Annotated in this window: 51 protein-coding genes, 4 tRNA genes and 2 pseudogenes (2 of these 57 only partly in view); 34 read left to right on the forward strand and 23 right to left on the reverse strand. The window is 73.5% G+C overall.

The genetic code is table 11. The features are described from left to right. A protein-coding gene (gene glmS, locus IG74_RS0125690; protein ID WP_030681912.1) for a glutamine--fructose-6-phosphate transaminase (isomerizing) crosses the window boundary here: on the forward strand, positions 1-302 show its 3' end. Its footprint begins 1516 nt before the window's first position; the window shows 302 of its 1818 coding nt (coding positions 1517-1818); the start codon falls outside the window, past its left edge; it ends in the stop codon at positions 300-302. 92 nt (positions 303-394) lie between these two features. Here the strand turns inward: glmS and IG74_RS0125695 are convergent, their stop codons facing one another. Both IG74_RS0125695 and IG74_RS0125700 read right to left on the reverse strand, forming a co-directional pair. After that, a complete protein-coding gene (locus IG74_RS0125695; protein WP_030681918.1) occupies positions 395-958 on the reverse strand; it encodes a GPR1/FUN34/YaaH family transporter in 564 nt (187 codons plus the stop codon). 179 nt (positions 959-1137) lie between these two features. Next, a complete protein-coding gene (locus IG74_RS0125700) occupies positions 1138-1662 on the reverse strand; it encodes a universal stress protein (RefSeq protein WP_030681921.1) in 525 nt (174 codons plus the stop codon). 656 nt (positions 1663-2318) lie between these two features. Here IG74_RS0125700 and IG74_RS53525 point away from each other — a divergent pair. The 4 genes and pseudogenes from IG74_RS53525 to IG74_RS0125715 all read left to right on the forward strand — a co-directional run bounded on the left by IG74_RS53525 (position 2319) and on the right by IG74_RS0125715 (position 5166). Beyond that, positions 2319-2631, forward strand: a pseudogene (locus tag IG74_RS53525) (hypothetical protein). A 396-nt stretch (positions 2632-3027) separates the two neighbouring features. After that, entirely contained in the window at positions 3028-4368 is a 1341-nt protein-coding gene (locus tag IG74_RS0125705) for a helix-turn-helix domain-containing protein (RefSeq protein ID WP_030681925.1), read from the forward strand. A 10-nt stretch (positions 4369-4378) separates the two neighbouring features. After that, the gene (gene orn / locus IG74_RS0125710) at positions 4379-4981 is read left to right on the forward strand and encodes an oligoribonuclease (RefSeq protein ID WP_030681928.1); all 603 of its coding nucleotides are present in this window, start codon (positions 4379-4381) and stop codon (positions 4979-4981) included. 112 nt (positions 4982-5093) lie between these two features. Then, positions 5094-5166, forward strand: a tRNA-His gene (locus IG74_RS0125715). Between the two features lie 105 nt (positions 5167-5271). Here IG74_RS0125715 and IG74_RS0125720 read toward each other — a convergent pair. Beyond that, entirely contained in the window at positions 5272-6327 is a 1056-nt protein-coding gene (locus IG74_RS0125720; protein WP_030681931.1) for a LacI family DNA-binding transcriptional regulator, read from the reverse strand. Positions 6328-6590: 263 nt separating this feature from the next. On the opposite strand from IG74_RS0125720, the gene IG74_RS0125725 reads away from it, so the two are divergent. From IG74_RS0125725 to IG74_RS0125740, 4 genes are read left to right on the forward strand one after another with little or no spacing between them, the layout of a single operon-like run. After that, complete coding sequence (locus IG74_RS0125725; RefSeq protein WP_078869029.1) at positions 6591-7967, forward strand: ABC transporter substrate-binding protein; 1377 nt, start codon at positions 6591-6593, stop codon at positions 7965-7967. A gap of 13 nt (positions 7968-7980) precedes the next feature. Then, entirely contained in the window at positions 7981-8964 is a 984-nt protein-coding gene (locus tag IG74_RS0125730; RefSeq protein ID WP_030681937.1) for a carbohydrate ABC transporter permease, read from the forward strand. Between the two features lie 9 nt (positions 8965-8973). Then, on the forward strand, positions 8974-9915 hold the full coding sequence (locus tag IG74_RS0125735; protein ID WP_107059019.1) for a carbohydrate ABC transporter permease: 942 nt from the start codon (positions 8974-8976) through the stop codon (positions 9913-9915). Positions 9916-9972: 57 nt separating this feature from the next. Then, a complete protein-coding gene (locus tag IG74_RS0125740) occupies positions 9973-11418 on the forward strand; it encodes a GH1 family beta-glucosidase (protein WP_030681942.1) in 1446 nt (481 codons plus the stop codon). Positions 11419-11583: 165 nt separating this feature from the next. Here the strand turns inward: IG74_RS0125740 and IG74_RS0125745 are convergent, their stop codons facing one another. Beyond that, on the reverse strand, positions 11584-13005 hold the full coding sequence (locus IG74_RS0125745; RefSeq protein WP_030681944.1) for a sensor histidine kinase: 1422 nt from the start codon (positions 13003-13005) through the stop codon (positions 11584-11586). After that, positions 13002-13688, reverse strand: coding sequence for a response regulator transcription factor (locus IG74_RS0125750; protein WP_030681946.1), 687 nt, complete (start codon positions 13686-13688; stop codon positions 13002-13004). The genes IG74_RS0125745 and IG74_RS0125750 overlap by 4 nt, the downstream gene beginning before the upstream one ends. Positions 13689-13819: 131 nt before the next feature. Here IG74_RS0125750 and IG74_RS0125755 point away from each other — a divergent pair, with 131 nt between their 5' ends. Then, complete coding sequence (locus IG74_RS0125755) at positions 13820-14362, forward strand: hypothetical protein (RefSeq protein WP_030681949.1); 543 nt, start codon at positions 13820-13822, stop codon at positions 14360-14362. A gap of 19 nt (positions 14363-14381) precedes the next feature. Here the strand turns inward: IG74_RS0125755 and IG74_RS0125760 are convergent, their stop codons facing one another. Next, complete coding sequence (locus IG74_RS0125760) at positions 14382-15245, reverse strand: spermidine synthase (protein WP_030681952.1); 864 nt, start codon at positions 15243-15245, stop codon at positions 14382-14384. 78 nt (positions 15246-15323) lie between these two features. Further along, positions 15324-15671 (reverse strand): hypothetical protein, encoded by a 348-nt coding sequence (locus IG74_RS0125765; protein ID WP_030681955.1) that lies wholly within the window; start codon positions 15669-15671, stop codon positions 15324-15326. Between the two features lie 572 nt (positions 15672-16243). On the opposite strand from IG74_RS0125765, the gene IG74_RS0125770 reads away from it, so the two are divergent. Continuing rightward, positions 16244-17665 carry a hypothetical protein gene (locus IG74_RS0125770; RefSeq protein ID WP_030681956.1) on the forward strand — a complete coding sequence of 474 codons (1422 nt, stop codon included), beginning with the start codon at positions 16244-16246 and terminating at the stop codon, positions 17663-17665. 12 nt (positions 17666-17677) lie between these two features. On the opposite strand, the gene IG74_RS0125775 is transcribed toward IG74_RS0125770, so the two are convergent. Beyond that, on the reverse strand, positions 17678-18274 hold the full coding sequence (locus IG74_RS0125775; RefSeq protein WP_030681959.1) for a histidine phosphatase family protein: 597 nt from the start codon (positions 18272-18274) through the stop codon (positions 17678-17680). A gap of 293 nt (positions 18275-18567) precedes the next feature. Between IG74_RS0125775 and IG74_RS0125780 the strand changes: the two genes are divergently transcribed. The 7 genes from IG74_RS0125780 (at position 18568) to IG74_RS0125810 (ending at position 25142) form a co-directional block, all read left to right on the forward strand. Further along, entirely contained in the window at positions 18568-19680 is a 1113-nt protein-coding gene (locus IG74_RS0125780) for a phosphatase PAP2 family protein (RefSeq protein WP_030681962.1), read from the forward strand. Next, positions 19574-20740, forward strand: a complete 1167-nt coding sequence (locus IG74_RS0125785) for a hypothetical protein (RefSeq protein ID WP_051855389.1) — start codon at positions 19574-19576, stop codon at positions 20738-20740. The genes IG74_RS0125780 and IG74_RS0125785 overlap by 107 nt, the downstream gene beginning before the upstream one ends. A gap of 142 nt (positions 20741-20882) precedes the next feature. Beyond that, positions 20883-22472, forward strand: a complete 1590-nt coding sequence (locus IG74_RS0125790; RefSeq protein WP_030681968.1) for a hypothetical protein — start codon at positions 20883-20885, stop codon at positions 22470-22472. After that, positions 22469-23815 (forward strand): AAA domain-containing protein, encoded by a 1347-nt coding sequence (locus IG74_RS0125795; RefSeq protein WP_030681970.1) that lies wholly within the window; start codon positions 22469-22471, stop codon positions 23813-23815. The genes IG74_RS0125790 and IG74_RS0125795 overlap by 4 nt, the downstream gene beginning before the upstream one ends. A gap of 162 nt (positions 23816-23977) precedes the next feature. Beyond that, on the forward strand, positions 23978-24325 hold the full coding sequence (locus IG74_RS0125800) for a hypothetical protein (RefSeq protein ID WP_030681973.1): 348 nt from the start codon (positions 23978-23980) through the stop codon (positions 24323-24325). 150 nt (positions 24326-24475) lie between these two features. After that, positions 24476-25078: a bifunctional DNA primase/polymerase gene (locus tag IG74_RS48780; protein ID WP_030681977.1), complete on the forward strand. Its 603-nt coding sequence runs from the start codon at positions 24476-24478 to the stop codon at positions 25076-25078. Then, positions 25069-25142 (forward strand) — tRNA-Lys (locus tag IG74_RS0125810). Before IG74_RS48780 ends, IG74_RS0125810 begins: the two co-directional genes overlap by 10 nt. 20 nt (positions 25143-25162) lie before the next feature. Here the strand turns inward: IG74_RS0125810 and IG74_RS48140 are convergent. Next, positions 25163-26401: pseudogene (locus IG74_RS48140) on the reverse strand (M6 family metalloprotease domain-containing protein); the annotation flags it as partial. Between the two features lie 367 nt (positions 26402-26768). Here IG74_RS48140 and IG74_RS0125830 point away from each other — a divergent pair. Further along, positions 26769-28625, forward strand: a complete 1857-nt coding sequence (locus IG74_RS0125830) for a putative bifunctional diguanylate cyclase/phosphodiesterase (protein ID WP_037826064.1) — start codon at positions 26769-26771, stop codon at positions 28623-28625. Positions 28626-28812: 187 nt separating this feature from the next. On the opposite strand, the gene IG74_RS0125835 is transcribed toward IG74_RS0125830, so the two are convergent. The 3 genes from IG74_RS0125835 to IG74_RS0125845 all read right to left on the reverse strand — a co-directional run bounded on the left by IG74_RS0125835 (position 28813) and on the right by IG74_RS0125845 (position 31823). Continuing rightward, positions 28813-29913: an LLM class flavin-dependent oxidoreductase gene (locus IG74_RS0125835; protein WP_030681986.1), complete on the reverse strand. Its 1101-nt coding sequence runs from the start codon at positions 29911-29913 to the stop codon at positions 28813-28815. A 237-nt stretch (positions 29914-30150) separates the two neighbouring features. After that, positions 30151-30891, reverse strand: coding sequence for an aspartate/glutamate racemase family protein (locus tag IG74_RS0125840; protein WP_030681990.1), 741 nt, complete (start codon positions 30889-30891; stop codon positions 30151-30153). After that, a complete protein-coding gene (locus IG74_RS0125845) occupies positions 30888-31823 on the reverse strand; it encodes a decarboxylase (protein WP_030681992.1) in 936 nt (311 codons plus the stop codon). Before IG74_RS0125845 ends, IG74_RS0125840 begins: the two co-directional genes overlap by 4 nt. A gap of 459 nt (positions 31824-32282) precedes the next feature. Between IG74_RS0125845 and IG74_RS0125855 the strand changes: the two genes are divergently transcribed. Together IG74_RS0125855 and IG74_RS0125860 are read left to right on the forward strand one after the other, a co-directional pair. Continuing rightward, a complete protein-coding gene (locus tag IG74_RS0125855; RefSeq protein WP_030681994.1) occupies positions 32283-33269 on the forward strand; it encodes a D-2-hydroxyacid dehydrogenase in 987 nt (328 codons plus the stop codon). A gap of 170 nt (positions 33270-33439) precedes the next feature. After that, complete coding sequence (locus IG74_RS0125860) at positions 33440-34855, forward strand: amidase (RefSeq protein WP_030681996.1); 1416 nt, start codon at positions 33440-33442, stop codon at positions 34853-34855. Between the two features lie 18 nt (positions 34856-34873). Here the strand turns inward: IG74_RS0125860 and IG74_RS0125865 are convergent, their stop codons facing one another. The 4 genes from IG74_RS0125865 to IG74_RS0125880 form a co-directional block, all read right to left on the reverse strand. Continuing rightward, the gene (locus IG74_RS0125865; protein ID WP_030681998.1) at positions 34874-36139 is read right to left on the reverse strand and encodes an MFS transporter; all 1266 of its coding nucleotides are present in this window, start codon (positions 36137-36139) and stop codon (positions 34874-34876) included. 81 nt (positions 36140-36220) lie between these two features. Next, positions 36221-36778, reverse strand: coding sequence for a carboxymuconolactone decarboxylase family protein (locus IG74_RS0125870; protein ID WP_030682001.1), 558 nt, complete (start codon positions 36776-36778; stop codon positions 36221-36223). 28 nt (positions 36779-36806) lie between these two features. Beyond that, positions 36807-37715 carry a hypothetical protein gene (locus tag IG74_RS0125875; RefSeq protein ID WP_030682005.1) on the reverse strand — a complete coding sequence of 303 codons (909 nt, stop codon included), beginning with the start codon at positions 37713-37715 and terminating at the stop codon, positions 36807-36809. Positions 37716-37966: 251 nt separating this feature from the next. Then, positions 37967-38461 carry a DUF3830 family protein gene (locus IG74_RS0125880; RefSeq protein WP_030682008.1) on the reverse strand — a complete coding sequence of 165 codons (495 nt, stop codon included), beginning with the start codon at positions 38459-38461 and terminating at the stop codon, positions 37967-37969. A 156-nt stretch (positions 38462-38617) separates the two neighbouring features. On the opposite strand from IG74_RS0125880, the gene ehuB reads away from it, so the two are divergent. The 11 genes from ehuB to IG74_RS0125935 all read left to right on the forward strand — a co-directional run bounded on the left by ehuB (position 38618) and on the right by IG74_RS0125935 (position 49027). After that, a complete protein-coding gene (gene ehuB / locus IG74_RS0125885; protein WP_078869030.1) occupies positions 38618-39550 on the forward strand; it encodes an ectoine/hydroxyectoine ABC transporter substrate-binding protein EhuB in 933 nt (310 codons plus the stop codon). After that, on the forward strand, positions 39547-40341 hold the full coding sequence (gene ehuC, locus IG74_RS0125890; protein WP_051855397.1) for an ectoine/hydroxyectoine ABC transporter permease subunit EhuC: 795 nt from the start codon (positions 39547-39549) through the stop codon (positions 40339-40341). Before ehuB ends, ehuC begins: the two co-directional genes overlap by 4 nt. After that, a complete protein-coding gene (gene ehuD, locus IG74_RS0125895) occupies positions 40338-41003 on the forward strand; it encodes an ectoine/hydroxyectoine ABC transporter permease subunit EhuD (protein WP_030682018.1) in 666 nt (221 codons plus the stop codon). Before ehuC ends, ehuD begins: the two co-directional genes overlap by 4 nt. Then, positions 40993-41808 carry an ectoine/hydroxyectoine ABC transporter ATP-binding protein EhuA gene (gene ehuA / locus IG74_RS0125900; RefSeq protein ID WP_030682020.1) on the forward strand — a complete coding sequence of 272 codons (816 nt, stop codon included), beginning with the start codon at positions 40993-40995 and terminating at the stop codon, positions 41806-41808. The genes ehuD and ehuA overlap by 11 nt, the downstream gene beginning before the upstream one ends. A 189-nt stretch (positions 41809-41997) precedes the next feature. Next, complete coding sequence (locus IG74_RS0125905; RefSeq protein ID WP_030682021.1) at positions 41998-42756, forward strand: IclR family transcriptional regulator; 759 nt, start codon at positions 41998-42000, stop codon at positions 42754-42756. Between the two features lie 53 nt (positions 42757-42809). Then, positions 42810-42883: transfer RNA gene (locus IG74_RS0125910), tRNA-Lys, on the forward strand. A 142-nt stretch (positions 42884-43025) separates the two neighbouring features. Next, positions 43026-43748, forward strand: coding sequence for a thioesterase II family protein (locus IG74_RS0125915; protein WP_037826066.1), 723 nt, complete (start codon positions 43026-43028; stop codon positions 43746-43748). A 57-nt stretch (positions 43749-43805) separates the two neighbouring features. Then, on the forward strand, positions 43806-44630 hold the full coding sequence (locus tag IG74_RS0125920) for an endo alpha-1,4 polygalactosaminidase (protein WP_030682025.1): 825 nt from the start codon (positions 43806-43808) through the stop codon (positions 44628-44630). Between the two features lie 111 nt (positions 44631-44741). Continuing rightward, positions 44742-46007 carry a sensor histidine kinase gene (locus IG74_RS0125925; RefSeq protein ID WP_078869031.1) on the forward strand — a complete coding sequence of 422 codons (1266 nt, stop codon included), beginning with the start codon at positions 44742-44744 and terminating at the stop codon, positions 46005-46007. Then, on the forward strand, positions 45940-46641 hold the full coding sequence (locus tag IG74_RS0125930; RefSeq protein ID WP_030682031.1) for a response regulator: 702 nt from the start codon (positions 45940-45942) through the stop codon (positions 46639-46641). Before IG74_RS0125925 ends, IG74_RS0125930 begins: the two co-directional genes overlap by 68 nt. A gap of 169 nt (positions 46642-46810) precedes the next feature. Then, complete coding sequence (locus IG74_RS0125935; protein WP_078869032.1) at positions 46811-49027, forward strand: MMPL family transporter; 2217 nt, start codon at positions 46811-46813, stop codon at positions 49025-49027. Here the strand turns inward: IG74_RS0125935 and IG74_RS0125940 are convergent. The 7 genes from IG74_RS0125940 to IG74_RS0125970 form a co-directional block, all read right to left on the reverse strand. After that, a complete protein-coding gene (locus IG74_RS0125940; protein WP_030682035.1) occupies positions 48967-49257 on the reverse strand; it encodes a hypothetical protein in 291 nt (96 codons plus the stop codon). The genes IG74_RS0125935 and IG74_RS0125940 overlap by 61 nt on opposite strands. 14 nt (positions 49258-49271) lie before the next feature. After that, positions 49272-49937, reverse strand: coding sequence for a response regulator (locus IG74_RS0125945; RefSeq protein WP_030682036.1), 666 nt, complete (start codon positions 49935-49937; stop codon positions 49272-49274). Further along, positions 49904-51154, reverse strand: a complete 1251-nt coding sequence (locus IG74_RS0125950) for a sensor histidine kinase (protein ID WP_030682037.1) — start codon at positions 51152-51154, stop codon at positions 49904-49906. The genes IG74_RS0125945 and IG74_RS0125950 overlap by 34 nt, the downstream gene beginning before the upstream one ends. A 24-nt stretch (positions 51155-51178) precedes the next feature. Next, the gene (locus tag IG74_RS0125955) at positions 51179-51715 is read right to left on the reverse strand and encodes a DUF3592 domain-containing protein (protein ID WP_078869033.1); all 537 of its coding nucleotides are present in this window, start codon (positions 51713-51715) and stop codon (positions 51179-51181) included. 117 nt (positions 51716-51832) lie between these two features. Then, positions 51833-52432: a lytic polysaccharide monooxygenase auxiliary activity family 9 protein gene (locus tag IG74_RS0125960; RefSeq protein WP_030682041.1), complete on the reverse strand. Its 600-nt coding sequence runs from the start codon at positions 52430-52432 to the stop codon at positions 51833-51835. A gap of 300 nt (positions 52433-52732) precedes the next feature. Continuing rightward, entirely contained in the window at positions 52733-53920 is a 1188-nt protein-coding gene (locus tag IG74_RS0125965; RefSeq protein ID WP_030682044.1) for an SPFH domain-containing protein, read from the reverse strand. A 49-nt stretch (positions 53921-53969) separates the two neighbouring features. After that, entirely contained in the window at positions 53970-55277 is a 1308-nt protein-coding gene (locus tag IG74_RS0125970; RefSeq protein ID WP_030682046.1) for a peptidoglycan-binding protein, read from the reverse strand. A gap of 243 nt (positions 55278-55520) precedes the next feature. Between IG74_RS0125970 and IG74_RS0125975 the strand changes: the two genes are divergently transcribed. Further along, positions 55521-55594, forward strand: a tRNA-Lys gene (locus IG74_RS0125975). 38 nt (positions 55595-55632) lie between these two features. After that, positions 55633-56145: the 5' portion of a FadR/GntR family transcriptional regulator gene (locus tag IG74_RS0125980; RefSeq protein WP_030682051.1), read on the forward strand. It continues 201 nt past the right edge of the window; only the first 513 of its 714 coding nucleotides appear in the window; it begins with the start codon at positions 55633-55635; its stop codon lies beyond the right edge, outside the window.

Raw genomic sequence — 56145 nt, forward strand, 5'->3', positions numbered from 1 at the left:
GCCCGCTCGCCCTGATCGAGCCCGCCCTGCCGACGGTCGCGATCGTCCCCGACGACGACCTCCTGGAGAAGAACCGGGCGGCCCTGGAGGAGATCAAGGCCCGCAGCGGCAGGATCCTCGCGGTCGCCCACCAGGAGCAGGAGAAGGCCGACCACACCATCGTCGTCCCGAAGAACGAGGACGAGCTGGACCCGATCCTCATGGGCATCCCGCTCCAGCTCCTCGCCTACCACACCGCCCTGGCCCTCGGCCGGGACATCGACAAGCCGCGGAACCTCGCCAAGTCCGTGACCGTGGAGTAGCAGCAGTGAACGGCCCCTGCGCGTGCCACCAGTCGCGCAGGGGCCGTTCCTCAAGGGACCGGGGTCGCCCATTACCCCGGCCCGTGCCTGCCTCAGCCGGTGGCCGTCACCCCCCGGCCGGCAGGACGCCCCGGCAGCGCCGTGGGCCAGTTCGCCAGGGCCGCGGTCGCTCCGTACCAGGCGAGAAGCCCGCCCGCCGCGGCGCACCAGCCGCCCGCCTTGGCCAGACCGCCGCTGTCGCCGAACCGTGCGACGGCGAGCAGCAGCAGGGCCGCGCACATCAGGGCGTACGTACCGCGCACGAGGGGGGAGCCGCCGGACGCCGCGGTGAGCGTCAGGGCGAGGAGCGCGAAGAGCAGCAGGAAGAGACCCGCGGCGTTCTCGGAGACCGGGCCGTCGGCGGAGGCGCCCCAGGTGAACCAGAGCGCGCCGAGCCCGGTGAAGGCGGTGCCGGTGAGCCGGTCCTCGCGCAGCGCGAGGATGCCCACGACGAACAGCGCGATGCCGCCGACATAGGTGGCGAGGGCGACGGCGTCGGCCGCCGTCACGCCGTCGATCACTTCGGTGTGACCGAGGCCGAAGGCCAGCAGGGTGAGTCCGAGAGCGAGCTGACCGAGGGTCGAGGTGGTGCATCCCGCGGAGACGTCTTTGTCCACGGCGGGCTCCCTTCGTGCAGGTGCGGTCGTGCTGTGCGGTCGCCGGGGGCGCGGTGCCCCGGCGACCGGTATGTACCCTTCACAAGGGCACAAACCACCTCTACGCACGAGTAGATTTATGCGTCGCGGCACGGGAGTTGACGCCGCGACACCCTCATCCCACCTGGGCCGGCGGGGCGTTACGGAATGACGACGACGGGCCGTTGCGCACGGCGCGCGAGACGGCCCGCAACGGATCCGAAGATGCGCCCCACGATGCCGTGCGTCGAGCCGACGACGATGGCGTCCGCGGAGTACTCCCGGCCGACCTCTTCGAGTTCGTGGCAGATGTCGCCGCCGCGCTCGACGAGGATCCAGGGCACTTCCGACAGATAGTCCGCACAGGCCAGTTCGAGGCCGAGGACCTCCGTGCGGTGGTCGGGGACGTCGACGAAGACGGGTGGCTCACAGCCCGCCCAGACCGTGGTGGGCAGGCGGTTGGCGACGTGCACGATGATCAGGCCGGAGCCGGAGCGGTGCGCCATGCCGATCGCGTAGGCGAGGGCCCGCTCGCTGGACGTCGAGCCGTCGAAGCCGACGACGACGCCGTGCCGGAAAGCGGGATCGCAGGAATGACGTGGTTCTTCCGCCGCTTGGGGGGTCGTCGTCGGATCGGCGACCTGCCGCTTGCGGTCCGCGGGTTCGGAGAATTCGTGACCGGCCATCGGTGTCTCGGCGAAGGAGTCCTCTGTGGGAGGGTCGGCTTTTTTCGAGTGCTTCGGCGCCCGTGGTGCGGCGCGGTGGAACGGGTCGTGCGCGGATTCCCGGGTGCAGGTGCGTGAAGCAGGTGGGAGCGGGTGGAGCACGGGTCGGGCGCGGGTCGGGCCCTGCGGCCTTCGGCGGACACGGGCCGTCACCGGACGCGTGTCCGGGAATCATCTTCCCAACCCCTTACCCCCAAGGGTACGGCGACACTCCTCTCCTGCCCAGGTCCCGGCCGGGGCTCTCCCGGGCCGCGACAGCGGCTCGCGCTGCCCGCGCGAGGCCTCAAGTCGGCCTCCGCACGGCCTCACGGCGTTCACCGGAGCATGCATGAGCGGGGCTCGGATGGCAATGGCAGCTGCCCCGTACAGGCGGTTTGCGCCCGGTTCGCGCGCACTGGCCCCTTCCGGCCAGTGACCGGCCGCATGGCCACGCGTTGAACCCGTGAAACCACTCTTTCGGAGACATCCCCAGGAACAGACACCACGTGCGAAACCACCGCCGCAGGGAGTACGCCGTGCCAGGACCGATCACCGCCGCCCCAGCCGCCGCAGCGCCCGCCCGACGCCGCGCTCCCGAGGGGGCGCACGAGCGCCGGGGCCCCGGGGCCGCCGGGCCCCTGCGCGCCGAGACCCAGGGGACGGTCCCGCAGGAGTCGGCGAGCGACGTGGTGCGCTGGGCGGCGTTCTCCTGCGTCCTCGTCCCGGTCGTGCTCGTCGGGTACGGGACCTCGCTGGCCGGGGCGGCCGGCTCGGCCCTGGGGCTGGCGGCCGTGACGGGGGTGTGCCGGGTGCTCCTCAGGCAGTCCGAGCGGGGGGCCGAGCGGGCCCGCCCCCGAGCGGCGTCCGGCCGCCGCGGGACGCCGCTCGGGGGCGGCTCCGGGGGCGCGCCGGGGCGGGCGGCACGCGGGGCCGAACGCGCCGGTCGACTGACCGATTCCGGCGCACTCCCCCATACGTTTTCAGCCAACTTCCGGCTGGTCCGCATTCCCTGGCCGAACGGGGGGTCAACCCACGTCCCACCAGGGGTGAAAGGAGCGAAGAAGGCATCCGCACCCTACGTTGACCGGCCACTGAGACGAGGCGCACTTCCCTGCACGGCCCGTGAGTGCGACGCTTCGTGATCGAATGCTTCACGCCAAGTTGCCATGTCGACAATGCGCCGGGTGCTGAACTGGTCACGACGGCGTCACAGGACGCAGTAGATTCGATCTTGACTGTAGTACGGCGGGGGACTGGTGGAGGACCGAGGGGAAACGTGCAGGAGCGACAGGTCCAGCAAGCACGTCAAGAACAGGGAGCCGCGACGACCGAGGGGGGCTTAGCGCCATGAGCCACGACTCCACTGCCGTGCAGGAAGCCGCGGCGCGGAAACTCTCCGGGCGGCGCCGTAGGGAAATCGTCGCGGTGCTGCTCTTCAGCGGTGGTCCCATCTTCGAGAGTTCCATACCACTCTCCGTGTTCGGCATTGACCGGCAGGACGCGGGAGTGCCCCGGTACCGGCTGCTCGTCTGTGCCGGTGAAGAGGGGCCGCTGCGCACCACGGGCGGGCTGGAACTCACCGCGCCGCATGGCCTGGAGGCCATCGCGCGAGCCGGCACCGTCGTGGTACCGGCGTGGCGGTCCATCACGTCGCCGCCACCGCTGGAGGCACTCGACGCGCTGCGCCGCGCACACGAAGAAGGGGCCCGCATCGTCGGTCTGTGCACCGGCGCGTTCGTCCTTGCGGCGGCCGGTTTACTGGACGGCCGCCCGGCGACGACGCACTGGATGTACGCGCCGACGCTCGCCAAACGCTATCCGTCCGTCCACGTCGACCCGCGCGAGCTGTTCGTCGACGACGGGGACGTACTCACGTCGGCCGGAACCGCGGCCGGAATCGATCTCTGTCTGCACATCGTGCGCACGGATCACGGCAACGAGGCGGCGGGCGCGCTCGCCCGCAGGCTCGTCGTGCCGCCGCGCCGCGCGGGCGGCCAGGAGCGCTACCTGGACAGGTCGCTCCCGGAGGAGATCGGTGCCGACCCGCTGGCCGAGGTCGTCGCCTGGGCGCTCGAACACCTCCACGAGCAGTTCGACGTGGAGACGCTCGCCGCCCGCGCCTACATGAGCCGCCGCACCTTCGACCGGCGCTTCCGCTCACTGACGGGGAGCGCTCCCCTGCAGTGGCTGATCACCCAGCGGGTGCTCCAGGCGCAGCGGCTCCTGGAGACCTCGGACTACTCCGTGGACGAGGTCGCCGGGCGCTGCGGCTTCCGCTCGCCCGTCGCGCTGCGCGGCCACTTCCGGCGCCAGCTCGGGTCGTCGCCCGCCGCCTACCGCGCCGCGTACCGGGCGCGCAGGCCGCAGAACGAGCGCGGCCTGGACGGCTCCGCCGGAGCGCCGGGCGCCCCGGCGGCCCTGTCCAGCGCGCCCACCGTGGTCTCGGCCGCGGACGGGCCCGGCGGTCCTGGAGGACCGGGCGGACACGGCGGTCCGGGCGGACACGGTTCCGTGCCGGGTCCGAATCCGGGCATGGCCCCGGGTCCGGTACCGGCCCAGACCCGGCGTACGGCGGCGGCGAGCGCCTTCGGGGCCTCGGCCTCCCTGGCGATGGACGCGGGCAAGCAGCACGCCGATGCGTACGCGCCGGGACGCACGCCGCTCCCCGGCCAGAGGAGCGCGCCGTAGGGTTGGGCGCATGAACGATCGCATGGTGTGGATCGACTGCGAGATGACCGGGCTCTCGCTGACGGATGACGCACTTATCGAGGTGGCCGCCCTGGTCACCGACTCGGAACTGAACGTACTCGGCGAAGGTGTGGACATCGTGATCCGCCCGCCGGACGGAGCGCTGGAGACCATGCCCGAGGTGGTGCGGCAGATGCACACCACCTCGGGTCTCCTCGACGAGCTGTCCGGCGGCACCACGCTCGCCGCCGCCGAGGAGCAGGTCCTCGACTACATCCGTCAGCATGTGAAGGAGCCCCGCAAGGCCCCGCTGTGCGGTAACTCGGTCGGCACGGACCGCGGCTTCCTGCTGCGGGACATGCCGACCCTGGAGGACTTCCTGCACTACCGGATCGTCGACGTCTCCTCGATCAAGGAGCTCGCCCGGCGCTGGTATCCGCGGGCCTACTTCAACAGCCCGGACAAGAACGGCAACCACCGGGCGCTCGCCGACATCCGCGAATCCATCGCCGAGCTGCGGTACTACCGCGAGGCGATCTTCGTCCCGCAGCCGGGCCCCGACTCGGACACGGCGAAGTCGATCGCGGCGAAGCACGTACTGCCCGCAACCTAGGCGGCCCGCGGGCCTGGCGTACGGGGTCCGCAAAAGGGGTGCGCGAGCACCCCTTCGGACCCTGTACACTTTTTCTCGGCCGGTCAGAAGAAACACAAAAGACCGGCTCATGGTGGGTGTAGCTCAGTTGGTAGAGCACCTGGTTGTGGTCCAGGTGGCCGCGGGTTCAAGTCCCGTCACTCACCCTGATCGGCAAAGGCCGGTCCGCTTCGGCGGACCGGCCTTCGTCATGTTCAGGGCAGCACCCTCCAGGGCGACGGGCCGAGGAGGCCATGCCCGGGGTGGCATGTTCAGGACGATGCGCGGTGGACCAGATCCGTCGGCAGCACGATCTGCTGCCGGGCCAGGCGGCGGGCCGCCGCCGGACGGGGATCGGCGATCTCCGCGAGCAGGACGTCCGTCATCACGCGGCCCATCTCCACTATGGGCTGGCGCACACTCGTCAGCGGCGGATCCATGTGGCGGGCGATCGCCGAGTCGTCGAAGCCCACCAGGGCCACGTCGTCCGGTATGCGGCGGCCCGCCCGGCGCAGCACCTGACGGGCGCCCGCCGCCATCACGTCCGACGCGGCGAAGACCGCGTCCAGGTCCGGCCTGCGCGCGAGCAGGTCCGCCATGGCCCGCCTGCCGCCCTCCTCGGTGAAGTCGGCGGGCGCCGTCAGGGCCTCGTCCGGCTCGTACCCGGCCTCCGCCAGGGCGTCGCGGTAGCCGTCGAGGCGCCGCTGCGCCCCGTACACGTCCAGACGGCCGGTGATCGTGGCTATCCTGCGGCGGCCCCGGGCCAGCAAATGGGTGACGGCGGCGCGGGCCCCCGCGAAGTTGTCGGAGTCCACCGAGGCCAGCGGCTCGTCGGCGCGGCGGCGGCCGCTGATCACCGCCGGTATCTCCAGCTGCTGCAGGAGGTCCGGCAGCGGGTCGTCCGCGTGCACCGACACAAGCAGGACGCCGTCCACACGGTGCGCCGACAGGTACTGGGCGAGCCGGCGGCGCTCCCGGTCGCCGCCCGCGAAGGTCAGCAGGAGCTGCAGATCGGTGTCCGCGAGCGCGACCCCCACGCCGTGGATGATGTCCGAGAAGTACGGCTCGGCGAAGAACCGCGACTCGGGCTCGGGAACGACCACGGCGATCGAGTCCGTACGGTTCGCGGCGAGCGCCCGGGCCGCGGTGTTCGGCACGTACCCCAGCTCGGCGACGGCCTCCTCCACGGCGGCGCGGGTGTGCGCGCTCACCCGGGGCGAGCCGTTGATCACCCGGGACACCGTCCCCCGGCCGACGCCCGCGCGCGCGGCCACCTCTTCCAGCGTGGGCCGCCCCCCGCTGCGCCCCTTGGGCTGACGACTCCCCATCAGTGCCTCCCCACGACGCGAAATCTAACAGCCGGGCCCCGGCCACCAGCGACGGCGCCGACGGCCCGCAACTCCTGCCGTCCGGTGCCTTGACACCCCCGCAGCGAGCCGTAACCCTTCAAGGCATCAAACATGGGAGCGCTCCCACCCTACCCGGCTCTTTCACGATCCGCACGCTCCGTCCCGAGCCGTTCCTCTCCAACTCATGACTCGCACAGGGCAGTTGGCCAGTGGTCGGTACGTCGGAGCACTAGGAGGACACCATGCGCCACAGGACCCCCCGCAGGACGCATGACCGGACTCGCTACAGGACTCGAACGCCCCGTACGGCCGTGGTGCTCGCGGCCGTCGCCGCGCTGGCCGGCGGAGCGCTCACCGGCTGCGCGGCGGACGCCGACGACAAGGACGCCGGGGGCTCATCCGGCGGCGGGGGCGGGGGCGGCAAGGGGAAGACGACCCTGACCATCGGCGTGTTCGGCGCCTTCGGTCTGCAGGAGGCCGGACTGTACGAGGAGTACGAGCGGCTCCACCCGGACATCGACATCAAGCAGAACTCCGTACAGCGCAACGAGAACTACTGGCCCGCCCTGCTCACCCATCTGAGCAGCGGCAGCGGTCTGTCCGACATCCAGGCCGTGGAGGTCGGCAACGTCGCCGAGCTGACCGGCAGCCACGCGGACAAGCTGGTGGACCTCGGCAGGACCACCGGCGTCGACAAGAACGCCTACCTCGACTGGAAGTGGAAGCAGGGCACCACCGAGGACGGGAAGACCATCGCCCTCGGCACCGACATCGGCCCGACCGGCATCTGCTACCGCAAGGACCTCTTCGAGAAGGCCGGTCTGCCCACGGACCGCGAGGCGGTGGGCAGGCTGTGGGCCGGGGACTGGGACAAGTACCTCCGGACGGGCGAGCGCTTCAAGAAGAAGGCGCCCGAGGGCACCGCCTTCGTGGACGGCGCGACGGGCGTGATGGCCGCCGTGCACGCCTCCGGCACGCAGAAGTTCTACGACGCCGACGGCGAGCTCGTCTACAAGGACAGCCCGGCGGTCAAGGAGGGCTGGGACCTCGCGGCGCGGTTCGCCGAGGCCGGGCTCACCGCGAAGCTCCAGCAGTTCCAGCCCAGTTGGGACCAGGCGTTCGCCAACGGCTCCTTCGCCACGGTGACCTGCCCGCCCTGGATGCTCGGCTACATCAAGGACAAGGCGGGCGCGGGGGCGAAGGACCAGTGGGACGTCGCCGCCGCGCCCCGGCCGGGCAACTGGGGCGGCTCCTTCCTCACCGTGCCGGAGGCGGGCGGGAACAAGGAGGAGGCGGCGAAGCTGGCGGCCTGGCTGACCGCGCCGAAGCAGCAGGCCAAGCTGTTCGACGAGCGGGCCAGCTTCCCGAGCGCCAGTGCCGCCTACGACCTGCCCGCGGTGAAGGGTGCCAAGAACCCCTACTTCGGCGACGCGCCCGTGGGCCGGATCTTCTCCAGGGCCGCGGAGGGCGTGCCCGTACAGCCCATCGGCCCCAAGGACGGGATCATCTCCCAGTACCTCGCGGACACCGGGATGCTCGGCGTCGACCAGAAGGGCACCTCGCCCGACAAGGCCTGGGGCAAGGCCGTGAAGACCATCGACAACGCGCTGGACCAGTGACCCGGTGACCGACATTCCGAGTGACGCCCAGACGGCCGTGTCCCCCGCCCCGGCGGAGGACACGGCCCGGGGCGAGCGCCGCCGGGCGCGGCGCAGCCGCCGCTACCGCTGGGACGTGCGGTTCAGCCCCTACGCCCTCATCGCGCCCTTCTTCCTCTTCTTCGTGGCCTTCGGGCTCTTTCCGCTGCTCTACACGGGGTGGGCCTCGCTGCACCGGGTGGAGCTCGGTGCGCCCACCGAGATGGAGTGGGTGGGCCTGCGCAACTTCTCGCGGCTGCTCGACGACGACTTCTTCTGGAACGCGCTGCGCAACACCTTCACCATCGGGCTCCTCTCCACCGTGCCGCAGCTCCTTATGGCGCTGGGGCTCGCGCACCTGCTCAACTACCGGCTGCGCGGGTCCATGTTCTTCCGGGTCGCGATCCTCACTCCCTATGCCACGTCCGTGGCCGCGGCGACGCTCGTGTTCGTACTCATGTTCAGCAGGACCGATCACGGGCTGATCAACTGGGGGCTCGGGCTCGTCGGGATCGACGCCGTGGACTGGCAGAACGGCGACTGGACGGCGCAGCTCGCGGTGTCCGCCATCGTGATCTGGCGGTGGACCGGCTACAACGCGCTGATCTACCTCGCCGCGATGCAGGCCGTTCCGCACGATCTGTACGAGTCGGCGGCGCTCGACGGGGCGAGCTGCTGGCAGCAGTTCCTGCATGTGACGGTGCCGTCGCTGCGGCCCACGATCCTCTTCACCTGTGTGGTGTCGACGATCGGGGCGACGCAGCTGTTCGGCGAGCCGCTCCTTTTCAGTCAGGGCGCGAGCCCCACCGGTGGCTCGGACCATCAGTTCCAGACGCTCGGTCTGTATCTGTACGAGCAGGGCTGGTTCAACCAGCACCTCGGGCGGGCCTCGGCGATCGCCTGGACCATGTTCCTCATTCTCGTGCTGATCGGCCTGCTCAACTGGGCGGTCAGCCGGTGGATCCGCAAGAGCGCGTGAGGGGATGACATGACCGACGTGACGCAGACGCGCGGTGCGCCGCGCACCGGCGGACGCAGGGCAGGCCCCGGCGGGCGCGGGACAGGCCCGGTGCGGCGCGGGCGCGGCCCGGGCAAGCGCGGGGCAGGACGGCAGCTGCACGGCGGGAAGCTGACGTACGCCGTGCTGGTCCTCTTCACCATCGGCTCGCTCTTCCCGCTGGTGTGGACGGCGATCGCCGCGTCCCGGACCAATACGCGCCTTGCCCAGACACCGCCCCCGTTCTGGTTCGGCGGGAACCTCTTCAAGAACCTGGAGATCGCCTGGACCGACGCCAACATGGGCACCGCCCTGCTCAACACGCTGGTGGTGGCGGGCACGATCACCATCGGCACGGTGCTCTTCTCCACCCTCGCGGGCTTCGCCTTCGCCAAGCTCCGCTTCCGCTTCCGCGGGCTTCTGCTGCTGTTGGTGATCGGCACGATGCTGGTGCCGCCGCAGCTCAGCGTCGTGCCGCTGTTCATGATGATCGCCGAGTTCGGCTGGACCGATCAGCTGCAGTCGGTGATCCTGCCGACGCTCGTCAGCGCCTTCGGGGTGTTCTTCATGCGGCAGTACCTCATCGAGGCGCTGCCCACCGAGCTGATCGAGGCGGCGCGGGTGGACGGGGCCAGCAGTCTGCGGCTGATCTGGCACGTGGTCTTCCCCGCGGCGCGGCCCGCGATGGCCGTGCTCGCCATGCTGACCTTCGTCATGGCGTGGAACGACTTCTTCTGGCCGATCATCGCGCTCACCCAGGGCGGCGAGCCCACCGTGCAGGTCGCCCTGGCCGGGCTCGGCCGGGGGCAGATCCCCGACCAGTCCGTGATCATGGCGGGCGCGCTGCTCGGCACGCTGCCGCTGCTGCTCGCCTTCGTCCTGTTCGGCAAGCAGATCGTGGGCGGGATCATGCAGGGCGCCGTCAAGGGGTGACCCCCTCCCTTCCCGCCCCTCCACTCCCCCATCCGTACGAACCATGGGAGCGCCTCCATGCCCGATGCGAACCTGCGGTTTCCCCCCGGCTTTCTGTGGGGTGCCGCGACCGCCGCGTACCAGATCGAAGGGGCCGCGCGGGAGGACGGCAGGACGCCGTCGATCTGGGACACCTTCTGCCGGACGCCGGGCAAGGTCCTCGGCGGCGACACCGGGGACGTCGCCTGCGACCACTACCACCGGTGGCGCGAGGACGTGCGGCTCCTGGCGGACCTCGGGGTCAAGGCCTACCGCTTCTCGGTGTCCTGGCCCCGGGTGCAGCCCACCGGGCGCGGGCCCGCCGTGCAGCGCGGGCTCGACTTCTACCGCTCGCTCGTCGACGAGCTGCTCGCGCACGGCATCACGCCGATGGTGACGCTCTACCACTGGGACCTGCCCCAGGAGCTCGAATCGGCGCTGCCCGGCGGGGGCGCGGCGGGCGGCGGCTGGCCGGAGCGGGACACCGCCCACCGCTTCGCCGAGTACGCCGGGATCGTGGCCCGGGCGCTCGGTGACCGGGTGGAGCTGTGGACGACCCTCAACGAGCCCTGGTGCAGCGCCTTCCTGGGCTACGGCTCGGGGGTGCACGCCCCCGGGCGCACCGACCCCGCGGCCGCCCTGCGCGCGGCCCATCACCTCAACCTCGCGCACGGCCTGGGCACCGGGGCGCTGCGCGCGGCGCTGCCCGCCCGCGCCCGGATCGGGGTCAGCCTCAACCCGAGCGCGGTGCGCCCGCTCACCTCGTCGCCCGCCGATCTGGACGCGCGGCGCCGGATCGACGCGCTCGCCAACCGGGTCTTCACCGGGCCGATGCTGCGCGGCACGTACGACGACGACCTGCTCGCGGACACCGCGCGGGTCACGGACTGGGCCTTCGTGCGCGACGGCGACCTGGACGTCACGCGCCGGCCGCTGGACTTCCTCGGCATCAACTACTACTCCCCCGCTGTCGTGTCGGCCGCCTCCCCCTCCGGTGCCCCGCGCCACGACGGGCACGGGGGCGGCGACCACTCCCCCTGGCCGGGCGCGGACTCCCTGGTCTCCTTCCACCGCGCGCCCGGCGAACTCACCGCCATGGACTGGCCGGTGGACCCCACAGGACTGAAGGACCTTCTCCTCGAATACACCGCTCAGGCCCCCGGGGTTCCGCTCTACGTGACGGAGAACGGCGCCGCCTACGACGACAAGCCCGAGGGCGGCGCGGTCCACGACCCCGACCGGGTGCGCTACCTGCACGGACACCTGTCCGCCGTGCACGCGGCGATCCTGGAGGGCGCCGACGTCCGCGGCTACTTCCTGTGGTCGCTCCTGGACAACTTCGAGTGGGCGTACGGCTACAGCAAGCGCTTCGGCGCGGTGTACGTCGACTACGAGACGCAGCGGCGGACGCCCAAGTCGAGCGCCCGCTGGTACGCGCAGGTCGCGGCGAGCGGCGAGCTGCCACCGGACGTGGCCGAGGGGTGAACGGATGCGTGCCCCGGCCGGAGGGGGGTGGCCGGGGCACGCGTTCCCGTGGGGGGGATCCGTGCAGCACGTTAGCCCTGGTCCGGGCCGCCGAAGCGGCCCTTATGCCGGACTTAAGGAAGGCATCGGGGGTCGTTAAGGCCGGGCGGGAGCACCCCGCGGGAGCTAGCGCGCCGGGGTGCGGCGTCGGCGGCGTACCATCGCGCGCGCCGCCCGGCGGCCCACCGACGGCCGGACGGCACCTCGCTGGAGCCAGAGCCGCACCTCCGTGCCGCCGAGGACCGAGCGGCCGATCCGTACGTCGCCGCCGGTCGACTCGGCGAGGCGGCGCGCGATGTCGAGGCCGAGCCCGGTCGAGCCGACCGCGCGGGGCGTGCCGTCCGCGGCGGCCGTGGCGTCCGTGCCACCGGAGTTGCCCCGCGCGAGGGCGGCCTTGGGGTCGGCGATGCCGTCGCCCGCGTCGGAGACGAGCACGATCACCGCGTCCTCGCCGCTGTGCACGTCCACGGCGAAGGCGGCGCCCTCCCGGGTGTGCCGGAAGACGTTGCCGAGCAGCGCGTCGAGGGCGGCGACCAGGTCGGCGCGCGCCACCGGTATCCACACCGGCCGCTCCACGCCCGCGACGCGCGCCTCGCGCCCCTCGTCCTCGGCGAGCGCCGACCAGAACTCCATGCGCTCGCGGATCACTTCGGCGGCGTCGCAGCCCGCGCCGTGCCCGCCCGCGACCGTGCGCGGCTTGGCGTCGCGGGCGGTACGGATGATCGTGTCGACCTCGCGCTCCAGCTTCTCCACGGCGATCCGGGTCTGCTCGGCGGCGGGCCCGTCGCCGAGGGAGGCGGCGTTGAGCCGCAGCACGGTCAGCGGGGTGCGCAGGCGGTGCGACAGGTCGGCGGCCAGCTCCCGTTCGTTGGCGAGGAGGTGGACGACCTGGTCGGCCATGGAGTTGAACGCCACGGCGGCGAGGCGCAGTTCGGTGGGGCCCTCCTCGGGCACGCGCGCGGTGAGCTTGCCTTCGCCCAGGTCGCGGGCGGCGCCGACCAGGCGCCGCGCGGGCCGGACCATGCGGACGCCGAGCCGGTCCGCGACGGCCACCGAGCCGATGACGAGCCCGACGCCGACGCCCGCGAGCACCAGCCAGGCCGTGGTCACGCCGTTGCTGACCTCGCTCTCCGGCACGTGGATCTCGACGACGGCGATCTCTCCCGAGCCGATGGCGAAGGGCTGGAGCAGCGCGTAGCCGCCGGGCGCGGCGACGGTCCTGGCCCGGCCCTGCTCGCGCGTGGCGGCGACGTCGTGGGAGTGGGCGCGGCGGTCGCCGATGGTCAGCGCGGGGTGTTCGCCGACGGCCGGGACGTGCACGGCCATGCGCCCCTCGCCGCCCGCCTCGGAGGTGGCGACGGCCCGGGTGAGCTCGGCGCGGTCAGTGGTGATGGAGAGCGTGGGGCCCATTCCCGCGGCATGCCGTTCGGCGTTGGAGAAGGCGCGGTCGCGGGCCATCTCCTGGATGACGAGGCCCAGCGGGACCGCGAAGGCGGCCACGACCATCGTCGTGACGGCCAGGCACACCTTCACGAGCGCCCACCTCACAGCGGCGGCTCCAGCTTCACGCCGACGCCCCGCAGGGTGTGCAGATAGCGCGGGCTCGCCGCGGTCTCGCCCAGTTTGCGGCGCAGCCAGGACAGGTGGACGTCGATGGTCTGGTCGTCGCCGTAGCTCTGCTGCCACACCTCGGCGAGGAGTTCCTTGCGCGCCACGACGACGCCGGGCCGCCCGGCGAGGAACGTGAGCAGGTCGAACTCGCGCCGCGTCAGGTCGAGCGGCGCCCCGTCCAGCTCGGCCTGGCGGCGCAGCGGGTCGATGGCGAGGCCGCCGACGCGCAGCACCCGGCTCGCCGGTGACGCGCCGGAGCCGCGGGCGCGGCGCAGCACGGCGGCCATGCGCGCGGAGAGGTGCTCGACGGAGAAGGGCTTGGTCAGATAGTCGTCGGCGCCGTCGTTGAGGAGCCGGACGATCTCCGCCTCGTCGTCGCGCGCGGTCGCCACGATCACGGGTACGTCGGTGACGCCGCGCAGCATCTTGAGCGCCTCCGCGCCATCCAGGTCGGGCAGCCCGAGGTCGAGGATCACCACGTCGAACCGGAAGTGGGCGACCTCGCGCAGCGCCTCCAGGGCGGTGCCGACGCTCCGTACGGTGTGGGAGGCGTCGGACAGACGCCGGATGAGGGCCGAGCGGACGAACTGGTCGTCCTCGACGACGAGCACACGAGCCATGGGCGGCACCGTACGCCATGCGGACGGCACCGGTGCCGCATGGGACTTTTGGCCCGGACATGGGCGTCATGTCCCCCACGGGGCCCGTGATTTCTGGTCACGGCGGGGGCGGTGGGGCAGCATGGCCCGCTATGCGCAGAGGTCTCCTGCACGCCGGCGCGTGGTCGCTCGCCACGGGCGCGGCGGTCACGCTGTCGTGGTGGGGCGTGCACACCGTGATGGCGGGCACGGCCTACGATCCGCCGCGCGCCCTGCCGCTCGCGGCGGAGCACCCGGAGGGCGCGGTGTCGTCGTCCACGCACCGGCCCGAACCGGAACCCGCCGTGCGGCCTTCGAAGCCGTCGCGGTCCGCCGCCGCCCCCGAGCCGTCGCGGAAGCCGCCGAAGTCACCGAAGCCGCCGAAGCCGCGGGACCCGGCGCCCCGGACGTCCCCTCCCGCCAAGCCCCCGCCCGGCCAGGTGAAGACCTACTCCACCGACGGCGGCCGGGTCGTGTTCGACCTCGGCGGGGACGCCGCCACGCTGGTGTCGGCGTCGCCCGCGACGGGCTGGTCGATGCAGGTGTGGAAGGCCCCGGCGTGGATCCGGGTGGAGTTCACGTCGGGCGCGGACCGCGTCTCGGTGTTCTGCGCGTGGCACGACCGGGCGCCACGGGTCGACGTCACGACGTACTGAACCGCGGCCCCGGGCGTGCTCAGCGGAACACGGAGGGCGGCGGCGCGGGCGAGGCCACCGCGCTCGCGTCGGTGACGGCGGCCGCCCCGCCGCCGAAGTCGACGAGGGCGCGCCCGTGTTCGACGCGCGCCGGGTGCGGGTCGCTCGCGCTGCGCCGGGTCAGTTCGGCGATGGGCAGGGGGCGCGCGGAGGCGAGGAGCACGGCGTTGCCGAAGCGCTTGCCGCGCAGCACGGCGGGGTCGGCGACGAGGGCGAGCTCGGGGAAGACGGCCGCGGCGGTGGCGAGTTGGCCGCGCAGATAGCCGAGCGGCGGGCCGTCGGCGAGGTTGGCGGCGTAGTGGCCTTCGGCCTTCAGGACGCGGCGTACGTCGCCGAGGAACTCCACGGACGTCAGGTGCGCGGGGGTGCGGGCGCCGCTGAACACGTCGGCGATCACCAGGTCCGCCCAGCCGTCCGGCACCTTGGCGAGCCCCTCGCGGGCGTCGGCGCCGCGCACCCGCACGCGTGCCTGCGGGTCGAGGGGCAGCGCGCGGCGCACCAGGCCCACGAGGGCGGTGTCGCGCTCGACGATCTGCTGGGTGGAGCGGGGGCGGGTCGCGGCGATGTAGCGGGCGAGGGTGAAGGCGCCGCCGCCGAGGTGCAGCACGTGCAGCGGGTTGCCGGGCGGGGCGGCGAGGTCGGCGATGTGGCCGAGCCTGCGCTGGTACTCGAAGTCGAGGTACGCGGGGTCGTCGAGGTCGACGTACGACTGGGGCGCGCCGTCGATGACGAGGGTCCAGGCCTGGGCCCTGTCCCGGTCGGGCAGCAGCTCGGCGAGTCCGCCGTCGACCTCCTCGACCACGGCTTCCCGCGCCGTCTGCCGGCCCCGTCTGTTCCTCGCCATCGGGCCATTATCCCGCGCCCCTGCTTTTCGGCGCTCCGCGCCTCGTCCTCGAACGCCGGACGGGCTCGAAGACCTGGGTCAACGACAGTTGTCCGCTGCCTCGATCATGCGTTGGGCCTCGCCGAGGGCCGCGCGGAGGGCTGCGGGGTCCGTCACCGGGTCCGTCGCGCCCGGGGGGACCAGCCAGCCGGTGCCGGCGACCGGGGGCGGGGGCGTCGGGTCCTGGACGTCGGTGCCGCTGCCGCCGAAGGTCTGCGTGCAGGCGCTGCCCGGCAGGTCCCACGCGGCCGCCGTGCCGGGCGGCACCAGGAAGCCGAGGGTGTCGCAGCCGCCGTCGTGCAGGACGGGCCCCACGGCCTCCTCCCCGGCGCCCCGGCGCAGGATGTCGACGGCTTCGAGGCCCTGCCGCGCGGGCACGGTCACCAGGTCGCAGTGCTCGTGGGCGAGGTGGGCGACACCGGCCGTGGCGTACGGGGTGTGGGGGTTGTACGGGGTGTAGGCGGTGTGCGCGGTATGCGGGGCGGTCGGGGCGTGCCGTACGTACGGCTCGTGACTCCGGGGCCCGGGATGGGCGGGGCCGCACGGCTCGCCGCCGCCGGGTCCGGCGCTGCGGTCCTGGCTCGGCCAGTGCCGCGCCGTGGTCAGTGAGCCCCCAGATTCGCTGTTCTCCATGCCGACCTCCAACAAGGGAACCCCTCCTCGCCAGGGCGGAAGCCGCTTCGCTCCCTCTCCGCACTGGTTCAACGCGCGACCGCGTCAACGGCTACGGCGCCACGCCGCCGCAAAGGATGGCAGTTCATGGCAGATCACGGATGAGATATCCGGTTTGTAGCCAAACTCCACGTCATCGCCGGGTCACAGAGGGTACTTTCTTGCTCCGCCGGGACACGGCCGGGCCACGGGGCAGCGCGGGGGCGGGACGCGCGGCGCGGGACTCCAGCGGTTCGTCGGCACGGTCCCCCCACGAGAGGGCCTCGGTCCCCACGAGAGGATCCGGCATGGCGTCGTCTTCCAGGGCTTCGTCCACTCCGCCGCCGCGGCCGAACCTCGCCTTCAGGCGGCTGCGCGGGCAGCGCTCACCGGGCGAGTTCGCGGCCCTGGTGCGGCGGGCCGCGCGTGAGATCGGCGAGCGGGTCAGCTGCGACGCGCGGTACGTCGGCCGCGTCGAGGCGGGCGAGATCCGCTGCCCCAACTACGCGTACGAGCGGGTGTTCCTGCACATGTTCCCCGGCCGGACGCTGACGGACCTCGGCTTCGCGCCGCGCTCGGCGGTCCGCGGCCGGGGGGCGCGCACGGACGCCGACGCGCCCGCGGCGCACGGCCTGGGCGGCATCCCCGCCCAGGGCGGGCTCCGGCACCACGAACAGAACCACTGCGACGAGGAGAGCGACGTGCGGCGTCGCGCATTCATGACCAGCGGCACAGCCACCGTGGCGGCCGCATCCCTGACGACGCTGCCCCTGAGCGGCACCGCGCAAGCCGCGGCGGGCACGGTCCCACGCCCCCGCACGGCGGGCGAGGCCGAGGTGTATGCGGTGGAGGAGGCGGTCCGCAGGATCCGGCTGCTCGACGACCGGCACGGCGCCGACGGCCTCTACCGGCGCGCCGCCACTCCGCTGCGCACCGCCTACGCCCTGCTCGACGCGGGCACCGCACGCCGGTCCACGGCGGACCGGCTGTACACGGGAGCGGGCGAGCTGGCCATCTCCGTGGGCTGGCTCGCGCACGACTCGGGCCGCTTCGACGACGCCCGCTCGCACTACGCGGAGGCGCTCGCGACGGCCCGGATGGCCGGGGACCCCGCCCTTGAGGCGCACGCCTTCTGCAACACGGCGTTCCTCGCGCGCGACGCCGGGCGCCCGCGCGAGGCGGTGCGGGCGGCGCAGGCCGCGGCGCGGGCCGCCCGGCACGTCGCCTCGCCCCGGCTGCTGTCCCTGATCGCGCTGCGCGAGGCGGGCGGCTGGGCGGGGCTCGGTGACCGCGCGGGCTGCGAGCGGGCCCTGTCCCAGGCGCACGCCCTGTTCGACCGGGGTCCCGGTGCGCAAGACCCGGAGTGGATGACGTTCTACGGGCCCGCGGAGCTGGCGGGCCTGGAGGCACAGTGCTGGTCGGCGCTCGGCCACTGGGAGCGCGCCTCGCGGCACGCGCACCGGGCGGCGGACGTGGCGGCGGCACAGACGCCCGAGTTCACCCGGAACATCGCCCTGTACACCGCCGAGCTCGCCGACGACCTGGCCCGCGCGGGCCGCCCGGACGAGGCGGCGGCGGCGGGCCTGCGGGTGCTCGCGCTGCTCGACGAGGTCCAGTCGTCCCGCATCCAGGGGATGCTCGCCACCACCGCGCGCGTGCTGCTCCCGCACCGGCGCGCCAGCGGGGTGACCGACTTCCTGGAGCACCACGCGTCCCGCGCGCGTGCCTGACGGTGCGGCCGTTCAGCCGCCCAGGTGCCCGGTCTCGTTCCAGGACTCGAGCGCGGGCTCCCCGTACGCCCAGCCAAGGACCGAGAGGGACGTCGGGTTGAGCCGGATGCGGGACGCGAAGGCGATGTCGTAGCCGAGCCAGCGGGCGCCGATGGCGCGCAGGATGTGGCCGTGGGCGAAGACGAGCACGTCCCGGTCGGCGCCGCGGGCCCAGTCGATCACCTCGTCCGCGCGCGCGGAGACCTGCGCGAGGGTCTCGCCGTCCGGTACGCCGTCGCGCCAGATGAACCAGCCGGGCCGGATCGCCTGGATGTCGGCCGGGGTCAGACCGTCGTACGCGCCGTAGTCGAACTCCATCAGGGCGTCCCACTCCGCCGCCCGGTCGCCGAACCCGGCGAGCTCGCACGTCTCCCGCGCGCGGGACAGCGGGCTGGTGCGCACCTCGACGCCGGGGAGGCCGTCGTAGGGCGCCCGGTGCAGCCGCTCGCCGAGCAGCTTGGCGCCGCGCCTGCCCTCGTCCAGGAGCGGGATGTCGGTCCTGCCGGTGTGCTTGCCGGACAGCGACCACTCCGTCTGTCCGTGCCGGGCCAGCAGGATGCGCGGTGCCATGAGGAGCCTTCCTAGGAGGAGCGGGGGTGGAGCAGGGAGCAGTGAGGCGAAGCGATATGTCAGAAATCGGCTAGGACAAAAGCGGACAAGTGATTGTCCGCTCCCTCATGTGCCCTTCTGTTTCCCTCCATCATCACTCACGCCCGCGAAGAGCAACCCGCGCGCCGATCTCTGCGTCTATGACCACCAGGGGATGGCTCGTCGGCCTTCGCGTACGCCGTAAAGTGACCCAGCGGCCGTACGCCGTGAGAACTGAGTGAGAACAGCGCGAACTGAGATGGGGGACCCACCGGATGCCGCAGACCGAGGCACAGGGCGCCGGCAACGGCGGCATATCCGGGCACCGGGTGCGGGGCGTACCCGGCCTCCGCCTGCGCTGGTGGACCGAGCTGCCGCTGATCCTCCTGGTGTACGGGGCCTACTCGGCGGGCCGCCTGCTGGCGCGCGGCGACGTGACGACGGCCGTCGACCACGGCCTGTCCATCCTGCGGGTCGAGAAGGCCCTCAACCTCAACCTCGAACACCCGCTGAACCGGCTGTTCACCGCCCACGCGTCCCTCGGCGTCCCCGCCGACTTCTGGTACGCGTCGCTGCACTACCTGGTCACCCCGCTGATCCTGATCTGGCTGTTCCGCAGCAGGGCCGTGCACTACGCCGCGGCCCGCACCTGGCTGATGGTCTCCACGCTGATCGGCCTGGTCGGCTTCTCGCTGATGCCGACCTGTCCGCCGCGGCTGCTCGACTCCGGCCACGGGTTCGTCGACACCATGGCGCAGTACAGCGACTGGGGCTGGTGGGGCGGCCAGGCCAGCGCCCCGCGGGGCCTCGGCGGCATGACCAACCAGTACGCGGCGATGCCGAGCCTGCACGTCGGCTGGTCCCTGTGGTGCGGCGTGATGCTGTGGCGGTACGGGCGCGGCCCGGTGGCGAAGACGGCGGCGGTCGCCTATCCGCTGCTGACCACGATCGTCGTGATGGGCACCGCCAACCACTACTTCCTGGACGCGGTCGCGGGCGTCGCCGTGATGCTCGTGGGGCTGCTCCTGGTCAAGCCGGTGCAGCGGCTCGCGGAGCGTGCCAAGTCCCGGCTGCGGCCCGTCGTCGCGGCGGCGCTGCCCGGCCGCTTCGGCTCCGGCGGTTCCGGTTCCGGTTCCGGGTCCGGCGGCACCGCGCCAGCCGAGGGCGCGGACGAGCACCCGGTGCGGGCCACGAGCGCCACTTCCGGCGCACACGCCTCCGTTGTCAGTGGCGGATGCCAGACTTCCGCGGGTGAGCGAATTCCCCATCAGCGCAAGCTCGGTGCCGAGTCCGGCTCCCGCGGCCCGAGGAGCGCACGACCGGCAGGCCGCCCCGCGGACAGCGGGGACGGCGCTGCGGCGACGGCTGGCGGAGCTGCGCGGACCTGACGTACCGGCGCAGCCGCTCGACGCCCGCGCCCTCGCCGCGCTCGCGGCGAATCCGGGCTGCCACAGACGCGCGCTCCTGGACGGCGCGGGGGTGCCCAAGGCGGAGCTCGCGCGCTCGCTCGGCGCGCCCTCGGCCTTCGGGCAGTCCCAGTTCGCGTTCATGCGCGGGCACGCCTTCGAGGCGCGGGTCAAGGCGGACGGCGGCGCGGAGCTGCTCCGGCTCACCCACGCGCGCGTGGGCGGCGGCCCCGAGCCGGTGCCGGGCGAGGCGAGCGTGCCGGACCTCACGGCCGCGGGCCCGGTGGGCCGCGCGACCCGCACGGAGCTCGCCCTGCGCGAGGCCACGGCCGCCGGGGCCTGGACGCTGCTCGACCACCCCATGCTGGCCCTGGACGTCGCGGGCACGCCGGCCTTCCTCGAACCGGACGCGGTGGTGATCGCCCCGGACGGGACGTGGACGGTCGTCGAGATCAAGTCCTTCCCGATGATCGACGGCTCGGCGGACGCGGCGAAGGTGGGCGCCGCCGCCCGGCAGGCAGCGGTGTACGCCCTCGCCCTGGAGGACCTCGCCGCCCGGCTCGACGACCCGGCGCCCCGGGTGCGCCACCAGGTCCTCCTGGTCTGCCCCAAGGACTTCTCGAACCTGCCGACGGCGTCCCCCGTCGACATCCGCAAGCAGCTCTCCGTCACCCGCCGCCAGCTGTCCCGGCTCACCCGCGTCGAGGACATCGCGGCCGCGCTTCCGCCGGGCACCACGTTCGACGTCACCCGCTCCGCCGCCGAGCTGACCGCCGCGGTCGAGGCGGTCCCCGCGACCTACGCGCCGGAGTGCCTGGCGGCCTGCGAGCTGGCCTTCCACTGCCGTGCCCGCGCCCGCGCGGAGGGCGAGGTGACGGCGCTGGGGCGGTCGCTGCGGGGCGAGCTCGGCGCCCTGCACACCGTGGACCAGGCCCTGGCGGCGGCCCGGGGCGAAGCCGGGGATCCGGCTGACCCTGCGGTGGCCGCGCTGCGGGCGGCCGGGGCGCTGCGCGCGGAGGCCCTGGCGGGGAGGCCCGCTTGATCCCTCGCGGGGCGCCCCAGGCCCGCCCCTTCCCGAACCGGGGGCTCCGCCCCCGTGCCCCCGTTTGTCGGCGCTCCGCGCCTCGTCCTCAAACGCCGGACGGGCTGGATGCCCCGCAGACAAGGACCCCGAGGCCCCACACATGACTCTGATCGACAACCTGGCCCGGCTCGAAGCGACGGCCAGTGGGCGGGCTCAGCCGCGGGCCACGGTCCGTCACCGGCACCTGTCCCAGCGCCCTCTGGTCCTGGTCCCGCTGACCACGGCCGGGGAGGCGGGCGCCCCGCTCGGGGCCCTGATCGGCACCGAGCGCACGGCCCCGCACCTGCTCGTCGTCCCCCAGCCCCGCGACCGCGACCTCCGCTTCGCCTTCCTCGCCCGGCTCGCCGACGTCGTACTGCCGTACGTGGAGGCGTACGGCGACGACGTGGAGGCGGCCGAGCGCACGGAGACCGACCCGGAGACCGGCAAGCGCGTCAAGGTCGAGGTCGAGCTGTGCGCGGACGCGCCCCAGCTGATCGTGCCGAGCCGCGCGGGCGTCGAGTTCGTCCGGCTGCTCGGCCGCTCCATGCGGTTCCGCCGCACCGCCGAGCAGGACCCGGACACCCCGCATCCGGCGCCGCCGCGCGTGCCACTGCTCGGGCGCTGGCTGACGCACTTCGGGGAGCGGGCCCGCGTGCCCGGCGCGTCGCTGCTGCTCGCCATGACGGACCTGCTCGCACGGCACTGGGCGACGGGCCAGTCCAGCCTGGAGGAGCAGCACCTGGGCGCGCTGCTCGCCTGGATCGAGGCGCCCGACGGCACCTCGGGCGCGGCCGCGGCGCTGCGCGCCGAGCTGGCGAGGGACGCCGCGGGGCAGCTGCTGTGCCCGCCCGCGGGCCCGGCCACCGACCCGGCGTTCGACAACGACCTGCTGGCTCCGGCCATCGAGGCCTACGACCGCGCGCGGACGGCACTCGCCGCCGCCGAGGACGGCCTGGAGGCCGACGCCCGCCTGGCCGCCCTGACCGCCGCCGAGCGGGAGGTCCGCGCCCTCGTGGAGAGCCGCACCCGGCCCACCTGGGACGCGGTCTGGCGCGGTCTCGACGCCCTGTGCACGCTGCCGGAGGCCGCGCACGCCGAGGACCGGTGGCGCGGCGACCGCTGGTCGTACACCGCGCACCGCGACCGGGTCGCCGCGGGCGAGCCGCCGCAGCCGCGCCTCGACGACGCGGTGACGGCGGCCCAGAAGCTGGCCACGCGCGAGCGCGAGCAGGCGCGGCTCGACGCGCACGAGGCCCTCGACGACCCGCTGGTGATGGCCGGGCGGCGGCTGCGCGGCGAGGCGTTCGCCGGTGAGGTCACCCAGGTCGTGATGGCGTACAGCGAGGGCAAGTCGCCGCGCCCGCGCCCGCTGGTCACCGTGCGCACGGCCGACCGGCCGCACCTGGACGAGGGCGTGAAGGCGTACCGCTCCCTGGACGGCAAGCCGCAGACCGCGCACTTCGTGACGTACGACGGCGCCGACGACCTGCTGGTACTGCGGATCGTGGACAAGATGGGGCGCGGCAAGGAGCCCGAGCCCGGCTCCGTGCCCGCGGCGGGCGACCGGCTGTGCTGGACGCTGTTCGAGCACGAGCAGCGGGGCGGCCCGAAGCTGCCGGACCCGGCGGACACCCCCTGGACGCACGGCGGCCCGCCGGACGCGACCGCCGAGACCCCCGACCCCGTGACCGCGGAGGACACCCTGTGACCCCGGCAGCCCCCGCCGCCTTCGACCCGTCCGCCGCGGCCGCCCGCGCCACCGACGCGATCCTGCGCGACACGCTCGACGGTGCGCACCGCGGCGTCGTCGTGGACTCGCCGCCCGGCGCGGGCAAGTCCACGCTCGTCGTGCGGGCCGCCCGCGAACTGGCCGCCGCGGGCCGGCCCCTGATGGTGATCGCGCAGACGAACGCCCAGGTGGACGACCTGGTCCAGCGCCTCGCCGAGAAGGACCCCGAGCTGCCGGTGGGGCGTCTGCACAGCAGCGACTCCGACCCGTACGACAAGGCGCTCGACGGCCTGGCGAACGTGCAGAAGTCCACGAAGGCCGCCGACCTCGCGGGGCTCGACGTGGTGGTGTCCACCGCCGCGAAGTGGGCGCACGTGCGGGGCGTCGAGCCGTGGGGGCACGCGATCGTCGACGAGGCGTACCAGATGCGGTCCGACGCGCTGCTCGCCGTGGCCGGTCTGTTCGAGCGGGCCCTCTTCGTGGGCGACCCGGGGCAGTTGGACCCGTTCGCGATCGCCGAGGCCGAGCAGTGGGCCGGGCTCGCCTACGACCCGTCGGCCAGCGCGGTGTCCACGCTGCTCGCGCACAATCCCGAGCTGCCGCAGCACCGCCTGCCGGTGTCGTGGCGGCTGCCCGCGTCGGCCGCGCCGCTGGTGTCGGACGCGTTCTATCCGTTCACGCCGTTCCGCAGCGGTACGGGGCCCGGGGACCGGGCCCTGCGTTTCGCCGTGCCGTCGGACGGGTCGGGCCCCGACCGGGTGATCGACGAGGCGGCGGCCTCCGGGTGGGGCCTGCTCGAACTGCCCGCCCGGCACACGCCGCGCACCGACCCGGAGGCGGTGCGGGCCGTGGCCCAGGTGGTGCGGCGGCTGCTCGACCGGGGCGGGGCGGCCACGTCGGAGCGCGCGGCGGAGCCGGTGCCGCTGACCGCGGACCGGGTGGCGGTGGGCACGGCGCACCGCGACCAGGCGGCGGCGGTGCGCGCCGCGCTCGCCGCGCTCGGCGTGGTGGACGTGACCGTGGACACGGCGAACCGGCTCCAGGGCCGGGAGTTCGACGTCACGGTGATCCTCCACCCGCTGTCGGGGCGCCCGGACGCGACGGCGTTCCACCTGGAGACGGGGCGGTTGTGCGTGCTCACCTCGCGACACCGGCACGCGTGCGTCGTGGTCTGCCGGGCCGGAGTGGACTCACTGCTCGACGACCACCCGTCGACGGAGCCCGTACGCCTGGGCGTGACGGTGAAGTTCCCGGACGGGTGGGACGCGATGATGACGACGTGGTCGCATCTGGCCGAGCACCGGGTGCCCTGGCGTCCCTGATCACGCGTCGGCACCGGTCCTACCGGCACCCAGCGCATCACCGCCCAACCACCGGACGGAGTCCGGCACGCTTGCGGGGGTGACGGGGCGCAGTCCGCGGCCTCTTGCGGGGCAAGGGACAATGGGTCGCGGCACGTGGCGTACGAGGGAAGGAACGTGAAGATGGCGGAGTCCGAGGCCCAGGGCAAGCGCATGCGCCCCGCGCCGTTGCTCTTCGAGCCCGCGGAAGCCGCCGCCGACCCGGAGCACTTCTTCGATCTGGAGTCCATCGAGGACCCGCGGGAACTGCTCGCCCGGGCCACCGAGTTGACCCTCGCCTTCCGGGCGGCGACGGACCGCTCCGTGGAGTTCCAGGCCATCGCGGCCGCGCAGCTCGCCGATCCGCGGCGGTTCGACCGGCTCACCCCCGCGGACATCGCCGAGCGCGCCCAGTGGACCGAGGACTACGCCAAGAAGATGGTGGAGTTCGGCCGGGACCTGCTCCGCCGGGACGCCTCGGGCACCCCGTAGGCCCCGCCCCGCGTCCACGCCTCCCAGAAGCCCCCGAGAAGCCCCTCTGGCATATGCCGAGGGCGCACGGTACCCCACCCGCACGGCCGCTGTCCCGAGCTTCGGGAACTCTGCGGAACAGAGCGCTCACCGCCGGTACACGTAGTCGTCATGAGCCTCACCCTCCCCCACAGCCCGCAGCCCCGTGCGTTCGGCTCAGCGGCCGACGTGACCGCCGACGGCGCCACCTGGCTCACCTCCGCGGAAACGTATCCGCGCAGGGTCCTCGCCGACTGGCGGGCCCGGCCCCACGAGCCCGCCGTGCTGTCCTGCGGCAGCGCCTTCGACGTGGTGAGCGTGCCCGCCGTGTTCGGGCGGCGCATGGTCGACCGGCTCTGGCACGAGGGGCCGGGGTCGGGGCCCGTCGCCGTGCACCGCGGCCGCGTCCTGCTCTTCACCGCGCCGGGCACCGCCCAGCGCCTCCCCTCGCTGCTGCGCTGGGAGGAGTGGGGCTCCGCCGTGCCGTCGCTGCTCTGCCACGGGGCCGGGGACGCCGTCACCGTGCCGCCGCTCGCACGGACCGAGGACGACCGGAGCGGGTCACGCTGGGTGGTCGCCCCCGACACCCGCAGCCCCTGGCTGCCGGGGCCCGAGGTGGTCCTGTGGGCCTGCGTACGGGCCGCCCGGGGCACCGCGGAACCGGCGGTGCGTATATCGATTTTTCCCTCCGGCGATCAGGATGCTAAGGTCTACGACGTCAGCAGGCGCCGCTAGCTCAGTTGGTTAGAGCAGCTGACTCTTAATCAGCGGGTCCGGGGTTCGAGTCCCTGGCGGCGCACGATGACGATGGCGAGGGGCCGGAGTGATCTCGACGGTCCAGCCGCCCGACCGCGTACGGTCCGCGACCTCGATCCTGACCCCGGCGCCCGGCACCGTGAAGCTCTCCCCCGCGCGCACCGGCGCGTCCGCGAGCGGCGGATAGACCGACTCGCTCCAGCACGCCTCGGTGCGCGGGTGAGCGTCCACGACCTCGACGGGGCCACGACCCGACGCCGTGTCGCTGTGGACGCGGTAGACGAGGACGCCCTCGCTGCACGTCGCGTGGTCGTTGCCCGCGGGGCCCCGGGCCTCGATCGCGACGGCGCTGCCCCGGCCGGTGCGGATCACCGCGAGCTTGGTGCCGCCGACGCCGCCGCGGGCCGGGGCCGCCAGGGGTTCGAGGGTCAGCCTCCGGGGGCCGCCGCCCCGCACGCAGACCACCTGGCGCGGGTCCAGCCAGCCCAGCTTCCACTTGTGCCACCCGAACAGGTCAGGGGCCAGGCCGAACTGGCTGCCCATGACGTCCCAGTCGCCGACGTGCGTGTCCCAGTCGCCCTCGCCGTCGGTCGGCCGGTGGTACAGGTCCGGCAGGTCGAAGACGTGGCCCGTCTCGTGCGCGAGGACGTTGCGGTCCGGCGGATGGCGCTCGAAGACCGTGACGATGCGGCGGATCGAGGCGCCGTCGGCCCGCATCGGCCGGTCGAAGTTCACGACCTTCGTCGCGTCCGAGTCCACGCCCGGCGCGTCCGGGTCGGCCACGAGGTACACGATGTCGTACGCGGAGAAGTCCACGTGCGGATCGGCCGCGGCCAGCGCGTCCCGCAGGTAGGAGGCGCGCCGCTGGGCGTTCCAGTCGCGCTCTATGGCGTACGCGGTGGACGCCTTGGGCATCCGGATCCACTCGGACTGGGGATGGGCGCGCAACCGGAACCGCCCGTATGAGGCACGCGTGAAGAAGTCGCTGGTCTCGGGGAAGTAGTCCGCGGCCAGCTCCGCGGGCGTCGTCGCCGGTGGCGAGTCCGGGAACGACAGGAAGACCATGACGGCGTCGCGGCTCCGGGTGGGGCGCGGATAGGCGGCGTTCCAGGTGTCGAGGCCCTCCGAGTGGTGGGCGGCCGTGCGGCGCAGGGCGCACGGGCCCGCCGCGCCGTGGGCGATCGCGGGGCCCGCGACCAGGGACGTGGCGGCGACGGCGGCCAGGCAGGTGAACAGCGTGGCCGCGGTGCGCAGCCGCTCCCCGCCACGGGTGAGCCGCCAAGGGGAGAGCTGACGCTCCACGTCGACCTCAGGGTGCGGAATGCGGGACACCCCACCCACCCTGTGGTGGTTTGTTGAAGTTCGCCCAGTTTGTCTGACCTGACCGAGTGAACATGGTCGAGAAGGCGACACTCCCGGCGCTCACTCACCGTCACAAGCGGTCGTCGCAGAAAGAAAGCGGGGTCGGGCCGAGCAGAAACGATCTGCCGCGGACTCCGGGGCCGCCTCCGCGAGGTGCGGCGGCTGGAGGCGATGCGGGCCACCCTCTATGATCGGCACACTTTCCGGGCCCCGTCGGCCGCGCGTGTGCGGCCGATCGCCTCCCCAGACCCGCCAGGAACAGGGGCCCCATCGACCTGCTCGATCGATCGCACTGCGGGAGCAAGCGGTGAACGGAACGTCTGAAGGGCCGACTGCCACAGCGGTCACAGCACCGGGCCGCACCCGGCCTGCCGTCACAGAGCGTAATCAATGCTGCGGTGTGGCCGGGCACTCCGTCCAGCACACCGCCGACTACCGCGCGGCCTTCGCCGCGGCCCCCCTCCCCCTCGCCGTCGTCGACCGCGAAGGGCTCGTCGTCTGCGCCAACGAGGCGTTCGCCGGGCTGCTCGGCGCGGACCACGCCGAACTGCCCGGCCGGGTCGCCGCCGACCTCGTGGACCTGGCGTCGGACGCCCGCGCCTGGCACGCGTACCACGAGGTGCTCCGCGGCCGCCAGGCCAAGCTGCGCTGCACGCGCCGGCTCAAACACCCCGACGGGCACTCCCTGTGGACCCAGATCACCGTCTCGCCGCTGCCTGACGAGCGGCAGGCGCCGGGCACGGTGCTGCTCGCCGCCGCCGACATCAGCGCCCGCCGCGACCTCCAGGCGCGCCTCCGCCACCTCCAGATGCACGACCCGGTGACCCGGCTCCCCAACCGCGCGCTGTTCTTCGAGCGGCTCGCCACCGCCCTTGAGGCGGGCGCGTACGACGACACGAGCACGGGCCGGGTCGGCCTGTGCTACCTGGACCTCGACGGGTTCAAGGCGGTCAACGACACCCTGGGGCACCGCGTCGGCGACCGGCTGCTCGCCGCCGTGGCCGAGCGCCTGACCGGCTGCGCCGACCGGGCCGCGTACGGCAGGACGTCCGCGCCGCTCGTGGCGCGGCTCGGCGGGGACGAGTTCGCACTCCTCGTGGAGGACTCCACGGGCACCGACCAGCTCGCGGAGCTGGCCGACGCGACCCTGCGGGCCCTGCAGGAGCCCTTCGACCTGTCCGGGCAGCGGCTCTCCCTCTCGGCGTCCATCGGCGTCGTCGAGCGGCGCGCCGCCGGGACCACCACGACCGGTCTGATGCAGGCCGCCGACACCACGCTGTACTGGGCGAAGACCGACGGCAAGGCCCGCTGGACGCTCTTCGACCCGGAGCGCAACGCGCACCGCATGACCCGCCAGGCGCTCGCCAGTTCGCTGCGGCCCGCCGTCGAGCGCGACGAGTTCGTGCTCGACTACCAGCCGCTCGTGGGCATGGACGACGGCGGTCTGCGCGGCGTGGAGGCGCTGGTGCGGTGGGATCATCCGCAGTTCGGACTGCTCACGCCGAATCGGTTCATCGGACTTGCTGAAGAAGACGGATCCATCGTGCAGCTGGGCCGCTGGGTGCTGCGCACGGCCTGCCGCCAGGCGCGCCGCTGGCAGCTCGAACACCCCGAGCGGGAGCCGGTGTTCGTGAGCGTGAACGTCGCCGTGCGGCAGGTGTGGGACTCCGACCTCGTCGCGGACGTCGCGGAGATCCTCGCCGAGACCGGGCTCGCGCCCGAACTGCTCCAGCTGGAGCTGACCGAGTCGGCCGTGATGGGCTCCGCCGGGCGCCCGCTCCAGGCCCTCCAGGCCCTCAGCGACATGGGCGTGCGCATCGCCATCGACGACTTCGGCACGGGCTACTCCAACCTCGCCTACCTGAGCCGTCTGCCCGTCTCCGTGCTCAAGCTGGACGGGTCCTTCGTCCGGGGCTTCCAGTACGAGGAGGGCGAGGGCCACGTCAACCCGGCCGACGAGGTGATCGTCGAGGCCATGGTGCGCCTCGCCCACCAGCTCGGGCTCACCGTCACGGCCGAGTGCGTGGAGACCTCGGGGCAGGCGGAGCGGCTGCGCAGGATCGGCTGCGACACCGGGCAGGGCTGGCTGTACTCCCGGGCCGTGGCCGCCGAGCGGATTTCCAAGATCCTTACGACGGAGGGGCTTGCTGCCGCCGGGGCGTGACGCCTCGGGCGCCGTGCGTGGCTGCCGTACGTGGGTGCCGCCCCCACCCCCGTGAGGGGGCGGCACCCCGCTTCCCTGGATGTGGTGCGCTGTGGCCGTCGGGCGTCTGCGGGCTCGTTGTGGCTGAGCGCGCCCGCGCGGCGGAGCCGCATGTCGACACAGCCCCGCGCCCCTTAAGGGGCCTCTCCTACGGGGCCTTGGGGAGGTCGTAGGTGTCCGCCACCAGTTCGTAGCTGCGCAGGCGTACCTCGCCGCTGTGGGCGTTGGCCGTGAGCATCAGCTCGTCGGCGCCGGTGCGCTTGGCCAGGTCGTCGAGGCCCGCGCGGACCTGGTCGGCGGTGCCGTGGATGACGTTGCTGTTCCAGCTGGTCACGAAGTCCCGCTCCGCCTCTGTGAAGCGGTGCGCGGCCGCCTCCTCCGGCGTGGGCACGAGCCCGGGGCGCCCGGTGCGCAGCCGGATCATGTTGAGGGCGGCGGCCCTGACCTGGCGGCGGGCCTCCTCCTCCACGTCCGTGGCCAGCGCGGAGACGCCGATGAGGGCGTACGGGGCGTCGAGGACCGCCGACGGGCGGAACGACTCGCGGTACAGGTCGAGCGCCGGAAGGGTGTTCTGCGCGGAGAAGTGGTGCGCGAACGCGAAGGGCAGGCCGAGGACTCCGGCGAGCCGCGCGCTGAAGCCGGACGAGCCGAGCAGCCAGACCGGCGGGCGGTGCGGGGACTGGACGCCGCCGGGGGACGTGGCCTGGACCGGCCCCGGGACCGCGTGGATCCGGGCGTACGGATGGCCGTCGGGGAAGTCGTCGTCGAGGAACCGGGTCAGCTCCGCGAGCTGCTGCGGGAAGTCGTCGGCGCCCTCGCCGAGCCGGTCCGTGCGGCGCAGCGCGGCCGCGGTGGCGCCGTCCGTGCCCGGGGCCCGGCCGAGGCCGAGGTCGACGCGGCCCGGGGCCAGGGCCTCCAGGGTGCCGAACTGCTCCGCGATGACGAGCGGGGCGTGGTTGGGGAGCATGACGCCGCCCGAGCCGAGCCGGATGCGGGTCGTGTGGGCGGCCAGGTGCGCGAGGATCACGGCCGGGGACGAGGAGGCCACGCCCGGCATCGAGTGGTGCTCGGCCACCCAGTGGCGGTGGTAGCCGCGGGATTCGGCGAGCTTGGCGAGGGCGACGCTGGTGCGCAGGGCGTCGGTGGCGGTGCGGCCCGAGCCGACGGTCACGAGGTCCAGGACGGAGAGGGGGGCGGGGGCGGTGCCCCTCGGCTCGGCCCTGATGCCGTCGCCGTCGTTCGCGTCCATGTCCACTGGCACTTGGGGCCTCCTGCGGTCTGCCTGGTCCGTCGGTACGGAGGGCAGTAACAGGAGGGGGGCTCCGGTTATTCCCGGTCCCTCGCGGGGCGCCCCACTGCGTCCATCAGCGCGCTCCGCGCGCGGGCGCCCCTTCCCGATCCCTGGGGGCTCCGCCCCCAGACCCCCGCTCCTCAAACGCCGGAGGGGCTGGATCCTTCAGCCTCTCCGGCGTTTGAGGAGCGAGGGCTAGGCCCCAGGTGCCTGGACCAGGGGCTCCTTCGTGAAGAGGGATCCCAGGCGGGGGGCGTTGACTCGGCGGGAGGCCAGGCGGAGGGCTTCCCAGACGGTGACCTGGTTGGCGGTGAGGACGGGCTTGCCGAGGGCGGCCTCCAGGTCGGGGAGGTGGGCGGCGGTGTGCAGGGCCGTGTCGGGCAGGAGCACGGCCTGCGCGTCGGGGTGGTCGCCCGCGCGGGCGAGGGCGAGGACCTCGTCGCGCCCCCACGTGCCGACCTCGGCCGCCGTGACGATGCCGCTGGGGTGCAGGGACACCACGTCGACCCCCGCCGCCTTGAGGAAGGCGGCGAAGTGCCCGGCGACGTCCTCGGGGTACGTGGCCGCGACGGCGACGCGCCCCGCCCCCAGCTCCCGTGCCGCGTGGGCGAACGCGAAGGACGTGGAGGACGCGGGCAGGCCCGCCGACCGGGCGAGGGCCCGCACCTGGTCGTGGGCGCCCTCCCAGCCGAAGACGAAGCTCCCGCTGGTGCACGCCCACACCACGGCCTCCGCTCCGGTGAGGCGCAGCTCCTCCACCCCGGCGGCGAGCCGCGCGGGCGAGCCCATCTCCAGGAGCGCGTCGACGCGGTGCGCGTCCTCGCCGATGTCGGTGTGGACGACCTGGAGCCGGATGTCGGAGCCGAGGAGCTGTTCGACGCGTGGGTAGTCGTCCTCCGCGGAGTGCCCCGGGTAGAGGAATCCGAGTGCGGTCAAGTCCAGCCTCCTTCTGCGGTGGGGCCCGCGGCTCCGGGCCCCGCGGGCGGTTCCGGCAGGGCCTCCGGGGGCACCGCGGGGGCGGGCGGCCCGGCCGACGGCGGCTCGGTCACCGCCGGTTCCGGCACGCCGCCCGCCGGTGACCCGAGCGCCGGGTCCAGGGGGGCGAGCGTCGCCGCGCCCGGCCGCGCGCCCGCGTCGATCAGCGCTTGGTAAGGCCCTACCGCACGCGTACCCAGCCGTCGCAGTGCCGACCACATCGTCACCTGGTTCGCCGACAGGACCGGTACTCGAAGCTCCGCTTCCAGCTGCGGGATGACGTCGTACGTCGGGAGGTTCGTACAGCTGATGAACAGCGCGTCCACCGGGCGCAGGACGGCGCGGCGCGCCATGTCCGCGACATCGCGGTAGGGCACCTTCCAGATGTGCCGGGTGAGCCCGAGGTAGGCGCGGCCCACGACCGAGACGCCCGCCTCGCCCAGGTACTCCTCCAGGGACTGGGTCACCGACCAGGTGTACGGCGTGACGAGGGCGATGCGGCGCGCGTCCAGCTCGGCGAGCGCCTCCAGGAGCGCGCCCGAGGTGGTCACGGCGGCCACGGCCCCTTCGCGCGCCATGGCCTCGCACATGGCGCGCTCGCCCGCCACGCCGCCGACGAAACTGCCCGACGTGCAGGCGTAGGCGAGGACTTCGGGCTCGGCGGCGGTCAGCGCGCGGACCGCCTCGGCGAGCGTCTCGTGCTCGCTGACGAGGCGCGCGAGGTCGAGGCTGACCTCGACCGGCACGTACGGGGTGCGCGTGAGGTGCAGGGAGACGTCGTCGGGGACCCACCGCCACAGCTCGCGGTCCAGGGCGAAGTCGAAGGGGGCGACGACGCCGACACCGCGCTGGGGGTGTGGTCCGCCGGCCATCGAGAAGGAAGTGACGTCCATGAGCAGGCCCTACGTTCGTGCGTGCAGTGACAGGGCCGGCCGGGGGCCGGAAGTGGTGCGGTGCCGGCGACGCGCCGGGACGTCGGGACGGGGGATGCGTGCGGGGTGCACACGGTCGCGGGAGCGGGTGCGCGGAACGCACTCGGCCGCCGCGGTCACGGGAGTGAAGTGCCTCTGTTGACGAAGGTAGGTTCGGGTGCCAGCGTGGTCAATCCGCACATCTCAGACAGTCGAAGACGTCGGTTCACGCGGCACCGCGGGCGCCGCGCGAGCGGTCGTCCGAGCCGTCGTCCGAGCGCGGACCGGGCACGCCGTCCGGGCCGCGGTCCGGACGCCCGGCGACACGTGCCACGCGTACGTCCGGTCCTGCACGTCCAGTCAGCACGCACAGTCCAGCACGCACAGTCCAGCACGTACTTCCAGGGAAGCGGGCTCTCGTTGCGAAATGGTTTCTCCACCGTGTCCGAAAGCACCGGCTCCGGGGCCCGTGCCGCGCCCCCGACCGTGCTCGTGCTCGACGCCCCGGCGCCCGCGCCGCCGCCGCGGCTCGGCGCGCTGACCGGCCGGGCCCGGATCCGGCACACCGACGCGGACGGCCTCGCCGGGGAACTTCCGCACGCCGACGTGCTGTTGGTGTGGGACTTCCTGTCCGACGCGGTGCGCCACGCCTGGCCGGGCGAGGGGCCGAGGCCGCGCTGGGTGCACACCGCGAGCGCGGGCGTCGACCGGCTGATGTGTCCCGAACTCGTCGCCTCCGACGCGGTGGTGACCAATGCCCGGGGCGTCTTCGACCAGCCGATCGCCGAGTACGTCGCGGCGCTCGTGCTCGCCATGGCCAAGGACCTGCCGCGCACCCTCGCGCTCCAGGGCGAGCGGACCTGGCTGCACCGCGAGAGCCAGCGGATCGCGGGCACGCGCGCGTGCGTGGTGGGTTCGGGCCCGATCGGCCGGGCGGTCGTGCGCACGCTCAAGGCGCTCGGCATCACCACGGTCCTCGTCGGCCGCCGCCCGCGCACCGGCGTGCACGGCCCCGCCGACCTCGACCGGCTGCTCGCGCGCGCCGACTGGGTGGTGTGCGCGGCGCCGCTCACCCAGGCCACGCGCGGCATGTTCGACGAGCGGCGCTTCGGCGTGATGCAGCCGTCGGCGCGGTTCATCAATGTGGGCCGGGGCCCGCTGGTCGTGGAGGAGGACCTGGTGGCCGCGCTGTCGAAGCGGTGGATCGCGGGCGCGGCCCTCGACGTCTTCGAGAGCGAGCCGCTGCCTCCGGACAGCCCGCTGTGGACGGCCCCCGGGCTGCTCGTGTCCCCGCACATGAGCGGGGACACGGTCGGCTGGCGCGACGAACTCGGCGCGCAGTTCGTGAAGTTGTACGGGCAGTGGGAGGCGGGGCGGTCGCTGACGAACGTGGTCGACAAGAAACGCGGTTACGTTCCGGGGCACTGACCGCGGTCGTGAGTGGGCAGGGATCACGCGTCCCCCGCGCCCCCGGGCCCACCGCTCTCCCCGGGCGCACGTCCCCCAACACTCGTGTTCGCAGGTCCCTTGCCGTTGTTCCCGACACGTCCCCCGCTGTCCCCCGCTGTCCCCCGCCGGGCACTCATCCAGGAGCGTGCATGACCGATCTCGCCGATCTGACCGCAGGACGACTCGTCGACGGCTACCGCAAGGGCGAGTTCAGCCCCGTCGACGCGGCCCGCGCGGTGCTGCGCAGGGCCGAGGAGATCCAGCCCGCGGTGAACGCGTTCGTCCGTGTCGACGCGGAGGGGGCGCTCGCGGGGGCGCGGGAGAGCGCGGCGCGCTGGCGCGCGGGCGAGCCGCTCGGGCTCGTGGACGGGGTGCCCGTCACCGTCAAGGACATCCTGCTGCAGCGGGGCGCGCCCACGCTGCGCGGCTCCCGGTGCATAGCCGAGGACGGCGTCTGGGAGGAGGACGCGCCGTCCGTGGCGCGGCTGCGCGAGCAGGGCGCGGTGTTCGTCGGCAAGACGACGACGCCCGAGTTCGGCTGGAAGGGCGTCACGGACAGTCCCCGGCACGGGATCACCCGCAATCCATACGACACCACGCGCACCGCGGGCGGCTCCAGCGGCGGCGGCGCGGCGGCCGTGGCCCTGGGCGCGGGGCCCCTTTCACTCGGCACCGACGGCGGCGGCTCGGTGCGGATCCCCGGCGCGTTCTGCGGGATCTTCGCGCTCAAGCCGACGTACGGCAGGGTGCCGCTGTTCCCGCCGTCCGCGTTCGGAACGCTCTCGCACGTGGGGCCGATGACGCGGGACGCGGCGGACGCGGCGCTGCTCATGGATGTGATCGGGCTTCCCGACGCGCGGGACTGGTCCTGTCTCGGCCCGCGCGAGGGCACCTTCCAGGAGGCGCTGCGCGGCGGGGTGCGGGGGCTGCGGGTGGCGTACTCGCCGACGCTCGGCGGGCAGGTCGCGGTGCGGCCCGCGGTGGCGGCGGCCGTGCGCAGGGGCGTGGAGGCCCTGGCGTCGCTCGGCGCGTACGTCGAGGAGACCGACCCCGACTTCGCCGATCCCGTGGAGGCCTTCCACACGCTGTGGTTCAGCGGGGCGGCGCGGGTCGTGCAGCAGCTGCCGCCCGCGCGCCGGGAGTTGCTCGACCCGGCGCTGCGGGAGGTGTGCGGGCAGGGCGCGCGGTACAGCGCGCTCGACTACCTGGCGGCGGTCGACGTCCGCATGGAGCTCGGTCGGCGCATGGGCCGCTTCCACGAGACGTACGACCTGCTGGTCACGCCGACCCTGCCGATCACGGCCTTCGCTGCGGGGGTCGAGGTGCCGCCGCGGAGCGGGGCGCGGCGGTGGACGGGGTGGACCCCGTTCACGTACCCCTTCAACCTCACCCAGCAGCCCGCGGCGACGGTGCCGTGCGGGGTGGACGGGGACGGGCTGCCCGTGGGGATGCAGCTCGTCGGGGCGCGGTTCGCCGACGACGTGGTGCTGCGGGCGGCGCACGCCCTGTACGAGGCCGGGGCGACGGCGATCCCCCGGCCCGGTGGGGCCGGGTCGGGGGACTAGGGGCGGTCGCGCGGCGCTTCACGCCGCCTTGGTCAGGGCGGACCGGTCGTCCTTGGCGGGTGCGTGCAGAGCGGGGGTCACGGCGGGCCGCCCGGTGCCGCGCGGCCACAGGAGGTGGGCGGCGACCGCTCCCGCCCCGGCGAGGACCGCGAGGACGGACCAGGCGAGGGTGAAGCCCGCGCTCGTGCCGAGCCAGCCCGCGATCGGATACGTGATCAGCCAGGCCAGGTGCGACAGGGAGAACTGGGCCGCGAACGCCTCGGGAATCTCGTGCCGTGCGACGGAGGCGCGCAGGACCTTGCCGGTCGGCGTGATGACCAGGGCCATGCCGATGCCGATCACCGCCCAGACGACCGCCGTGCCGGTCCAGGTGGCCAGATCGGCCGCGGTGAGCGTCAGCGCGGCGGCCGTACCGCCGACGAGGACTCCGGCGCCGGTCATCATGACGGTGCGGGCAGCGATCCGGTCGAGCACGCGGGGCAGCGCGAGGGCGGCCAGGAGGGTTCCGGTGCCGGCTGCGGCGAGCATCAGGGCGACGTCCGACTGCGAGCCGCCGAGCTCGTCGCGCACGTGGTTGACGGTGTTGACGACGACGATCGCGCCTGCCGCCGCGACCACGAGGTTGAGCGCCATGACGCCGCGCAGCCGCGGTGTCCTGAGGAAGGTCCTGATCCCCGCGGCCGCCTTGTCCCACGCCTTGGTGTGGGCGCTGGGGCGGGCGTCCGGGACGCGCGCCGACAGGACGAGCAGGGCGGAGAGGAGGAATCCGGCGGAGGTGCCGAGGAACAGCCGGTCGAAGCTCATGAACGTCAGGGCGACGGCCGCGAGGACGGGGCTGAGCAGGCTCTCCATGGTGGAGGCGACCTGGGAGGCGGACAGCGCACGCGTGTAGGCGGACTCGTCGGTGACGATGTCGGGGATGACGGCCTGGAACGTCGGGGTGAACGCGGCGGACGCGGCCTGGAGCAGGCCGATCAGGACGTAGATGTGCCAGACCTCGGTGACCAGCGGCAGCGCCAGGACCACCGCGCCGCGGACCACGTCGAGCAGGACCAGGAGCGTTCTCCTGGGGAGCCGGTCGACGTACGCGGCGGCCAGCGGGGCGATGACCACGTACATGACCATCTTGATCGTCAGGGCGGTGCCGAGGACCATCCCGGCCTGCGGCCCCGCGAGGTCATAGGCGAGCAGTCCGAGGGCCACGGTGGTGAGGCCGGTGCCGAACAGGGCGATGACCTGGGCACCGAACAGATGGCGGTAGTCGCGGATGGCGAACAGTCGCATGGCGGTTTCCTTCCGTGTCCATGCGGCGGGGCACGGCCCCGGGGCGGGGGCCGTGCCCCGCGCGTACAGGCGGGGGTGTCTCTACGCACCGGTGTCGCTCCCCGGCGTGAGGGGTGTGAGGGGTGTGAGGGGGGTGAGGCCTGCGAGCAGGTTGAAGGCGCCGGTGAGGATGTTGAGGGCGACGACACCGACGACGTCCGCTATCTCGCGGTCGCTGTAGCCGTGCCTCCGCAGCGCGTCGACCTGTTCGTCGGTGATCGACGTCGGCTCGCGGTGGATCTGGAGGGCGAGGGCGATGATCGCCGCGATCGCGGGATCGGCCGAGGTGCCCGCGCGGGCCCGCTCGATCTCCGCCTCGTCCACTCCTCTGGCGCGGGCGGCGCCGACGTGGGCTTCGAGGCAGAGGCCGCATCCCTGGCGGGTCTGGACGGCGATCGAGATCCGTTCGCTGGTCCCGCGGTCGAGCTTGGCTCGCCCCATCGCCCTGCTGAGCTGGAGGTAGCCGCCGAGGACGGCCGGTGAGTGCGCCATCGTGGAGACCATGTCGCCGAGTCGGCCGTGGCGGGACGCCAGGTCGGCGAGGAGGTCGCGCGAGGCGCCGACGGCCGTGTCGGGCGTGAGTCGGGTCAGGCGGGGCATGACGACGCTCCTTCCGGCGCGGGGCCGGTCAGTGGTGGGCGTGGTGTGCATGGTGCGCGTGGTCGGCGTGGTGACCGCCGTGCTCGGGGGCGCCGTGGTGACCGCCGTGCTCGGGGGCGCCGTGGTGACCGCCGTGCTCGGGGGCGGCCTCGGCGGTCCGCACCGTGAACTCGGCCGTCCGGACGGTGCCGTTGTGCTGGAAGTCCAGGAACAGTCGGTAGGTGCCGGCCGTCGGCGCGACCGCCATGAAGGCGATCTCCGGACCCGGCGCGGTGACGCCGTCTCCGGGCTCGCCCTCCGGGTGTACGTGGAGGTAGCCCAGGTCGCCGACCCGCAGTGCCACCAGGTGTCCGTACGCGGCCAGGTAGGGCTCCAGGTCGGTGACGGGGCGGCCGTCCCGGCTGACGGTGAGGGTCAGTTCGCTCGCCTCGCCGGGCACGAGGTCGCCGTCGAGCGCGACGGCGTACTCGCCGAGCTGCGCGACCCCGGTGACCTCGGGGAGCGGCCGCGGGTCGTAGGCACCGGCGACCGCGGCGTCTATCCCCAGCGTCATGGTCCCGTCGTGACCGGCCGGGTGGACGTCGGTGAAGAATCTCCAGTCCCCGGGCTCCAGGGCCAGTTCGACGCTCCAGGTGCCCTTCTCGTCCCGCACCGGGTGCACGTGCTGGAACCCGGCCGTGTCGCGCCGGACGGCGATGAAGTGCAGCTCCTTCTCGTGCTCGGGCGTGAACTCGGTCACCGGACGCCCGTCGGGGCCGATCACCCGGAAGCTGACCGGCTGCACGCCGGGGGTGAGGATCGTCGCGTCGAGCTCCAGGGTGTAGCCGTTCTCGGAGACCGAGAGGCCGCCGGGGCGGCCGCCGCCGTGACCGGCGTGACCACCGTGGTTGGCGTGACCACCGTGGTTGGTGTGGTCGTGGCCCGCGTGGTTCGTCATGACGTCTCCCCTAGGTGTGATCGCGCCGTTCGGGCGCCGCCCCGTTCAGGACGATGATCAGAACCATATACCCCTGGGGGGTATTCCGGAAGGCTTGATCGCCAGAATCTCGCGAGCGGGAGAAGGGCGGGCGGGAGAAGGGCGCGCGAAGGGCACAGAAGCCCCCAGGGAACGAAAAAGAGGGCACCTACCGCGTAGGTGCCCTCATCCGTCGGCCCGGCGCGACCCCACCGGTCGCGGTCGGCCGTGGCTCAGGGTTGCCGCCGGAAGCTCAGGGTCTCCCCCTGGGCCCCGGCGCGCCACAGGTCGTTACAGGCCTCGGCCAGGACGTCCAGGCCGTCCACGACCTGGCCCCAGACGATGCCGGGGACCCAGCCGACGTCGCCGTTGATCAGCAGGTTGTTGCGCTCGTAGAAGAGGGCGAGGTCGACGATGGTGCCGCTCTGGGGCCGCGCGTCGTAGCCGTACGACGACGTGCCCAACTCGGTGCCGGTGAAGGTGAAGTAGCACAGGTCGCCCGGGATGGGCGTGATGGTGGGGTTCTCCAGTGGGGGCTCTTCGGGGGCGAAGGGCGGAAAGAGGGCATAGATCTCGTTGCGGGCGTACTTCGCGTGGTACACGTCGCCGCCGAGCGGCAGCGCGTCCCACACGGCCGCGCAGGTCACCGGGGCCTTGTCGTCGAGGAGCCGCGCCGTGGCCCGGACACCGCGCTTGGCGAGGGCGACTTCGATGTAGCGGTCTGCCATGCGCCCCATGGTCCTCCCGGGGCCGCCGCCCGCGTCAAGAGGACCGCGACCGGGGGCGAGGACACGGGCGGGGACACCGGCGAGGATGGCGGCGGGGATACGGCGGGGCCTGAACTCATCCGCATATCTCGCATCGGGTCGGGTAGCCGCGCGCCCATGGCTCCACCACTGAGCAACCCAATCAAGACAGCGAGCGGAAGGGCGGACGGAGGCAGACCGGGGCGCGCGCCCGGACTGCCCCGGCGCGCGGTCCTGGCGTCCGCCGCCGCCCTCGGCGCGGTCGGCGCGCTGGGCGCGGCGGGCTGCAGCCGCGTGCCCACCGGGGACACGCTGGCCCGCCTGAAGTCGCAGGGCACGGTGCGGCTCGGCATCGCGGGCGAGGCGCCGTACGGATACATCAACGACGAAGGGGACTTCACCGGCGAGGCGGTGGAGCTCGCGAAGATCATCTTCAAGCGCCTCGGCGTCGGCGACGTACAGCCGGTCGCGACCGACTTCAGCTCGCTGATCCCGGGACTCAAGACGCAGCAGTTCGACGTCGTGTCCGCCGGGATGTACATCAACAAAGAGCGCTGCCAGCAGGTGATCTTCTCCGATCCCGAGTACCAGATGCTCGACTCCTTCATCGTCCGCAAGGGCAACCCGATGGGGCTTCACACGTACGAGGACGTGGTGAAGAAGAAGGCCAAGTTCGGCACCGGGACCGGCTACGCCGAGATCGGGTACGCGGTCGGCGCCGGGTACAAGGAGAGCGACATCGTGATCCTCCAGGATCAGGTCGCGGGCCTGAACGCCGTCGAGGCCGGGCGCATCGACGTCTTCGGCGGGACCGCCCTGACGACGCGCGGGGTCGTGAAGAAGAGCCGCAAGGCCGAGGCGACCGACCCGTTCGCGCCGATCGTGGACGGCAAGAAGCACGTCGACGGCGGCGGCTTCACCTTCCGCCCCTCGGACACCAAGCTCCGCGACGCCTTCAACGTGGAGATCCACAAGATGAAGAAGAGCGGCGAGCTCTTCCGGGTGCTCAAGCGCTTCGGCTTCACCAAGGCCGAGATGACCACCCTGACCGCCAAGGAGCTGTGCCGATGACAGCGGGCCTCTGGGAACACTGGGTCCTGCCGGGCATCTGGATCACCGTCCAGCTGACCGTCTGCAGCGCGGCTCTCGCGACCGCCGTCGCCTTCGGCGTGGGCATGGCGCGCACCCACCGCTCACGCGTGGTGCGGTTCTTCGCCGGGTTCTACACCGAGGTCTTCCGGGGCATGTCCGCCCTGGTCCTGATGTTCTGGATCTTCTTCGTGCTGCCGCAGCTCGCGGGCTGGGCGCTCGTGCCGATGTGGGCGGCCGTGCTCGCCCTCGGGCTCTCCTACGGCGCGTACGGCGCCGAGATCGTGCGCGGCGCCCTGAACGCGGTGGCTCCGGCGCAGCGCGAAGCGGGGGTCGCGCTGAGCTTCACGCCGTGGCAGCGGATGCGGCTCATCCTGCTGCCGCAGGCGGTCCCGGAGATGATCCCGTCGTTCTGCAACCTGCTCATCGAGCTGCTCAAGGGCACCGCCCTGGTGTCGCTGCTCGGCATCGGCGACGTGTCCTTCGCCGCGTACCTGGTGCGGCTCGCGACCACCGAGAGCGCGCAGATCTACTCGATCACGCTGGTCATCTACTTCGTGCTCGCCTTCCTGCTGACGCGCGGCATGAAGCTCCTGGAGCGGAAGGCCAAGGCCGGAGTCGGGCAGTTCCCGGAGCCGCGGCAGGGGATCGGGCCCTGGCTGCGGTTTCGCCGGCCGAGCGCCAAGTCGAGCGAGCTGAGCTCCACGGGCGTCACCGGCGCCACGGGCGTGATGCGCGTCACGGACGTCACGGGCGGAGGTGCCTCGCGATGAACCAGAGTACGGACAAATGGGACTGGGGCGCGGTGGCCGACTTCATGCCGCACTTCTGGGACGGGCTGCTGATCACCCTCCAGGTGCTCGCGCTCGGCTCGCTGATCTCCTTCTCGGTGGGGCTCCTGTGGGCGCTCGCCTTCCGCGCGCCGACGCGGTTCGTCCGCTGGCCGGTCGGCCTGATCACCGAGTTCATCCGCAACACCCCGCTCCTGGTGCAGCTGTTCTTCCTGTTCTTCGTGCTGCCGGAGTGGAACATCCAGTTCTCCGCCGAGACCACCGGCACCATCGCGATCGGGCTGCACTACTCGACGTACACCGCGCAGGTCTACCGCGCGGGCATCGAGGCCGTGCCGGTCGGCCAGTGGGAGGCGGCCAAGGCGCTGAGCCTGTCGTACCCGCGCACCTGGACCGCGGTGATCCTGCCGCAGGCGATCCGCCGCGTGGTCCCCGCGCTCGGCAACTACGTCATCGCCATGCTCAAGGACACCCCGCTGCTCGCCAGCATCGGCGTCCTGGAGCTGCTCCAGCGCTCGCGGCTCGAAGCCGCCCAGACCTTCCAGTACACGGAGGCGCTGACCGTCGTCGGCGTCGCCTTCATCCTCATCGCCTATCCGTCCTCCCTCCTCCTGCGAGCACTGGAGCGCCGTCTTGTCCGCTGACACCCCCCTCTCCAAGGACCGGGCGAACCCGGCCGTCGACGGCAGCGAGCTGATCCGCTTCGACAAGGTCGTCAAGCGCTTCGGCTCGAACACGGTCCTGGACGAGCTGGACTTCTCCGTGGCCTCCGGCAAGCACGTGACGCTGATCGGCCCTTCCGGCTCCGGCAAGACGACGATCCTGCGCCTGCTCATGACGTTGATCGCGCCGGACGAGGGCACGATCAAGGTCGGCGGCTCGTACCTCACGCACGAGGAGAAGAACGGCAGGCTCGTGCCCGCGGGCGAGAAGCACGTCCGCGAGGTCCGCAAGAACATCGGGATGGTCTTCCAGCAGTTCAACCTGTTCCCGAACATGAAGGTGCTGCGCAACATCACGGAGGCGCCCGTCACCGTCCTCGGCCTGTCCAAGGACGAGGCCGAGCAGCGCGCCCGCGACCTGCTCGACCTGGTCGGCCTCGGCGACAAGCACGACGCCTACCCGACGCAGCTGTCCGGCGGCCAGCAGCAGCGGGTCGCCATCGCCCGCGCGCTCGCGATGCGCCCGCAGGTGCTGCTCCTGGACGAGGTGACGTCGGCGCTCGACCCGGAGCTGGTCGCCGGGGTCCTCGACGTGCTGCGGGACATCGCGCACACCACGGACATCACCATGCTCTGCGTGACGCACGAGATGAGCTTCGCCCGGGACATCTCCGACCAGGTACTGATGTTCGACGCGGGCCGGGTGATCGAGTCGGGGCCGCCGGAGAAGATCTTCTCCGACCCCGGGCACGAGCGGACCCGCGAATTCCTGTCGGCGGTGCTCTGAGCGGCGCCCGCGTCGGGGTTTTCCCGGCGCTCCCCCGCCGGGGCGCGCCGGGAACGCCGTAGAAACCTCCAACGCCCCCTACCAGCAGGCGATTTGGCGGTTATGGTGGACAGAGTCCAGCTGTCCGGAAACCGTACCGTCCAGGGATCACCAGGCCACCGTGGCCACAAGGGGTCGAGGGGGAGAGCCGTGACGCTCCAGCACGAGCCGACGACGGCGCACCGGTCGGTGCAGCACGCCCTGCGCGTGCTCGAACTCGTCGCGCGCCGCGGCACCGGCGTCACCGACGACGAGCTCGCCCGGCACGCGGCGCTGCCCCCTGCCCGCCTCGCCCCGCTCCTTCGCATGCTGCTCCGCGAGGGGTACGTGGAGCAGCATGCGGACGGCGCGTATGTGACGGGGGCGTCGCTCACCCGGCTCGGCTCCGCCGCCGAGCGCGGCCGGGCCCTGCGCGAGAAGCTCCAGTCCACGCTGACCGGCCTGCGCGACTCGATCGGCGCCGCGGTCTACGTGAGCCGGTACGTGGACGGCGAGATCCGGGTCCTGACCGTCGCCGACGGGCCCGGGACGCCGAAGGTCAACGAGTGGGTGGACTTCCGCGTCGCCGGCCACGCCTGCGCGGTCGGCAAGAGCCTGCTCGGCCAGCTGGACGTGGCCGCCCGCCGGGACCACCTGGCGCGCCACAAGATGCCCCGGCTCACCTCGCGGACGATCACGAACGAGCGGGTGCTCCTGACGAAGCTCGCCGCCCAGGCCCCCACGGTCCCCGTCCTCGACATCCAGGAGTACGCGGTGGGCACGGTCTGCGCCGCCGTCCCCGTCACGGCGGGCGCCGCGGTCGGCTGCCTCGCCCTGTCCCTGCCGGTCGAGCGCGCCCACCGGCTGCGCGAGGCCGCGGAGACCCTGAACCGCAGGGCGGCGCCGGTGCTGCTCTCGCTCGCGATCTGAACCGGTGGTCGAGAGCACCCCCTCGGACCAGGTAATATTTTCTTCGTCAGCAGGCGCCGCTAGCTCAGTTGGTTAGAGCAGCTGACTCTTAATCAGCGGGTCCGGGGTTCGAGTCCCTGGCGGCGCACTAGCGATCAGGTCACCCACCTGAGGCTGGCTTCGAGAGGGCACTTCCGGTTTCCGGAAGTGCCCTCTTCGCGTTTCCGGAGGCGTGGGCTTCGCGTGCGATCATCGGATTTCGACCAGGCATCCGATGGTGGGGGGACAGCATGGCGTGGACGATCGTCGCGGAACCGAGGCCCTTCGCGGCCCGGCGCCTCGTGTGCTTCCCGCACGCGGGCGGCTCGCCGCACTTCTTCCGCACGTGGGGCAAGGCCCTCCAGGACTTCGAGGTGCACGCAGTCTGCTACCCGGCGCGCGGCGAGCGCATCGGCGAGCCGCCCGCCACCGACCTGCGCCGCCTGGCCCGCGACCTCGCGCGGGAGCTGCGGCCGCTCCCGGACGGCCGGCCCACGGTCTTCTTCGGGCACAGCATGGGCGCCTCCGTCGCCTACGAGGTCGCGCGGATCTGGCAGGCCGAGGGCGCGAGCCCGCAGCACCTCTTCGCCTCGGCGTCCCGGGCCCCGCACACCGCGCAGGGCACCCCCGAGGAGGCCGCGGGGCTCTCCGACGCGAAGGTCCTCGACGTGCTGCGCAGCCTCGGCGGCACGGAGGCGGAGCTGCTCGACAACCCGCTCTTCCTCGAACTCGTCATGCCGTACGTGAGCGCGGACTTCCGCATGGTCGCGGGGTACGCGGCTCCGGCCGACGCCGCCCCGCTCGACTGCCCCGTCACCGTGCTGCTCGGTGACGCCGACACCCGGGTGAGCGTCGAGCACGCCGACGCCTGGCGGGAGACCACGCGGGGCGCCTTCGAGCGGTTCACGCTGCCCGGCGGACACTTCTACCTGGCGGACGAGCCGCCCTTCGCCCTGATCGAGCGCGTTCGCTGAGCACCCTTCGGGGCGCCCCCCTTCGGGCCGCTCCCCCCCTACCCACAGGACGGACAGATGCCGTTCAGCCGCCCGGCCCGCGCCCTCGGGGCCCTCGCTCTCGCCACCGCGCTCCTCACGAGCTGCTCCAGCGACGACTCGTCCCCCGAAAGGCCCGACCGCGCGCCGCGGGCGCCCCGCGCCGGTGTCGCCTTCGACTACCAGCTGGGCGGCGCCTACCCGCCGCCGGACGGCGTCCGTGCCGTCTCCCGCGACCGCGGGGCGAAGCCCGTCCCGGGCCGCTACAACATCTGCTACGTCAACGCCTTCCAGGCCCAGCCCGGCCGCAAGACCGCCGCGTGGTGGCGGAAGAACCACCCCGACCTGCTGCTGCGCGACGCGCAGGGCGGGCTCGTGGTCGACGAGGACTGGGCGGAGCCGCTCCTCGACATCTCCACCGCGGCCAGGCGCGAGGCCCTGCTCGACGTCGTCGGCCCGTGGATCGACGGCTGCGCACGCGACGGCTTCGACGCCGTGGAGCCCGACAACCTCGACTCGTACGCCCGCTCCGACGGCCGCCTCAAGGCCGCCGACGGCAAGGCCTTCGCCCGGCTCCTGGTGCGCAGGGCCCACGAACAGGGCCTGGCCATCGCGCAGAAGAACACCACCGAGTTCCTGGACGCGAAGCTCGGCTTCGACTTCGCCGTCGCCGAGGAGTGCGGCCAGTACGGCGAGTGCGGCGACTACGCGGCGGTGTACGGCGGGAGGGTCTTCGACATCGAGTACGAGAAGAAGGGGTACGACGCCGCGTGCCGCCGCTGGGGCGGCAAGCTCTCCGTCATCCTGCGCGACCGCGACGTGACCCCCGCCGGAGCGGACGGCCACGTCTACCGGCGCTGCTGACCTCCCCCGCGCGGGCCGCGCGGCCGGGCCGCGCGGATATCCCCCGCACCGGCGAGGACGCGGCCCGCCGCCCGTGCTGAACTGGCAACCCCCGTGCGAGGGAGCCGCCGCATGCAGCGAACGTCCGTGCCGATACCGGGACCGGCGCGCCGCCGTCACCACCCGTTCCACCTGTTCCACCCGTACCTCCAGGACGGGGCGCTCGCCGCCCTCGTCCTGTTCGCCACGTCCCTGCAGTTCGTCTTCCCCCACGAGGGCGACGACCGGCTCTCGCCGATCGGCTTCCTGCTCGGCGCGGGCACCGCGGTACCGCTGGCGTGGCGGCGGCGCGCGCCGATGCTCAGCGTCTATCTGGTGAGCGTGTTCACGCCCGCGATGGCCGTCTACCGGGCGCCGCCGCCGGACGTCGCGTACGGCGGCCTGGTCGCGCTCTACACCCTCGCCGTCGTCGGCAAGCCCGCGCAGCGGCGCCTCGTGCTCGCCACCTGGCTGGTCGGCGCGACGGCCACGATGACGTTCCGGGAGCGGGCCGAGCCCTTCGAGTACGCCTTCCACCTGCTGAGCTTCGTCAGCGCGTACGGCTTCGGCGTGCTCGCCCGGGTCAAGGGCGCCTACACCGCGGCCCTGGAGGACCGGGCGCTGCGCCTGGAGCGGGAGCGGGCCGGCGAGACCGCGCGGGCCGTCGCACGGGAGCGGGCCCGGATCGCCCGGGACATGCACGACGTCCTGGCGCACGCGGTGAGCGTCATGGTGGTGCAGGCGGAGGCGGGCCCCGTGGTGGTGCGGGCCGATCCGACGCGCGCGGAGCGGGCGTTCGAGGCGATCGGCGCGGCCGGGCGGGACGCGATGGAGCAGTTGCGGCGGATCCTCGGGGTGCTGCGGGAGGCGGACGGCGACGGCTCCGCGGGCGGCGACCGGGGTCCGCAGCCCGCCCTCGCGGCGCTGCCCGCGCTGCTCGCCCGCGTCGAACAGGCGGGCGTCACCGTCCGGTTGAAGGAATCCGGCGAGCCCCGCCCGCTGGCCGCCGACGTCGACGTGGCCGCGTACCGCCTGGCGCAGGAGGCGCTGACGAACGTGCTGAAACACGCGGGGGCGAGCCTGGTGACCGTCGAAGTCGCCTGGTCACCGCGCGCATTGGCGCTCACGGTGACCGACGACGGCACGGGCGCGGCACGGACGGCCACCGGGGGCTACGGCCTCGTCGGCATCCGCGAGCGCGCCGCCGCCTGCGGGGGCGAGGTGGACGTGGGCCCCGCCGCGGGCGGCGGATTCCGTGTCGCGGCGCGGCTGCCCACGGCATCCTTGGCGCATGAGCATCCGCGTGGTGGTGGCCGACGACCAGGAGCTGGTGCGCAGCGGCTTCGCGATGATCCTTGACGCGCAGCCCGGCATCGAGGTGGTGGCGGAGGCGGGCGACGGCGCCGAGGCCGTCGACGCCGTGCGCCGCCTGGCGCCCGACGTGCTGCTCCTGGACGTCCGCATGCCCGGCGTCGACGGCATCGAGGCGGCCCGCGTGGTGTGCGCGGAGTCCGGCTGCCGGGTGGTGATGCTGACGACGTTCGACGTCGACGAGTACGTGTACGACGCCCTGTACGCGGGCGCGAGCGGCTTCCTGCTCAAGGACGTGCGCAGGGACGACCTGGTGCACGCGGTCCGCGTCGTGGCGGCCGGGGACTCGCTGCTCGCCCCGTCCGTGACCCGCCGTCTGGTCGCGGACTTCGTGCGCAGGGGCCGCCCCGACCAGGCGGCGGAGTCGCCCGCGGCGGCCGCGCCCCCCGCGGCCTCGCCGGGGCGCCTCGCGGTGCTCACCGCCCGTGAGGAGGAGACGCTGCGGCTGCTCGCCCGGGGCCTGTCGAACGCGGAGATAGCCGCGGAGTTCGTGGTCAGCGAGCACACCGTGAAGACCCACGTCAGCAACGTCCTGTCGAAGCTGGCGCTGCGGGACCGCGTGCAGGCGGTGATCTGCGCGTACGAGCACGGGCTCGTGGTGCCCGGGGACCACGGCGGCTGAGCCTCCCTCCCCCGCCGGAGGGAGCCGGACGGTCCCCCTCCCCCGCGCGACCCATGGACCGCTGTCCCGAAGACCGCTCCCCACGGCGATCCGCCGCGCGCCCCGCTCGGGCGAAGGTGTGGCCGAGAACATTCCTCGCCCCGGCCCCTGGGGCCAGATAGGAGCGGTCATGCTCGCCACGCTCGCCCGGACGGCAACGCGCCGTCCCGTCTTGGTGCTGTTGGTCTGGTTACTGCTGCTCGTTGTCGGATTCGGTTTCGGCACGCGGGTGTTCGGCGACCTCAACTCGTCCGTGGAGGACGTGCCCGGCAGCGAGTCGGCGGTCACGAGCGAGGTACTCGGGCCGCTCACCCCGGACGGGGAGTCGTTCACGGCGTCCGTCACTGGCGGCACGGACGGATCGGTGCGCGCGCAGGAGGTGCGCGCGGCGGTCGCCGACGCGGTCGCCGACGTGCGCGGCCAGAAGGGGGTCGACCGGGTCGCCGACCCGTACACCGCGAAGGGGCTGCTCGCCGAGGACGGGAAGGTGCTCCTGATCCCCGTCACGCTGGAGGGCGACCTCTCCGACCGCGACGAGATCCACGCGGTGAACGACGCCGCCGACCGGCTGCGGGAGATCGCGGGGGCGGCGGGCGACCGCGTCGACGTGGCGGTCAGCGGCGACCCGCTGCTCGGTGACCAGATGGGCGGCCGCGCCCAGGAGGACGTGGCGCGCGCCGAGCTGATCACCCTGCCCGCCGTCCTCCTCGTCCTGCTGCTGATCTTCGGCGGGCTCCGGGCGGCCGGTCTGCCGCTGCTCGTCGCGGTGAGCGGGGTGGCCGGGGCGTTCCTGACGCTGTTCGCGTTCAGCCAGTTCACCGAGATCTCGGTGTACGCGGTGCAGGTCGTGACGATGCTCGGCCTCGGCCTCGCGGTGGACTACGCGCTGCTGATGGTGGTGCGGTTCCGCGAGGAACGGGGGCACGAGCGGGACGTCGTACGCGCCGTGCACGCCACGGTCGCGCACGCCGGGCGGACCGTGCTGTTCTCCGGTCTGACGGTGGCCGTGTGCCTGTCGGGCCTGGTCTGGTTCCCCAGCCCGTTCCTGCGGAGCATGGGGCTCGCCGCGGGCGCGGTCGTCGTGGTCGACATGCTGGCGGCCCTGACGCTGCTCCCCGCCCTGCTCGCCCTGTTCGGCGGCAAGCTCACGCCCCGGCGTACGAAGTCGCGCCTGCGGAAGCGGCCCGCGGAGCCCGGTGCGCTCTTCGCCCGGCTCGCCCGCTTCGCCGCCCGCCGCCCCTACCCCGTCCTGGTCGCCGTCGTCGCCGGGCTCGCCGTGCTCGCGCTTCCCGTGCTCGGCATGCGCATCGAGATCGGCGACGCGCGCCAGCTGCCGCACGACACCGAGGCCCGGCAGCTCTACGACGCCGTGCACGAGCACTTCCCGGCCGGCACGGACGTGAACACCGTCGACGTCGTGATCCGGCCCGGCGCCGACCCGGCCTACGAACGCGAGATCCGCGCCCTGTCCGAGGTCACCCGGTCCAGCAGCGACCGGCTGCCGAACGGCACGACGCTGGTGCGGCTCACCCCGACCGGCTCGGCGGACGGGCCGGAGGCGACCGCCCTCGTCGAGCGGGTGCGCGAGCTGCGCGGCGACGAACCGGCGAAGGTCACCGGCACCGCGGCCCGGCTCGTGGACTTCCGGGAGATGCTCGCCGACCGGGCCCCCTGGGCCGTGCTCACCGTGCTCGTGGGCCTGTTCGCGCTGCTCTTCGCCTTCACCGGCTCGCTGCTCAGCCCGCTGCGGACGCTGCTCACCACGCTGCTCAGCCTGGGCGCCGGGCTCGGCGTGGTGACCTGGGTGTTCCAGGACGGGCACGGGGCGAGCCTGCTCGGCGGCGAGGGGCTCGGCGCGCTCAGCCTGACCGCGCCGCCGCTGATCATCGCGATCGCGTTCGGGCTCGCCATGGACTACGAGCTGTTCATCCTGTCGCGGATGCGGGAGTCCTGGGAGGCGACCGGGAACGCGCACGAGGCGGTCGTCGAGGGGCTGCGCCGCTCGGGCCGCGTGGTGACCTGCGCCGCGCTGCTGCTCGCCATCGTCTTCGGCGGCTTCATGACGGGCGGCTTCTCGCCGATCCTGCAGATCGGCCTCGGTCTGACGCTCGCGGTCCTGATCGACGCCACGATCGTGCGGATGCTCCTCGTGCCCGCCGCGATGACGCTGCTCGGCGACCGCGCGTGGTGGGCGCCGCCGTTCCTGCGCCGCCTGCACCAGCGGTACGGGCTCTCGGAGGCGCCGGCGACGGTCGCGGCGGAGCGCGCGGCCGTCGGGCCCGGACCTCAGGAGAGCACGACGACGTCCATGACGACCGCGGCGGCGAGCCCGCAGCCGAGGAGGTAGCTGCCGAGCCTGGTCCGGCCGCGGCGGCTCAGCTCGACGACCACGCCGCAGAGGATCAGCAGCAGCCCGTACACACCGACGACTAGAACGGACGCTCTATTCACCAGATGCGTTCCGAGCAGCACCGCCGCCACCGCCATCCCCGCGGTGGCGGCGGTGACGCGCAGTCGCCGTGCCTGGCGCGGGGTGCGGACCCCGCGCTCCGGGGCCCCTTGCTCCGACATGCTCATGCCCGGGATCGTAGTCAGGCCCGCAGATACGCGAGCACGGCGAGCACCCGCCGGTGCGTGCCGTCGGTGACGGGCAGGTCGAGCTTGCCGAGGATGTTGCCGATGTGCTTGCCCACGGCGGCCTCCGTGACCACGAGTTCGGCGGCGATGGCGGCGTTGGACCTGCCCTCCGCGACCAGGGCGAGCACCTCGCGCTCGCGCGGCGTCAGCCGCTCCAGGGGGTCGCGTCTGCGCCGCAGCAACTGCCGTACGACTTCCGGGTCCACGACCGTGCCGCCGTCGGCGACCCGGGTGAAGGCGTCCACGAACTGCTCGACCTGTCCGACCCGGTCCTTGAGCAGATAGCCGACCCCGCCGCCGTCGCCGGTGTCCAACAACTCGGCTGCGTACGACCGCTGTACGTACTGGCTGAGCACGAGGACCGGCAGGTCCGGCCGTTCGGCGCGCAGGGCGAGCGCGGCGCGCAGGCCCTCGTCCTGGAAGCCCGGCGGCATCCGCACGTCGGTGACGACGACGTCAGGACCGTGCTCCGCCACGGCCCGGCGCAGCGCGTCCGCGTCACCGACCGCCGCGACCACCTCGTGCCCGAAGCGGGTGAGCACCCCGACGAGGCCCTCGCGCAGCAACACGCTGTCCTCGGCGAGGACTACGCGGCGGGCGCGGGCGGCATCGGGTCGCACGGGATCTCCAGGGACAGGACGGTCGGCCCGCCGGGCGGACTGGTGACGGTCAGTGTGCCATCGAGGACGGCGAGGCGGTCGGCGAGCCCGGTCAGACCGGTGCCGCGCGCGGGGTCGGCGCCGCCGCACCCGTCGTCGCGCACCCGTACGCGCAGGGCGCCGTCCGCGTACCGGGCGTGGACCTCGGCGCGTGCGGCGCCGCTGTGCCGGGCGACGTTGGCGAGGGCCTCGCGCACGGCGAAGTACGCGCCGGACTCGACGGGTTCGGGCAGCCGGGGCAGGTCCGCGTCGGTGTCCACGGGCACGGGCGAGCGGTCGGCGGCGTCCTCGACGGCGGCCGCGAGGCCGTAGTCGGCGAGGACGCGCGGGTGGATGCCCCGGATCAGCTCGCGCAGTTCGGCAAGGACCCGGTCGGCCTCCTCGTGGGCCGCGGCGAGCCGGTCGGCGAGCGGGCTGCCCGGCTCGGCGTCGAGGCGGGCGAGGCCGAGGCCCATGCTCAGGGCGACGAGCCGCTGCTGCGCCCCGTCGTGCAGGTCCCGCTCCACCCGGCGGCGTTCGGCCTCGAAGGCGGCGACGAGCCGGGCCCTGGACCGGGTCACCTCGGCGAGCCGCGCCTCCGTCTCGGCCTCGCGCGGGGCGAGGAGGAGTTGGGCGACGGCGGCGCGGGCGGCGGCGTACGCGCCGAGCGGGTACAGCAGGACGGCGAGCAGCAGCAGGCCGAGCGCGGCGGTGCCGCAGGCCGCCGGGTACGACTCGACGAACCACAGCTTGGCGGGCCGTACGCCGCCGCCGTCGGGGCCGCCGGTGAGCGCGAGTTGGGCGGGCGCGGCGGCCAGGGCGAGGGGCAGCCCGAGGGTGCAGGCGGCCACCGCCAGGTCGAGGGGCCACAGCACGCAGGCCATCAGGACGGCGTACGCCAGCTCCCGCCAGGTCGCCTGCTCCCGCACGCGCAGCCGCAGCCAGGCCGCGAGGCCGGGGGCGTCGGGGGTGCGGTGCGGGCTGGCCACGGGGCCCGGCCGCACGAGCAGGGCCCGGCGGCGCTCCAGGGCCCCGACGGGCACGCCCGCGAGCGCGAGCAGGGCGAGCAGGGGGATGCCCACGACGACGAGGCTGGCGGCCAGGCCCAGGGCGAGGCCGCCGGCCAGGGCGACGAGGAGGGGTGCCCCCACCGCGGCCCCGGAGACGACGTAGGCCGCGGCCCTCCACCGGTGCTTCACGCGGTCACGCTAACCGCAGCCCGCTCAGGGCACGTCGGGGCCCTGCTCCGGGACTTCGTCCCAGGGCACGTCGGGGCCCGGGTCGTCGTCGACGCTCAGGCCGTCGCCCCAGCCGAAGTCGTCGAAGGCGGCGTGCACCCCCGTGACGAAGAACAGGCAGAAGACGACGATCAGGCCGAGGAAGCCGAGCACGGCGACCGTGCCCAGCGTGTTGGCGACCGGGCGCGGCGCGTGCGCGGTCGCCCGCTCGGGCCGCTCCGGGGCGTAGTACACGGTCACGACGTCGCCCTCGATGACCGTCCCCGGGCCGTTCTCCTCCTCGAAGCGGACCGTGCGGCCGTCGCGGGTGACGAACTCGTAGACGTGGTGCAGGGTCGTGGACACGTGGTGGTCGTCGCCGTGCCCGGAGGTCGTCGTGTAGGTGCGCAGACAGCGCGCCTCGGCGGTCAGGCCGCTGCGCCAGGCGCGCCGCATCTCTGCCGAACGCCTGATGATCGCGGCCGCCATGACGAGGGCTATGCCCGCCATGAGCGCCGGTACGACGTAGAACATCGCTTCCATGAGGGCCCCCGATAAATCCCGCGCACGCCGTAGTGGTCACGTACGGCGTGCGCAGAACCTACCCGTGGGGGGTGGTGGAGATCCTCAGGACAACCTCTGAACCAGCGGCCGGAGGTGTCAGAAGGTGACGTCCGAGCAGGCGTAGAACGCGTTGCCCGTGTCCGCGATCGTCCAGACGGCGAGGATCACGTGGTGGCCGCTGCGGCCGCTCGGGATCGTGCCGCTGTGCGACAGGGTCGCGGGCGGCTGCTGGGCGTTGTACGGGACGGTGAGGAACGGCTGGGTGTCGAGCGCCGCCCTCGTCAGGGGCTGGCTCTCGTTCCAGCCCTGCTTGGTGATGTAGTACCGGAAGTCCGTGGTGCGGTGCCGCGCGGTGAACTGCCAGCGGAAGGAGTAGCTCTGGCCGCCCGACACCTTCGTCGTGGGCCAGGCGTTGCCGTTCGGCTGCGTCGCCTTGTTGAGCGAGCTGAAGCCGGCGAGCCCGGCGGAACAGAGCTTGCCGTCGGCGGGACCGCCCGCCGGGAAGCCCTTGGGGCCTTCGACGCTCTGCGGTTCGTACTGTATGGAGCCGCAGCCGGTCACCACGCCCTTGGCGCAGTTGATCTGACGGCTTGCTGGCAGGTCGGTGTAGCCATGGCTGCTGGCGCCGCCGGTCGAGAGCACGAAGGCTCCGACCGTCGCCATCCCGAGCATGGCGGCGGACAACTTGTTTCGCATGCTGCGCTCCTGAACAACGTGGGGGCAGTTCTGTGAGCCGTGCGCGCGCTTACGGTCGTGCTGAGCTGCCGCGTGACGGGTGGTGCCGTCGTCACACGGGATGCGATTCGCATGGTCTGAACCTGTGGGGACGTGCGGTCTAGACCAAGTCCCAGATTATTGCGGGTAGTTGAACATGTCCATACCAATCGTGGAGACGATCCGATCGCACCGACTCCGCGAAGTCGCGACGGGTTCACCGCCGTCGGGGGCCGCGAGATCCGGCCGGAGACCAGCGGTCGAGCAGCAGCCGACCGGCGATCAGCGTTCTCCGTGCCCCGTGTAGAACGCCACCGTCAGATCCTTCACCAGCGCCTTGCGCTCGTAGTCGTCGAGCTCGACCAGGCCGCGCGTGGTGAGGCGGGCCACCGTGTCCTCGACGGAGTCGACCACCGACGTGAGCACGCTGTCACGGTGCCGCGCGTCGAGCGCGGCGATCCCGCGCCGGTGCATCGCGGCCGCCACCTCCGGCGCGTACTCGATCCGCGTCGGCTGTACGGAGAAGACCTCGATCCCCACCGGCTCCGCCTGCGCGGCGAGGGCCCGCGTCAGGGCCTCGCCGACGGCCTCCGCGTCCCGCAGCGTCGGGCCGCCGTCGGCCGCGCCCCGGGACCCGTCGTGGAAGGCGTCCGCGGGCAGCCGCGACAGGACGCGGGCGGCCGTCGCCTCCACGCACTCGCGCAGGTACTCCTGGTGGTCCGCGACGGCGAGCGCGGCCCGCGCGGTGTCCTTGACCCGCCACACCACGAGCACCACCACCCGCAGCGCCACGCCGGAGCGGTCCACGGCGGCCATCGGCTCGCTGCGCCAGTGCCGAAGGCGCACGTCGACGCGGCGCCGCAGCAGCAACGGGTTCACCCACAGCAGCCCGGTCCGCCGCACGCTCCCCCGGTACCTGCCGAACAGGGTCAGGACCCACGCCCCGCCGACCCGGCCGCGCGCGAGCCCGCCGAAGCCGAACAGGGCGAGCGCCCCGGCCCCGGCCAGCACCGCCCACTGCGCGGCCCCGATCCCCGGCGCCCCCGCCCGGCCCGCCGCCCCGGGCAGGGCCCGGGGCAGCACCCCGGCCCACCACAGCGCGAGCACGCACCCCGCCGCGCCCACGCCACCGGCGAGCACCCCGACCGCGCCGGGCAGCACCCGGGCGCGCCGCTCGGCGAGGTCCGGGTCGATCCCAGGCACCGGCGGCGGCAGCGGCACCGATGCCCGCCCCGCCTCCGCCCGGACCCCCGGCTCCACGCGGGGGCGCGCCGCACCGCCGCGCACCACCCCGGCGGGCAGCGCCACCCCCACCGGATCCCGCGGATCGTCGCGGAACAGCAGATGGACGGGGATCTCCGTGGTGGCCTCGCTGTGGATGAGGCGGGGCGGACGGCCCGCGGCACCCGCCGCGCCGCCGCGCCCCCGGCCTTCGTCCGACTCCGGGGACCGCTCTGTCGTCGTGCTCATCTCTGCCTCCGTCGCCTCCGCCATGGGTTCCCCGCCGCGCGCGGGCCCCTCACCGGAACAGCCGCCGCCACGTCTCGGGCCCCGGGACCCCGTCGGCCGCGCCGCCCCGCCAGCCCTGCGCCCGCTGGAAGGCCTCGACCGCCCTGCGGTCCGCCTCGCCCCAGCGCGGCCCGGGCCCGACCGCGTAGTACTTGCCGAAGCCCTTGCGCACGAGCTGCCGCCCGAGCCGCTCGACGTACGCGTTGCTCTGCCCCGGCCGGAAGTGACCCTTGCCGGGGAACGCGGGCACGCCCTGCCCGCCCCCGGCCCCGGTCCCGCGTCCGCCGGGAATGTCCCGGCCCTTGCCCGTGACCAGGTACGACCAGGTCAGCGGGCCCGGAATGCCGTCCGCGTCCGCGCCCGTCCAGCCCTGCGCCCGCTGGAACGCCCGGGTCGCCCTGCGGTCGGCGTCGCCCCAGCGGGGTCCAGGACCCGAGCGGTAGTAATGGGCGCCGCCCCGGGCGACGAGGAGCCGCCCGAGCCGGGTGACGTGCGCGTTGTGCGCACCGGGGCCGAAGGAGCGCGCGCCGGGGTAGCGCCCGGGCGCCGCCGGGGTGGCACCGGCCGGGCCCGGCGCCCGCAGCCCCTTGTACCGGTAGGCCCGGTAGCGGTCCGCGTCCTTCCAGTACGCGTAGGGCGTGGCCTTCTTGCGGGTGTACGGCCGCGCCTGCTCATAGGCGAGATAGGAGGTGCGCGTGGAGTCCGCCCAGCCGCCGAAAATCGTCACGTGCGAGCCCCTCTCCGGGTTCGCCGGATTGTGGAACAGGAGAATGTCCCCCGGTTCGAGGTCGGCCTTCGAGACGCGCGTCCCGTACTGGTCGAGCGTGCCCGTCCATTCGTTCCCGCCGAGATTCCAGGCCATCGAGACAAAGCCCGAGCAGTCCTGCCGGTAGCCGTCCGCCCAGAAACTCCGCAGGTTGTACGGCACCCGCGCGTCCACCCACCGCTTGGCCCTGCCGATGATCTCGGCCCGGGTGGTGGTGCGCAGCTGCGCCCCGTGGGCACTGGTCCCGTGCAGCGGGCTCTGCCTGCCCTGCGGGGTGTCGGGGTCGCCCCCGTTCGGGGCTGCCGCACCGGATCCCACCTGCGGAAACGACTCCGGTGCCGGAGTCGCGGCCGCGGGCAGAGCCTGGCCGGGGCCGAGCACGGAGCCCGCCGCGGCCGCGAGGACCAGGGCCCGGCGGGCGCCGTGCGCAGCCGGGTGGCCGCCGCGCCCCGGCGGCAGCGCGTGCATCCCGGCCCGCCGCCAGTACACGCATCCCGGGCACTCGCAGTCGCTCGCGGGCTTGAATTCCTCGAATGCCGGAGCGGCCTCCATGCGATTCCCCTCACATCCGCCGGGATGTCCGGGGAAGGCCCCCGGCCAGGATTGTCCGCGCATCTGCATATCCGTCAGTTTTCCAACTGTCCGGAGATATCGCATGTTGACGGTCCGAATGATGGAGGGGGCCCGGTAAAGCCCTCCCTCCCGATCCACCCGCCCCGCCAGGCGAAGGCACCCCCGGCCACTCAGTGGTCATGAGCACCCTCGAACGTCCGGTAGAGTTATCTCTGTCAGCAGGCGCCGCTAGCTCAGTTGGTTAGAGCAGCTGACTCTTAATCAGCGGGTCCGGGGTTCGAGTCCCTGGCGGCGCACGATGACGATGGCGAGGTTCTGCCGCTACGGTTGCGCCATGGCGCGGGACATCCAGGAGCGGATCAAGAAACTCATCATCGATCAGCGGCTGCCCTCCGGCTCCGTGCTGCCGACCGAGCCGGAGCTGATGGAGCACCTCGGGGTCAGCCGGAACTCGGTGCGCGAGGCGCTCAAGGCGCTCCAGGCCATGGGCATCGTCGAGATCCGGCACGGCTTCGGCACCTACGTCGGGCCGATGTCGGTGGCGCCGATGATCGAGGGCCTCACCTTCCGCACCGTCGCCGGGCACTACCGCGGCGAGGACAGCCTGCTCCAGCTCCTGGAGCTGCGCGAGGCCGTCGAGACCGGGCTCATCGCGCGCCTCGCGGGCTCCCTGCCGGCCGCCGACCTGGCCGAGCTCGACGCGCTCGTGGACCGCATGGACGCCGAGGCCGCGGGGCCCGGCGGCGAGGTCCGCGCCGAGACCGACCGCGCCTTCCACGCCACGCTCTACCGCTGCCTCGGCAACCGGCTCCTCGGCGAGGTCCTGGAGGCGTTCTGGGACGCCTTC

It is taken from the genome of Streptomyces sp. NRRL B-1347 (assembly GCF_000720325.1).
In the GTDB taxonomy this organism is placed as follows: domain Bacteria; phylum Actinomycetota; class Actinomycetes; order Streptomycetales; family Streptomycetaceae; genus Streptomyces.

Bases quoted from the DNA above. Each gene is read 5' to 3' on its own strand.
- IG74_RS0125700 (WP_030681921.1), bottom strand. From the start codon at position 1,662: ATGGCCGGTCACGAATTCTCCGAACCCGCGGACCGCAAGCGGCAGGTC.
- IG74_RS0125705 (WP_030681925.1), top strand. From the start codon at position 3,028: ATGAGCCACGACTCCACTGCCGTGCAGGAAGCCGCGGCGCGGAAACTC.
- orn (WP_030681928.1), top strand. From the start codon at position 4,379: ATGAACGATCGCATGGTGTGGATCGACTGCGAGATGACCGGGCTCTCG.
- IG74_RS0125720 (WP_030681931.1), bottom strand. From the start codon at position 6,327: ATGGGGAGTCGTCAGCCCAAGGGGCGCAGCGGGGGGCGGCCCACGCTG.
- IG74_RS0125725 (WP_078869029.1), top strand. From the start codon at position 6,591: ATGCGCCACAGGACCCCCCGCAGGACGCATGACCGGACTCGCTACAGG.
- IG74_RS0125735 (WP_107059019.1), top strand. From the start codon at position 8,974: ATGACCGACGTGACGCAGACGCGCGGTGCGCCGCGCACCGGCGGACGC.
- IG74_RS0125740 (WP_030681942.1), top strand. From the start codon at position 9,973: ATGCCCGATGCGAACCTGCGGTTTCCCCCCGGCTTTCTGTGGGGTGCC.
- IG74_RS0125750 (WP_030681946.1), bottom strand. From the start codon at position 13,688: ATGGCTCGTGTGCTCGTCGTCGAGGACGACCAGTTCGTCCGCTCGGCC.
- IG74_RS0125755 (WP_030681949.1), top strand. From the start codon at position 13,820: ATGCGCAGAGGTCTCCTGCACGCCGGCGCGTGGTCGCTCGCCACGGGC.
- IG74_RS0125760 (WP_030681952.1), bottom strand. From the start codon at position 15,245: ATGGCGAGGAACAGACGGGGCCGGCAGACGGCGCGGGAAGCCGTGGTC.
- IG74_RS0125770 (WP_030681956.1), top strand. From the start codon at position 16,244: ATGGCGTCGTCTTCCAGGGCTTCGTCCACTCCGCCGCCGCGGCCGAAC.
- IG74_RS0125775 (WP_030681959.1), bottom strand. From the start codon at position 18,274: ATGGCACCGCGCATCCTGCTGGCCCGGCACGGACAGACGGAGTGGTCG.
- IG74_RS0125780 (WP_030681962.1), top strand. From the start codon at position 18,568: ATGCCGCAGACCGAGGCACAGGGCGCCGGCAACGGCGGCATATCCGGG.
- IG74_RS0125790 (WP_030681968.1), top strand. From the start codon at position 20,883: ATGACTCTGATCGACAACCTGGCCCGGCTCGAAGCGACGGCCAGTGGG.
- IG74_RS0125800 (WP_030681973.1), top strand. From the start codon at position 23,978: ATGGCGGAGTCCGAGGCCCAGGGCAAGCGCATGCGCCCCGCGCCGTTG.
- IG74_RS48780 (WP_030681977.1), top strand. From the start codon at position 24,476: ATGAGCCTCACCCTCCCCCACAGCCCGCAGCCCCGTGCGTTCGGCTCA.
- IG74_RS0125835 (WP_030681986.1), bottom strand. From the start codon at position 29,913: ATGGACGCGAACGACGGCGACGGCATCAGGGCCGAGCCGAGGGGCACC.
- IG74_RS0125845 (WP_030681992.1), bottom strand. From the start codon at position 31,823: ATGGACGTCACTTCCTTCTCGATGGCCGGCGGACCACACCCCCAGCGC.
- IG74_RS0125860 (WP_030681996.1), top strand. From the start codon at position 33,440: ATGACCGATCTCGCCGATCTGACCGCAGGACGACTCGTCGACGGCTAC.
- IG74_RS0125865 (WP_030681998.1), bottom strand. From the start codon at position 36,139: ATGCGACTGTTCGCCATCCGCGACTACCGCCATCTGTTCGGTGCCCAG.
- IG74_RS0125870 (WP_030682001.1), bottom strand. From the start codon at position 36,778: ATGCCCCGCCTGACCCGACTCACGCCCGACACGGCCGTCGGCGCCTCG.
- IG74_RS0125875 (WP_030682005.1), bottom strand. From the start codon at position 37,715: ATGACGAACCACGCGGGCCACGACCACACCAACCACGGTGGTCACGCC.
- IG74_RS0125880 (WP_030682008.1), bottom strand. From the start codon at position 38,461: ATGGCAGACCGCTACATCGAAGTCGCCCTCGCCAAGCGCGGTGTCCGG.
- ehuB (WP_078869030.1), top strand. From the start codon at position 38,618: ATGGCTCCACCACTGAGCAACCCAATCAAGACAGCGAGCGGAAGGGCG.
- ehuC (WP_051855397.1), top strand. From the start codon at position 39,547: ATGACAGCGGGCCTCTGGGAACACTGGGTCCTGCCGGGCATCTGGATC.
- ehuD (WP_030682018.1), top strand. From the start codon at position 40,338: ATGAACCAGAGTACGGACAAATGGGACTGGGGCGCGGTGGCCGACTTC.
- IG74_RS0125915 (WP_037826066.1), top strand. From the start codon at position 43,026: ATGGCGTGGACGATCGTCGCGGAACCGAGGCCCTTCGCGGCCCGGCGC.
- IG74_RS0125920 (WP_030682025.1), top strand. From the start codon at position 43,806: ATGCCGTTCAGCCGCCCGGCCCGCGCCCTCGGGGCCCTCGCTCTCGCC.
- IG74_RS0125925 (WP_078869031.1), top strand. From the start codon at position 44,742: ATGCAGCGAACGTCCGTGCCGATACCGGGACCGGCGCGCCGCCGTCAC.
- IG74_RS0125930 (WP_030682031.1), top strand. From the start codon at position 45,940: ATGAGCATCCGCGTGGTGGTGGCCGACGACCAGGAGCTGGTGCGCAGC.
- IG74_RS0125935 (WP_078869032.1), top strand. From the start codon at position 46,811: ATGCTCGCCACGCTCGCCCGGACGGCAACGCGCCGTCCCGTCTTGGTG.
- IG74_RS0125940 (WP_030682035.1), bottom strand. From the start codon at position 49,257: ATGAGCATGTCGGAGCAAGGGGCCCCGGAGCGCGGGGTCCGCACCCCG.
- IG74_RS0125955 (WP_078869033.1), bottom strand. From the start codon at position 51,715: ATGGAAGCGATGTTCTACGTCGTACCGGCGCTCATGGCGGGCATAGCC.
- IG74_RS0125960 (WP_030682041.1), bottom strand. From the start codon at position 52,432: ATGCGAAACAAGTTGTCCGCCGCCATGCTCGGGATGGCGACGGTCGGA.
- IG74_RS0125965 (WP_030682044.1), bottom strand. From the start codon at position 53,920: ATGAGCACGACGACAGAGCGGTCCCCGGAGTCGGACGAAGGCCGGGGG.
- IG74_RS0125970 (WP_030682046.1), bottom strand. From the start codon at position 55,277: ATGGAGGCCGCTCCGGCATTCGAGGAATTCAAGCCCGCGAGCGACTGC.